This window comes from Streptomyces sp. NPDC043854 (genome assembly GCF_056436005.1).
This window is the reverse complement of record NZ_JBWKDK010000007.1, coordinates 123,037-178,196: the sequence shown is the minus strand read 5'-3', so window position 1 is coordinate 178,196 and position 55,160 is coordinate 123,037. Positions and strand designations below refer to the sequence as shown.

Genomic DNA, 55,160 nt, shown 5'->3' with positions numbered 1-55,160 from the left:
TCGTGCCCGAGTCAGAGGACACACCCTGTCCTGAAATCTCCCTACAGTGGATCCGGTCCGCGAGAGCAAATCGGAAGGTTTCCCATGAAAATTGCAGTTCTCGGTACCGGTGGGGGTGCTCGGGCACACATCGCGCGGCTCGCCGGGCTCGGGCACGAGGTCTTCGTCGGCACCCGGGACCCGCAGGCCACCCTGGCCCGGACCGAGCCCGACATGATGGGCAACCCGCCGTTCGGCACCTGGCTCGCCGAGCACCCCGGCGTCACGCTGCTGCCGTTCGGGGAGGCCGCGGCCGCCGCGGACGAGGTGGTCATCAACGGCATCGACGGGCGCAGCGCCGTCGCCGCGCTGTCGGCGATCTCCGGCCCCCTCGCCGGCAAGACGCTCATCGACTACGCCGTCCCGTACGTGTACAACCCGGACGTCGAACACCCGTGGCCCACGCCGTGGGGCGTGATGCCGAAGATGGAGCCCTGCGACACCGACAGCCTCGGCGAGCAGATCCAGCGGGCCCTGCCGCGGACCAAGGTCGTGAAGTCCTTCGTCACGCAGGAGCAGGCGACCGTGGTCGACCCGAAGGCGGTCGGCGGCGGGGCGCACACCATGTTCGTCGCCGGCGATCACGCCGCCGCCAAGCGGCAGGCCGTCGAGCTGCTGACGGCGTACGGCTGGGAGGACGTCCTCGACCTGGGGCCGCTGGTGTCCGCCCGCGGCATGGAGATGTACGCCACGCTGCACAGCGCCATCGGCTTCGCCCTGGGCTTCGGCACCCACTTCGGCATCAAGGTCGTCCGTTGAGCACCGCCCTGGCCGACCTGCCCCGTATCACCGCCGCCGAGCGGCGCGCCCGCCTGGTGCTCCGCCACCGCCTCGCCCCCTCCGTCCGGGAGGAGACCGCCGAGGCGGTGGCCGAGGCCCTGGTCGGCCTGCACGCCACCGACCCGGCCACCGTGTTCCTCGCCGCGGCCGCCCGGATGCGCGCCCCCACCGCCGCCGCCATCGACCGGTCCCTGTACGAGGCCGGGTCCGCGTGCGGGAGCCCGGCGCTGGAGCGCATACGCTGCATGCGCCGCACCATGTTCGTCGTACCGGCCGCGCTGGCCCCGGCCGTGCAGTCCGCGACCGCGGGGGCCGCCGCGGGCCGCCACCGCGCCGAGGCCGCCGCCCGGCTCCGCACGGAGCTCGGCTGGGACGAGCGGCGCTATGCGGCGGTGGAGCAGGAGGTCCTGGCGGCCTTCGCGGCGCGCGGCCGGGCGACCGCCGCCCAACTGGCCGCCGACGTGCCCGCGCTGCGCGAGCAGATCGTGGTCTCCCCCGGCAAGCCGTACGAGTCCCGGCAGCGGGCGGGCACGCCCGTCCTCGGGGTGCTCGCCGCCGAGGGCCGCATCCGGCGGACCCGGCCCGCCGGATCGTGGACCTCCGCGCAGTTCCACTGGGCGCCGGCCCGGCCGCTGCCGCAGCTGCCTGCGGCCGAGGCGAAGGCCGTGCTGGCCCGCCGCTACCTGAAGGCGTTCGGGCCGGTCATGCCGGAGGACCTGAAGTGGTGGACCGGCTGGACCGTCACCGACACCCGCAAGGCCCTCGCCGCCACCGGCGCCCAGGCCGTCGCCCTCGACGAGGGCACCGGATACCTCCTGCCCGAGGACCTGGAGCCGGACCCGGGCCCGGAGCCGACTGCCGCCGAGCCGGCGGCCGCCCTGCTGCCCGGCCTCGACCCGACGGCCATGGGCTGGCGGCGCCGCGACTGGTACCTCGACCCGGCGCACACCGCCGAGCTCTTCGACCGCAACGGCAACGTCGGCCCCACCGTGTGGTGGGCGGGCCGGATCATCGGCGCCTGGGCCCAGCGCGCTGACGGCCGGATCGTCCACCACCTGCTCACCGACCCCGGCCCCGCCGCACGCGCCGCCGTCCGGGCGGAGACCGAGCGACTGGCCGCGTTCCTCGACGGCACCCGGGTCACCCCCTGCTACCGCACCCCCCTCGAACGCCGCCTCGCCACGGGGCGGTGAGGGTGGATCCCCGAACACCGGCCGGCCGACCGGTCCACGAGCCGGCCGGCTTAGTCCAGGAGGCGGCGCCGGGCCAGCCGCATGACCTCCGCGCGGCTGCGGCCGCCGTGGTCGGCCGCGATGAAGTGGCTGCCGATGCGCAGCGAGAAGACGATCATGCAGCGCAGCTCCACCTCGTCCTCGTCGGGGCAGAAGGAGCGGAACAGGGAACGCAGGTACTCCATGCGCCGGTTGTCCGCGCGCTTCAACCGCCGGGCGACCTCCTCGTCACGCCGCGCCCAGTCGCGGATGGCCAGGTCGGCGGCGACGCTCGTCGCGGGGGCGTCGGCCGCCACGGCGATGGTGAACAGCTGGTCCAGCTTGGCCCTGGCGTCCCCGCCGGCGCTCTCGACGCGTTCGATCACCTTCTCGGTGACCTCCTCCTCCCACGCGTCGAGCATCTCGGCCAACAGCGCTTCCCGGTTGCGGAAGTAGCCGTAGAAGCCGCCCTTGGTGACCCCGAGGGCCTGGGCGAGCACCTCGATCCGGACGGCCTCCGGCCCGCCGGCGGCGAGGGCGCGCAGGCCCTCCTCGATCCACCTGCCGCGCGGCGTCCGCGTCGCGCCCATCCGTGTCTCCTCACCCTCGTCCGTGATGCGTACGCCATCGTATAGAGGACCGGCGGGACGGCCCCGGCCCACCGGCCGGGGCTCCGGGACGGTCATGCCCGGTCCGTCGGGCGGGATGTCTGCTACGACGGGTTGCGCAGGCACCGGGGCGGGCCGGTGCGGGGCGGTGCCTCACCGCGCGGCGGGGGCTGGCGGGGTGAGGCCGGCGGCCAGCTCTTCCACGAAGGCGGACAGGCGGGGCGGCTGCGGACCGGGGCGGGTGGCGACGTACCAGGTGCGGGTCAGGGGCTCGGGGCCCAGGGGGACGAGGGCGAGGCCGCGGGCAGCGGCGTGGGGGGCCGCCGCCCAGTTGGGGAGCACGGTGACGCCCTGTCCGCCGGCCACCAGCTCGACCAGCAGGTCGGTCATCACCGGCACGGTGCTGAGGCGCGCCGGGCGGGCGCCGTGCGGGAGGGGCAGCGGGATCGACGGGATGCGGTTCTGGTCGTACACGTCGTAGAGGAGGAGGTGGGCGTCCGCGAAGTCCTCCGCCGCGACATGGGGCTGTGCGGCCCACGGGTGCCCGGCGGGGACGACGGCCACCATCTCGTCGTCGAAGAGGCGGGTCAGGCTGACCCGGTCCATCTCCGGATCCGGCTTGGTGACCAGGGCGACGTCCACCCGGTCGGCCAGCAGCGCCGGGACGGGGGCGTCGCCGGGGACCTGCTCGATGCGGACCTCGGCGTCCGGGTGCCGCTCCCGGAGGGCCCGGAGCACCGGCGGCAGCCACTGGTAGGTGGTGCTGCACTGGGCGGTGAACCGGACGTACCGGTCCCGGCCGTCCCGCATCTCGCGCAGGTCGCGGCCGGCCGACTCCAGCTCCCCCAGCACGTGGCGGGCCGCCACCAGCAGCCGGCGGCCGGCCGCGTTCGGCACGAGGCGGCGGCCCCGGCGGTCGAAGAGCTGCATGCCCAGCCTGTCCTCGAGGCGGGTGAGCCGCTGGCTCAGGGCGGGCTGGCTCACGAACAGGCGCTCGGCGGCGGCCGTGAGGGTGCCCTCGGCGGCAGTGGCGGACAGCAGTTCCAGGTCGCGCAGGTCCATGTCCATCTTCATAACCGTGGATTATGGCAGGCTTCGATCTTCGTCGTGGTGTTATGGGCGGCGTACTCGTAGCTTCGTATCCCGGGAGGCCGTCAGCCGCCTCTCCTCAACCACCCGCGAAGCAAGGAGAGTTATCCATGTCACGTCTCACCGCCGTGGTCACCGGCTCGTCCAGCGGCATCGGCCTGGACATCGCCCGGGCCTTCCTCGCACAGGGCTCCCACGTGGTCCTGGGCGGCCGGGACCCCGAGCGGCTGGCGAAGGCGGCCGCCGGGCTCGGCCACGCCGACCGGGTCGCCCAGGTCGCCGGGGACATCGGCAGCGCCGCCACCGGCGAGGCGCTGGTCCGGGCCGCGGTCGAGCGGTTCGGCGGGGTCGACGTCCTCGTCAACAACGCCGGCACCTTCGCGCCGAAGCCCTTCACCGAGGTCACGGAGGAGGAGCTGGACGGCTACCTGGCCGGCAACCTCAAGGGGACCTACCTCACCACCCAGGCGGTGGTGCGCCGGATGCGGGAGCAGGGCCGCGGCGGCTCGGTCGTCAACATCGGCACCGTCCTCGTCGACCATGCCGTCGCGGGCTTCCCGGCGTCCGCGCCGGTGGTGAGCAAGGGCGGCGTGCACGCGCTGACCACCAGCCTCGCCGCCGAGCTCGCCGCGGACGGGATCCGGGTCAACCTGGTCTCGCCCGGCGTGGTCCGCAGCCCGCTGCACGCGGCGGTGGACGTCGACGCCTTCGGCGGGCTCGCCCTGCTCAACCGGGTCGGCGAGGTGTCGGAGATCGCCGATGCCGTGCTGTACCTGGCGGGTGCGGAGTTCGTGACGGGCCACGCGCTGCGCGTGGACGGCGGACACGTCACGGGCCGCGCCCTGTAGCACGCGGCCCGCAACCCGCAGCCCACAACCCCGCACACCACCACCATTCGAGTCGGAGGACCGAGGAATGCCGTACGTGAACGTGAAGATCACCCGCGAGGGCGCCACCCCCGAGCAGAAGGCCGAGCTCATCGCCGGGATCACCGACCTGCTGGTCAGGGTGCTCGACAAGAACCCGGCGACCACGTTCGTGCTCATCGACGAAGTGGCCCTGGAGGACTGGGGCGTCGGCGGCGTCCCCACCCTGGAATACCGCCGCCGCACCGACGGCGTCGGGACGGGGGCGTGAGGCGGCGGGTGTAGGTGAGGGCGGGGCGGGCGTCGGCCGTGCTCCGGCCCCGCCCAAGCAGACCGGCGTACGAACGGCCGCCACCCGGGGAGTTGTCGTCGCTCCCGTCTACGATCGTGCCGAGCCGGACACGACACCGTCGCCACGGACAGCGAGGACACCATGACGATTCACCGGCCGGGACGGCCCGGGGACCTGCCCCCTGCGGAAGTGCTGTGGGCGCGGTGGGCCCTGGCCGCCGTACTGGCGGCGAGGACCGAGGACGAGGGCCGCGAGATCCACCGCGTCGGCACCTGGGTCGACGGGTCCGGGCTGCACCTCGACGACAGCGGCTGCACCTGGTGGGCCATGCGGGCGCTGGGCAGCGGCCGCTACGTGCTCTACGGCGAGGACGAGTCCAGCGGCGTCAAGTGGCACAAGCCGGCGGTCGACGTGCTGGCCGGGGGCCCGGACTGGCTCCCCCACGAGACGCTGCGCGACCTGCTCGACGGCTGGCAGCTGGGCTGCGTCTACTGGTACGAGAACGGGGCCTGGGCCCGAGCCCCGTACCCCGAGACCCTGGGCGACGACGGACTCGACTGCGGGATCAGCCGCTTCGCGGTGCGCGAGGAGCTCTTCGGCGAGCTCGAGCCGGCCGCCGCCGACGCGGCGGAGCTGATCGCGGCCGCCGAGGGGTACCGCCTCGAACCCCGGGCCTTGGAGGAGCTGGCGGGGCGGGCTCCGGCCGGCGCCCTGGACCTGCCCGCCATGCAGCGCGCACTGGACCTCGCCGGTCTCGCCGCCGAGGCCGGTGCCGCCACACGGTAGCGCCCCCGCCCGGGGCCGCTCCCCCGGTGTGTCAGGGGCGCTGCCCGGCCGCCGCCCGCCGCTCGGGGACCAGCACCGACCAGACCTCCTCGTCGTGCCGCTTCCCGCGGTACAGGTGGCTTTCGCGCAGTACCCCGTCCCGGGTCATCCCGAGCCGCCGGGCCACGGCGATGCCGGGCTCGTTGCCCACCGACACCACCCACTCCACCCGGTGGATGCCGCGCGTCTCCACGGCGGGCGCCCGCGGCGCCGTCACGCTGGTGGCGGCGTCGGCAGAGGACGGGCGTGCCGCCGCCCCGGCCGGGGCCGGCGGGCCGATAGTGGGGTGCTGTGAACAACGAAGCGGAATCAGAAGGACAGAGCCGGCCCGCGCCGGAATCCGGGAGCGGCACGTGGTCCGGGGCCGCCGGGGCCGAGGCCTTCGCGGCGGTGGAGGCGGCCACGGACTGGCTGCTCGGCTACCCCTTCGTGTTCCGGGCACTGTCCCGCCGGATCGGGGCGGGCTCGGTGCTCGTGGACTACGGCTGCGGACCGGGCAGGGTGGCCGACCGGGCGGCGCGGCTGCTGGGGGCGCGGGTGGTGGGCGTGGACAGCTCCCCCGAGATGCTGGCGCTGGCGCGGAGCGGGGCGGCGGCGGTGGCGGAGTTCCACCTGGTCGAGGACGGCCGGGTGACCGGCCTCCCGGACGAGTGCGCGGACGCGGTGATGTGCAATCACGTCGTCGCCTCGCTGCCCACCGAGGACGCGGTGCTGGCGGTGTTCACCGAGATCCGCCGGCTGCTGCGGCCGGGGGCCCCGCTGGTGCTGCTGAGCACCGACCCCGACTGCACCGGCCTGGACTACGCGTCGCTGCGGATCGGCGGCGGGAGGGCGACGGCGGCTCCGTACCGTCCGGGTGAGGAGCTGGCGGTACGGCTGCGGCGCACCGACGGGTCCTGGCAGGAGGTACGCAACCACGCCTGGCCCGTGGCCCTGCTGCCGGCCCTGCTGGAGCGCTGCGACTTCGGGGACCTGGTCCAGGAGCGGCCGACGGTGGACGATGCGCTCGGCCTCGCCGACCCTGCCCTGGTGCGGGCGCACGACTGGGCGGCCGAGCGGGCCCGGCCGCCGCTGGTGGTGACCCGGGCCGACGCAAAAAGCTGAGGATTGTTCACTTTCCATTGACACGGCGGCCTCCGGGGCCCAACAGTGCGGTAGGCACAGCACGCACGGCACGCACTGCACAGCACGCACGGCACGCACTGCACCCTGCACCCTGCACCCCGGCGACCGAAGTGAGCCCGCATGACCGCGCCCGTTCCCGCTCCCCTTCCCGGCTTCCCCGCGGACTTCCTGTGGGGGGTCTCCGCCTCCGCCTTCCAGATCGAGGGATCCCTCTCGGCCGACGGCCGGGGGCCTTCCTCCTGGGACGCCTTCACCAGGGAACCGGGAAGGATCAAGGACGGCTCGGACGCCGACACGGCCACCGACCACTACCGCCGCTACCGCGAGGACGTGGCGCTGATGGCCGGACTCGGCGTCGGTGCCTACCGGTTCTCGGTCTCCTGGTCGCGGGTCCTCCCCGACGGCCGCGGCCCGGTCAACCCGCGCGGGCTGGACTTCTACGACCGGCTCGTCGACGAGCTCTGCGCCCACGGCATCGCCCCCGCGCCCACCCTCTTCCACTGGGACACCCCGCTCGCCCTGGAGGAACGCGGCGGCTGGCTCGAACGGGACACCGCCGAGCGGTTCGCCTCGTACGCCTCGGTGGTCGCGGAGCGCCTCGCGGACCGCGTCCCCATGTGGATCACCATCAACGAGCCCGCCGAGGTCACCCTCCTCGGCTACGGCCTCGGGGAGCACGCCCCGGGCCGGCAGCTCGCCTTCGACGCCCTGCCCGCCGCCCACCACCAGCTGCTGGCGCACGGCCTGGGCGTACAGGCCCTGCGCGCCGCCGGGGCCCGCCGGATCGGGGTGGCCGCCTCCCACAGCCCCGTGTGGACCGCCGGCGACAGCGACGCCGACCGCGCGGCCGCCGGGCTGTACGACCTGCTCACGAACCGCCTCTTCGCCGACCCGATCCTGACCGGCGCGTATCCGGACGAGGGGCTGGCCGCCCTACTGCCGGGGCCGGTGGCGGAGGACCTCCGGACGATCTCCACCCCGCTGGACTGGTACGGCGTCAACTACTACCACCCGATGCTCGTCGGCGCGCCGGAGCCGGGCGGCGCCACCACCGCCTTCGGCGGCATCGACATCCCCGCGGACCTCCCCTTCGGGATCCGGCGGATCGAGGGGTACGAGCAGACCGACTTCGGCTGGCCGGTGGTCCCGGACGGGCTGCGCGCACTCCTCGTGGGCCTGCACGAGCGCTACGGGAACCGGCTGCCTCCGCTCTACATCACCGAGAACGGCTGCTCGTACGGCGACGGGCCCGACCCCGCCACGGGACGTGTCGCGGACGCGCGGCGGATCGCGTACCACGAGGGGCACCTGCGGGCCCTGCACCGGGCGATGGAGCAGGGTGTCGACGTCCGCGGCTACTTCATCTGGTCGATCCTCGACAACTTCGAGTGGGCGGAGGGCCGCCGGCAGCGCTTCGGCCTCGTCCACGTGGACTACGAGACGCTGGAGCGGACGCCCAAGGACTCGTACGCCTGGTACCGCGGCGTGATCAAGAGCGGCAGTTGACCGCCGGTCCGACGGCCGCCACGGCCGACGGCCCGGAGCGAGCGCGCCTCGCACGTGAGCGGTGCCGCCGGAGGGGTCCGGCGGCACCGCTCACGGCATGCGTGGCTGCTGCGCAGCGTCAGCCGTTGATGCAGACGTTGCCGACGGTCGGGCTCAGCAGGCCCATGATGCCGAAGCTGTTGCCGCAGCTGCTGACCGGAACGTGGATCGGTACCTGGATCATGTTGCCCGACAGGACGCCCGGCGAACCGATGGCGAGGCCGCTGGCGGTGCCATCGGCAACGGCGGATCCGGCCACGCCGAGCGCCGCACAGACGGCCAGGGACGCTGCGGCGACCATGGTACGGATCTTCATGAGGATCTCCCAACGACGGAGGGGTATGCGGGGCCCATCCCATACCAGTCCGTGGCAAAGGGGGGCGATTCACTCTTCCGTGGGCCGTGTCCGCATCGGGCCGAAGGGTGACTGTTGGGGGCTGTGGGGGCTTTGTAATGTCACATCGCATGATGTCCTTACGGCGCGCCGCCTCCGCCGCGGCCCTCCTCGCCACCGTCCTGTCCACCGCCGTCACCGCCCCCGCCCACGCCGTCACCGCCCCCGCGGAGTCCGGCTCCGCCGCCTGCCGCCCCCCGTCCGCCGCGGCGCCCGACCCGGAGCAGGCCCGCCTCGCGGACCCCCGCACCACCGCGCTCGTCGAACGCGGCGGATTCGGCGGCTTCGTGCGCCGCTTCCCCGCCGCCCTGTGCAGCACCCGCAACCCCGGCGAGGCCGCCCGGCTGCTCGACGTCTGGGGCACCGCACTCTGGCAGTCCGCCGTCGAGCGCGCCCAGGGCCGACGCCCCGGCGGCGACCTCCCCACGGGCGACGACCGGCCGCTGTACTGGGCGCGCCTCGCCATGACCGCCGAACTCGCGCGCTGGCAGCCGTCGTTCACCGTCGACCGCGCCGCCCTGCGGACCCGCTTCGAGGACGCCTCGCGCGGCCTGAAGGACAACGCCTTCCGCCCCGCCCCCGGCGTACGCCGCGTCTTCGTCAGCGGCTTCGACCCCTTCGGCCTCGACACGGAGATCCGCCGCGCCAACCCCTCCGGTTCCGCCGTGCTGCGGCTCAACGGGCGCCGCATCACGCTCGCCGACGGCAGCACCGCCGAGGTCCGCGCCGTCGTCCTCCCCGTGCGGTACGCGGACTTCGACGCCGGCATCGTCGAGCGGGCCTTCGCCCCGCGGCTGGCCGGCGGCCCCGCCGCGGCGGACATCATCACCACGGTCAGCCAGGGCTATCCAGGGATCTTCACCCTGGAGGCATGGGCCGGCCGCTCCCGCTCCGCGGACCCGTACCCCGACAACACGCGCACCCTCTCCGGCGGGACCCGCGAGCATCCGGTGACCGCCACCGGCCTCGGCCCGGGCCCGGAGTTCATCCGCACCACACTGCCCGCCGACGCCGTCACCGCCGCCGTGCAGACGCCGTTCCCGGTGCGCCTGAACACCGCGGTCACCGAGATACCGGCGGGCGGCACCGCCCCCGTCGACCGGGCCGACGGCCCGACGGCGGGCTCACGGGCCGTCGCGGGCGGCGGGGGCGGCTACCTCTCCAACGAGGTCGCCTACCGCTCCAACCGACTACGCGGCGAGCTCGCCCCGCGCCTGCCCGGCGGCCACCTGCACACTCCGGTGCTCACCGGCCTCCCGGCCGACCCGCAGGCGCTGACCGGGCCCGAGTTCGAGCACAACGAGGACGCGATCGCCGCGGAGGTCCGGGCCGTCCTCGAACACGCCGCCGCCGTACGGCCGTAGCCCCGCCGCCGGAGGGTATCGAGCGCGTCGGCCGGCCGCCGGACTGAACTCCGGCGCCGGGACCGGCCGGCGGGCCGGGTTCACCAGGCCAGGGGCAGTTCCTCCGGGCCGCGGTTGATGGAGCCCCGGCGCCAGCGCACGTCCTGCGGTGCGACGGCCAGCCGCATGCCCGGCAGCTCCCGCAGCAGGGTCGCGAGGATCACCTCGCACTCCATCCGGGCGACCGCGGCGCCGAGGCAGTAGTGCGCCCCGTGCCCGAACGCGAGGTGCGGCGCCCCGCCGCGGGCCAGGTCCAGCCGGTCTGGGTCGGGGAACACGCGGGGGTCCCGGTTGGCGGCCAGGTAGGAGACGTACACCGCCTCCCCGGCCCGGATCCGTACGCCGCCGATGTCCAGGTCCTCGGTGGCGATCCGCGGCATGCCGACACCGTTGCGCTGCGGAACGAACCGCAGCAGCTCCTCCACGGCCCGGGGCAGCAGGGCGGGCTCGGCGCGCAGCCGCTCCAGCTCCGCCGGGTGGGTGAGCAGGGTGTACACCATGGTCGCGGCCTGGTTGAGGACCTGGTCGAGGGTGTTGAGCACCACCATCACCGACAGCGAGACCAGTTCGGGCATGCTCAGCGCGCCCGCGGCCTGCGCGGCCGCCAGGTCGCCGAACAGGTCCTCGCCCGGGCAGCGGGCCCGGTGCGCGGCGAGTTCCCGGAAGTAGGCGGCGATCTCCGCCTTGACGCCGTCGCCCTCCTGCCGGGAGCGGTCGCTGGAGAGGATGACGGACCGCCACTGCTGGATCCGCCCGAAGTCGGCGGCGGGCACACCCAGCAGGGTGCCGAGGAGGCGTTCCGGCATCGGCCCGGTCAGCGCGCGGGTCAGGTCCGCGGGCGGCCCCTGGGCGATCATCCGGGCGACCAGGCCGGCGGCGGTCTCCTCGGCCTCCGCGCGCAGGGCGGCGACCCGCTTGCGGCCGAAGGCCTCGGACGCCAGCCGCCGCAGCCGGGTGTGGTCGGGCGGGTCGGTGCGTCCGATGCCGCCGGCGGGGGCGACCGTGTGCGGGGTCATGGAGGTCACCGGCCGGCCGACGGTCAGCGCCCGGCTGAACCGCGGGTCCGCGGCCACCTCCTTGACGTGCTCGTACGCGGTGACGAGCCAGGCCTCGCCCTCGCCGTGGCGCATGCGGATCCGGGCGACCGGCTCCTCGCGCAGCAGCCGGTGCAGCAGCGGGTCGAAGTCGAGCGCGGGAAGGTGGTCCACCGGCCAGTGGTGCACCCCGGGCCGGCCGGCGCCCGCCGGGTCCGCGCCGGGCGGGTCGGCCGCGCCCGCCGGACCCCGCTGGGAGGGGAGGGAGCCGTCCGTGCGGACACCGGTCATCGGGCGCTCCCCTGGGCGGGCAGCGGCGCGTGCCGCAGCGGGGTCAGCTGCTGGATGTCGTACCGGGCGCGCAGTGCCTCGACCGCCGCCGGGTCGGGGCCGGCCGGGGAGTCCATCAGCTCCAGCAGTTCCTCGAAGTACCGCTCGTGGTCCGGCGGCGGGGCCGACTGGAAGAGCATCCGGGCCGGTTTCCCGGTGGGGTTGGCGAAGGCGTGCGGGCAGCCCGGCGGTACGAGGATCAGTGTGCCGGGAGCGGCCCGTACCGGCCGTGCGCCGGAGGCGGACTCCCAGCCGCGCCAGTCGTCGCGCGTGCGCACCTTCGGCTCGAAGGCGAGCACCTCCAGTTCGCCCTCGATCACGTAGAAGAGCTCCTCGCCCCGGGTGTGGGTGTGCGCCCCGACGTCGAAGCCGGGCGGGACGACCACCTCGAAGGTGGACGCGATCCGCGAATGGGCGCCGGTGACCTTGAACGTCACCTCCTGGGCGGGGGTCTTCACCGTGCGCCCGGCCCCGGGCGGGACCACCAGGCCGTCCCCTGGGTACAGCAAGGTCATGGTCGTCTGCTCCTGCCTGCTCGGCTCTTCCTCTGCCTGTGTCCGGACCTGCACCTGCGCCTGCGCCTGCGCCTGCGTCGTGGGCCGGGTCGTCACCACCGGACCGGGAGCTCCTCGGGCCCGCGGATCAGCGCCCCGCGCTGCCAGCGCAGCTCGTCCTCGGGTACGGCGAGCCGCAGGCCGGGGAAGCGGTCCCACAGGGTGGCGAGCAGGACCTCGGACTCCATGCGGGCGAGGGTGGCGCCGGGGCAGTAGTGCGGCCCGTGGGCGAACGCGAGGTGGGACGTGGCGTTCTCGCGGTCGAGGTCGAGGCGCTCCGGGTCGGCGAACACCTCCGGATCGCGGTTGGCCGACAGGTAGGAGACGTACACGGCGTCGCCCGCCGGAATGGTCACGCCGCCGAGCTCCACGTCCTCCAGGGCGATGCGGGCGAGGCCGACCGCGTTGCGGTGCGGGATGTAGCGCAGCAGTTCGTCGACGGCCCGGGGGACGAGTGCGGGCTCGGCGCGCAGCCGGGCCAGGTGGTGGGGGTGGGTGAGGAGGGCGTAGACCATGTTGGCGCTGTTGTTGCGTACGGCGTGCGTCCCGCCGATCTGGACCAGCACGGCGAGGCCGACGGCCTCGTCGAAGCCCATGGCGCCCGCGTCGACCCCGTCGGCGAGGACGTCCACCAGCTGCTCCCTGCGGGGCCCGCCGCCGACCGGGGCCTGCCGTGGCAGCCGGGCGGCGGAAGGCCGGGCTGCGGGCGGACGGGCTGCGGGCGGTCGGCGCGCGGCGCCGATCAGCGCGGCGAAGCGGGCGGCGATGGCGGCCTTGGCCTGCTCGCTCGCGGTGCGGCCGGCCGCGGCGGTGAGGATGGCGTCGGTCCACTGCACCATCGGCTCCCGGTCCTCGGCGGGGACGCCCATGAGCTCGCCGACCATCGCCAGCGGGAACGGCCGGGTGACCTGGGCCACGAGGTCGGCCGGGGGGCCGTGCTGCTCCATCGCGTCGAGCAGTCCGTCCAGGAGCTGCTGGGCGCGGTCGCGCAGGCGGCGCATGCTGCGGGCGGTGAACGCGCCCGCAACCACCCTCCGCATGCGGGTGTGGTCGGGCGGGTCGGCGACACCGATCGCGCCGTCCATCGGGATGAAGTGCGGGGTGACCCGGGTGACGTCCCGGCCGAGGACGGCCCGCCGGCTGAACCGGGGGTCGGCGGAGACGAGCCGGACGTCGGCGTGGCGGGTCACGAGCCAGGCGTGCCCCGCGCCGTTGGGCAGCCGGATCCGGCTCACGGGCTCCTCGTGCAGCATCCGGGAGAGGAAGGGGTCGAACTCGAGGCCGGGAAGGTCGGGCGGGCTCCAGAAGTGGATCGGCGATTCGGTCGTCGGCGCGGTGCGCATGGCGGAACCTCGGCTGTGTCGGGCGGGTGCGGCGGGCAGGCGGACGGTCGGCGGCGGTCCGGGCAGCGCAGGGCGGGGCGGGGCGTCAGCGGGCCGGGCCTGCGAGGGCGGTGGCGGCCTGGGCCGCGCGCTGCCGTCCGATGCCGCAGGCCCGGCCGGTACGGGCGCCCGCGCCGGCGCGGGGGGAGCTGCCGGCGGGGGCGGTCCAGCGGCCGAGGGACATCTCGGCGGTGATGCCCGGACCGAATCCGGCGATGATCCCCTTGGCCTGCTCGGCGGCCCCGCCTTCGTCGAAGAAGCGGGCGAGGGCGTCGAGTACGACGACGCTGGCGATGTTCCCGTACTCGGTGAGCGTGGCCCGACTGAAGCGGAAGGCGTCCGGCGGCACGCCGAGGTAGCTGCCCAGGTCGTCCAGGATGCGCGGGCCGCCCGCATGAACCAGGTAGAAGTCCAGGTCGGAGGCGTCCCAGCCGTGGCGGTCGGCGAGTTCGGCGAGGACGGGGGCGAGGGGTTCCATGGTGCCGGGCACCCGCTTGTCCAGCAGGAAGTGGAATCCGGTGGCGCGGACGCTGTACGCGATCCAGCCCTCGGTGCCGGGCACGAGGTGCGAGGCGTTGGCCTCCAGCCGGATGCCGGTGCCGCCGGTGCCGCGGACCACGGCCGCGGCCACCGCGTCGCCGAACAGGCCGTTGGACAGCAGGGTTCCGACGCCGAGGTCGGCGGGCTGGTAGCAGAGCGAGCAGAACTCGCAGGCGACGATGAGGGCGTTGGCGCCGGGGTAGGCCGTGCAGAAGTCGTGCGCGCGGTTGATGGCGCTGCCCCCGCCCGCGCAGCCGAGCTGGGCGATGGGCAGCTGCCGGGTGTCGGGCCGGAAGCCGAGCCGGTTGATCAGCCAGGCGGTGAGGGACGGCATCATGAAGCCGGTGCACGAGACGTAGACGATGAGGTCGATGTCCCGTGCCGTCAGTTCGGCTTCGGCCAGTGCCCGGTGGACCACGTGCGGGACGTGCCGCTTGGCCTCGGCCTCGTACACCCGGTTGCGGTCCTCGAACCCCGGGTGGCGCAGGACCTCCTCGATCGGCTGGACCAGGTGCCGGGTGCGTACGCCGGTGTTCTCGATGAGGCGTAAGGCGAGGGGTAACCGGGGGTGGTCCGCGTGCAGGCTGCGTGCCAGGGCGAGGGTCTGGCCGAGGGTGATGACGTGCTCGGGGACGGCGACGGCGGGTCGGCACAAGGTGGCCATGGGCAGGGCATCCCGGGGAGAGGGGGCGACGCCCGGCCGGTCGGCCGGGCGGGGCCGCGATCAGCCCGGAAGGGATACTTCCCGATCACCACCAAGGGAGCAAACCAGTACGATGAGCCCACTATCGGCCATGCTAGGGCACGTTGACCGTGGTCTCGCAGGCGAGCGAGATGTCGTGGCCGCCCTTGCCGTCGCAGGAGTCGGCGGCGTCCCCGCCGTCCATGACGTCGTTGCCGCCCGTGGCCGCGTCCGCCGCGCTGTCGCCGGGCGCCGCCGAGGGGGCGGGCACGGGGGTGGCCGCGGGCTTCGGGCGCAGGACGGAGGGGGTGCCGGGCTCCCCGCGGCCGCGGGATGCGTCCCCCGAGTTGCTGTCCCCGATGATCGCGTCCGTGCCCGCGCCGCCCGCGATGATGTCGTTGCCCTCGCCGGTCGCCGTGTCCTCGGCGGAGGAGTCGCCGGTGATGTTGTCGTCGCCGGCGCCGCCGTCGATGATGTCGTTGCCGCCGCCGGAGGCGTCGACGCCGCCCCGGCTGTCGCCGGCCAGGTGGTCGTTGCCGTCCCCGCCTTCGACGACGTCGTTGCCGCCGCCCGTGGCACTGCCGCCGAAGGAGATGCTGTCGCCTCCGACGCGGTCGTCGCCCGCGCCGCCGAGGACGACGTCGTTGCCGCCGCCGTCCACGTTCACCCTGGTGCCGATCAGGTCGCCGCGTACGAAGTCGTTGCCGTCGCCGCCGTCCACCTGGTCGTTGCCGAGGCCGCCGGCGATCGAGTCGTTGCCGGCGAGGCCGCAGATCACGTCGTCGCCGCCCTTGCCGTCGATGGTGTCGACCTCCGCCGACCCGACGATGACGTCGTCGCCTTCCGTTCCGTTGATCGTCCCGGAGCCGGTGATCGTCGCGGCCCGCCCGAAGCAGGTCGCCTCGTCGGCCGCTTCGGCGGCCACCGCCGGGAATCCGAGGGAGAGCAGCGCTGCCGCCGCCAGGATCAGGTGGAACTTGCGGCTGGACATACGGACCTCCGGTGGTCGCGCGGGGCAGGGGACGGTCAACATCGAACGCCTGAGGACGATATGGACCGAATCCGGCAGAAGCAACCAATGGGTGGGATGTTGGGGCGTTTTACCTTCGATCAGCCCCCACGGCGGGTGCCTGCCGGTCCGGCGGCGGGCCCGCTGCACGCCCGAGGGGCACCGGCCGGCTCTGTCGGTGCCGTCCGCTCCGGCGGATCCCGGCCGCCTGCCGCAGGCGCCGCAGGTCGGGGGCCGGCATCGACAGGGCCGGGCACTCCGCGTTCGGCGGGTCAGGACGCGGTGCTGCCGCCGAGGTGCTGCCAGAGGAAGGTGTAGGCGAGGGCCTGGTTGTGGGAGGCCTGCTCGTTGTCGGAAGCGCCGCCGTGGCCGCCGCCGGTGTTCTCGTGGAACAGGACGCGGTGGCCGAGCTCCCGCAGCCGGGCGGCGGTCTTCCGGGCGTGCCCGGGGTGGACCCGGTCGTCGCGGGTGGAGGTCATCAGCAGCACCGGCGGGTACGGCCGCCCCGCGGCGAGGTTGTGGTACGGGGACATGTCCTCGAGGTGGGGCCGGTCGGCCTCGGTGTCGGGGTCGCCGTACTCGGCGACCCAGGACGCGCCGGCGAGCAGCCGGTGGTAGCGCAGCATGTCGAGGAGGGGGACCTTGGCGACGACCGCGCCGAACAGCTCGGGGTACCGGACGAGCATGGCGCCCATGAGCAGTCCGCCGTTGCTGGCGCCGGTGATGCCGAGCCGGTCGGGGGTGGTGATGCCGCGGGCGGTGAGGTCGGCGGCGACAGCGGCGAAGTCCTCGAAGGCGCGGACCCGGTTGGCGCCCAGGGCGGCCTGGTGCCAGGCGGGGCCGTATTCGGCGCCGCCGCGGATGTTCGCGACGACGAAGGTGCCGCCGCGGGCGAGCCAGGCGCGGCCGGTGACGGCGTTGTAGCCGGGGGTCTGCTGGTCGCGGAAACCGCCGTAGCCGTAGAGCAGTGCAGGGCCCGGCCCGTCGCGGTCGGCGGGGCCGACGACGAAGTAGGGCACGGCGGTGCCGTCCCGGGAGGTGGCGAAGTGCTGCCGTACGGCCAGGCCGGCGGTGTCGAAGCGGGCAGGGGCCTGCTTGAGCACCTCGGTGTCGCCGCCGATGTGGCCGCGGGTGAGGGTGGAGGGCTGGAGGAAGCCGTCCACGTCGAGGAAGAACTCGTCGGAGGTGTCCGGGTCGGTGTCGGTGATGCACGCGGAGGACAGCGGCGGCACGTCGGCGAGCGGACGCCGGCTCCAGCCGTCGGGGCCGGGGGTGAGGACCTCCAGCCGGGTGGCGACGTCGGCCAGCGTGTCCAGGATCAGGTGGTGGCGGGTCCAGCAGTGGCCGGACAGGGCGGTGCGCTCGTCGGGGGTGAACAGGGCGTGCGCGGTGCGGTCGCCGGCGAGGAAGGCGTCGAAGTCGAACACGAGCAGCGAGCCGGCCGGGTGGCCGAGCCAGGGGCTCTTCGGGGTGACGACCAGCCACTGCCGGTACGCGTACGCGCCGGCGTCGGCCGGTACGTCGATGCGGACCAGCCGGTCGCCGTCGGCGAGCAGGTGGAGCTCGTGGTGGAAGAAGTCGGTGGAGCGGGAGACGAAGGCCCGCTCGAAGCCGGGCGTGGCGTCGTACCAGCCGGAGGCGGAGACGTCCGCGTGCTCGGCCTCGAAGACGATTTCGGCGTCCTCGAGGGCGGTGCCGCGGCGCCAGCGGCGGACGGTGCGGGGGTAGCCGGAGGCCGTCAGGGAGCCGGGGCCGAGGTCGGGGCCGATGAAGACGGTGTCCTCGTCGATCCAGGCGACCCGGGTCTTCGCCTCGTCGACCCGGAAGCCGCCCTCGACGAACGTGCGGTCGTCCAGGTCGAATTCGCGGACCACGACGGCGTCGGAGCCGTCCCTCGAGAGCATGACCAGCGCGCGCCGGTAGTCCGGGTAGCGGACGGCGGCCCCGGCCCACACCCACTCCTCGCCGTCCGCCGCCGCGAGGGCGTCGACGTCGAGGAGGACCTCCCAGGCGGGCTCGTCCTTGCGGTACTGCTCCAGCGTGGTGCGCCGCCACACGCCCTTCGGCCGATCGGCGTCCCGCCAGAAGTCGTACAGGTACGCCCCGCGGCGGACGGTGTAGGGGATGCGCTCGGCGTCGTCGAGGACCTCGCGCAGTTCGCCGCGCAGAGCCTCGAAGCGGGGGTCCGAGGTGAGCGCGGCGGCGGTCTCCGCGTTCCGCTCGGCGACCCAGCCCAGCGCGGCCTCGCCCTCGACGTCTTCCAACCACAGGAACGGATCTTCACCAGTCACCCCACGATTGTGCCGTCCGCGCCGGCCGTCCGGTGACGCCTCCCCCCTTGGGGGCGGGGCCCGCGCTTCCGGTCAGGCTGTCGCCGCCGGTCAGACCGCCGGGGGGCGGTCAGGCCGTCAGGGGGCGGTCGTGCGCGCGTATGGGGGCGGGGAGGGAGGTCGAGCCGGTGAGGTAGCGGTCGACGGCGGCGGCCGCCGCCCGGCCCTCCGCGACGGCCCACACCACCAGGGACTGCCCGCGCCCGGCGTCCCCGGCGACGAACACCCCGTCCGCGGTGCCGGGGCTGCCGCCGCCGGCGGGGGCCGGCGGGGGGAGGGCCGCGAAGCCGGGTGTGCGGGCGTAGCCGCCGTGGGCGTCCCGGGTGAGGCCGAGCTGCTCCTCCAGGGCGGCGGACCGTTCGGGCCCGGAGAAGCCGAGCGCCAGCAGGACCAGTCCGGCCTCGATGACCCGCTCGGTCCCGGGGACGGGCCGCCGGGTGACCGGTTCCACCGCGGTGAGGTGCAGGGCCCGTACCCGACCCGCTGCGTCCCCGACGAAGTGCAGCGTGGCGTGGGCGAAGACCCTGGGGTCGGTCCCGTCGCGGTCGCGCGCCTCCTCGTGCGCGTGGGAGATCCGGTAGGCCTTCGGGTACACGGGCCAGGGCTCGGTGTCGGACCGGCCGGGGCCGGGCTCCGGGTTGATGTCGAGCTGCACCACCGAGCGGGCGCCCTGCCGCAGGGCGGTGCCCAGGCAGTCCGAGCCCGTGTCCCCGCCGCCGACGATCACCACGTGCCGGCCCTCGGCACTGATCGGGGCCGCCGCGAGGTCGCCCTCCTGGACCCGGTTCGCGCCGGTGAGGTACTCCATGGCCTGGTGGATGCCGTACAGGCCGCGGCCCGGTACCGGGAGCTCGCGGCGCTCGCCGGCGCCGACCGCGACGACGACCGCGTCGTGCCGTCTGCGCAGCTCGGCCGGGTCGACACGGCCTCCGACGTCCGCCTCGGTACGGAAGACGGTGCCCTCGTCGCACATCTGCGCTATGCGGCGGTCCAGGTGCGCCTTCGCCATCTTGAAGGCGGGGATGCCGTAGCGGAGCAGGCCGCCGATGCGGTCCTCGCGCTCGTGGACGACGACGGTGTGCCCGGCCCGGGTCAGCTGCTGGGCCGCGGCGAGCCCGGCCGGGCCCGAGCCGATGACGGCGACGGTCCGCCCGGTCGGCCGGGCGGGCGGGACGGGGGCGGTGTACCCGTGCTCCCAGGCCTGATCGGCGATGGTCTGCTCGACGTTCTTGATGGTGACCGGGTCGGAGTTGATCGACAGGACGCAGGCGTCCTCGCAGGGGGCGGGGCAGAGCCGACCGGTGAACTCGGGGAAGTTGTTGGTCGCGTGGAGCCGGTCGGAGGCCGCCCGCCAGTCGCCGTGCGCGGCGTACGCGTTCCACTCGGGTATGAGGTTGCCGAGCGGGCAGCCGCCGTGGCAGAAGGGGACACCGCAGTCCATGCACCGGTTGGCCTGCGCGGACACCAGGGGCAGCAGCGCCTGCCCGGCGTGGACCTCCAGCCAGTCGCCGAGCCGCCGGCCGGCGGGCCGGGCCGGGACGGGGCTTCGGGGGGTGCGGAGGAACCCGTGCGGATCGGTCATGCGCCGCCTCCCTGGCTCACGGGGCGGTTTCCGGCGTTCAGACCAGGCTACGCCGGGTCCGCCGCACCGTCCCGGCGACGGCCGGGGGCCGGTCCCCGTACCCGCCCCGCGCCCGCCCCGTCCGCCCCGAGCGGGGGCGGGCCGGCGGCCGGTCAGTCCAGGTCGAGGTGGTAGACGCCGGCCGTGGCGTCGGCGAAGAGCGTGAACTGCACCCGGCGCTCGCCCGCGCCGCCCGCGCCGCCCGTGCCGTCCTCGTCGCCCTCGATGTCGAGCTCCACCGGTTCGGCGTCCACGAGCACGTACTCGCCGTAGCTCTCGAAGTCGCCGGGGCCGTCCGCGACGCCGACGTGGATCGGGGTTTCGTCGGGCAGTGCGGCCAGCACCTCGCGCAGCCGGCCGGCGGTCCATACCTGCGGGTTGTGATCGAACGTCTCAGCCATGCGGAGACAGTAGAGCCATCCGGGGTCGCCGGTGGCCGCGCCGCGCCGAACGGTTTTTTCCGGACACAGGTCGGCTTTTCAGGGCGTGTTGACGCCCTCCCACAGGGCGGCCAGACGGGTGTGCAGGACGTCCTGCGCCTGGTCTTCGGTGAGGTGGCCGATGAGGACGTGCGCGGTGAGTCCGTCGGCGAGGGCGAGGAGGGTACGGGCCTCCCGGGCCGGGTCCAAGCGGTCGTCGGCGCCCCCGGCGGCATCGCCGGCGGCTTCCGCGACGAGGCGGGTGAACACGTCCTGGAGGGCCGCGTAGTTGGCCCTCACCGCCCGGGCCAGCGGCTCGCTCACGGCGGCCTGGGCGAGGAAGGCGAGCCAGACCCGGGCCTCGGCGCGGTGTTCCCCGCGCAGCAGGGCGAGTTCGGTGGCCGCGTGGCCCAGGGCGGTGCCGGCGGACTGGGCCGGGCTGCGGACCAGGCGGGCCCGTACGCGCTCGCCGATGCGGTCGCCGATGTGGCCGAGGGCGAAGAGGAGCATCTCCTCCTTGGTGCGGAAGCACCGCTGGACGGCGCCCATCGACACCTGGGCGCGGTCGGCGACGTCGCGGAGGGTGACGCCCTCGAGGCCGCTTTCGTCGGCGAGCGCGCAGACGGCCTCGGCGATGAGGCGGCGCCGGCCTTCGTGGTCCACCTGCCGGGGCATGTCGCGTCTCCTGTCCGTCGTGGGCCCTGTGGGCCGAGTGGGCCGAGTGGGCCGAGTGGGCCGACCGGAGCGAACTTTATGCGATGCACCCACATCGGTTCCTGGGCTATCGTTTCGATGCAAGCGCATCACAACGAGGACGGGGAGGTGGGGGCGCCGTGCGCGAACCCCTGTGGCAGCTGTCGGCGGCGGACCAGGCGGAGGCGGTGCGCCGGGCGGAGGTCTCGGCCGTGGAGCTGGTCGACAGCCACCTGGAGCGCATCGCCGAGGTCAACCCGAGGGTGAACGCGGTCACCCAGCTCATGGCGGAACGGGCCCGCGCCGACGCGGCCGGCCTCGACCGGCGCCGCGCGGCAGGCGAGGAGCCGGGGCCGCTCGCGGGGGTGCCCTTCACGGTGAAGGAGACCACCCCGGTCGCGGGGGTGCCGACCACCTTCGGGCTCAAACGGTTCCGGGACCTGGTGGCGCCCGCGGACGCGCCTCCGGTGGCACGGCTGCGCGCGGCCGGGGCGGTCCCGATCGGGCACTCCAACATGCCGACGCTGGTCCTGGCCGGGATGCACACGCGCAGCGAGCTGTTCGGGAACACGTCCAACCCGTGGGACCCCGCCCGGACCCCCGGCGGTACCAGCGGGGGCGACGCGGTGGCCGTCGCCACCGGCATGGCGGCGCTCGGGCTCGGCAACGACTCCGGCGGCTCGCTGCGCGTCCCGGCCCAGTTCTGCGGGGTCGCGGCGCTCAAGCCGACGGCCGGCCGGTTCCCCGCGGACCACCGCGTCCTCGGCCCCGAGGACCCCGGACCGGCCTCGCAGATGCTGGTCACCGACGGCCCGCTGGCCCGCCGGGTCCGCGATCTGCGGCTGGCGTACGAGGTCTTGGCCGGGGTCGATCCCCGCGACCCGCGGGCGGTGCCGGTACCCGTACGCGGCGAGCCGCTGCCGGGGCCGGTGAAGGTCGCGGTGGTGGCGGACCCCGGCGGGCACGGCGTCCACCCGGCGGTGCGCGCGGCCGTGGAGGCGGCGGCGGGCGCGCTGCGCGACGCCGGGTACGACGTGCGCGAGGTCGCGGACGTCCCGCGGCTGGACGAGTCACTGGAGGCGTACGACCGGCTCACCCTGACGGAGTTCGCGCAGTCCTGGCCCGCGGTGCGGGCGCTGCTCGGCCCGGAGGGGAGCCGCTACATCGAGATGGCGATGGAACGGACGGCTCCCGTGGACGCGGCCGGGCTGGTGCGGCTGATGGGCACCTGGATGGGCATCCGCCGCTCGTGGGCGGAGTTCCTCGACGAGTGGCCGCTGCTGCTCGGCCCGTCGTTCACCGAGCCGCCGGTCGAACCGGGGCTGGAGTCGCGGGACCGGGCCGGCCGGGAGCGGGTCGCGTCGGGCCTGCGGCTGTGCACGGCGACGAGCTTCGCGGGCGTGCCCGCGGTGGCCGTGCCGACCGGGACGGACGCCGACGGGCTGCCGTGCGGGGTGCAGATCGTCGGGCGGGCGTTCCGCGAGGACCTGTGCCTGGACGCGGCCCAGGCGGTGGAGGACCGGCTCGGCGTGCTGTCCCCGGTCGACCCGCGCGGGTAGCCGGGCGGGCCGCGCAAGGAGCAAAGCGGGCGGGGCAGGCAGCAGAGGGGCGGGCGGGCAGGCAGTAGGGCGCCGGGCGGGCCGGAAGCGGGGGGCCGGCCCGCCCGGCCGCTACCGGCCGCCCGCGTTGAGCAGCCGGTTGGGGGTCTGGGGCGGGACTCCCGTCAGGACGTCCCGTGCGGCCCGTTCCGTGATCCAGGCGCGGACCTGCGCCGGGGTGGCGCCCGGGTGCGCCGAGAGGTGGAGGGCGACCGCGCCGGTCACGTGCGGGGCGGCCCACGAGGTGGCGATGGCGTCGCTGGTGACGGTGCCCGCGCCCGCCAGCGCGGAGGTGATCTTCTCGCCGGGGGCGTACAGGTCGACGCAGGAACCGTGCCCGGAGCCGAACGCATCGGTGTCCCGCCAGTGGCGGTCGCCGGCGGTGGACGCGGCGACCACGAGCGCGCCGCGCGCGCCGGCCGGGGAGTGCCGGCAGGCGTCGTCGGCGAAGTTGCCCGCCGAGACGACCACGGGGATCCCCGAGGCGATCAGGCGCTCCACGGCGGCGTCGAGGGCGGCGGAACGGCCCTCGAGGTTGAGGGACATGTTGACCACGGCCGGGCGGCGGGCGTGCTCGGCCACCCAGTCCACCGCCTTGATCGCGGAGGCCTCGGCGTCCGGGCCGGCGTCCTTCGCCTGCGCCGAACCGCCCTCCTCGCACGCAATGGCCTGGACGCGGACGAGTTCGGCGCGCGGGGCGACGCCGTAGGTGCGGCCGCCGATGATGCCCGCCACGAACGTGCCGTGCCCCAGGCCCTCGCCGTCGAGGCAGTCGCCTGCGTCGGGGTCCCCGACGAAGTCGGCGCCGAGGGAGGCGCGGCCGCCGAACTCCGCGTGCTTGACCTCCATGCCGGTGTCGAGCACGTAGACGCGTACGCCGCTGCCGTCGGCGCCCGCGGCGAAGGTGCCGTCGAGCGGCGGGGTGCGCTGGTCGATCCGGTCCAGGTTCCAGGGGACCCCCGTGCGGGGGGCGGGTGCGGCGCCGGGGTTCCCGGACGGCGGCCGGCTGCCCGAGGGGGCGCCGGAGGGGCGGGGCGCGCCGGAGGGCCCGGTGCCGCCCGGCGAGCCGATCGGTGCGGGCCCCGGGGCGCCGGAGGAGGCCGTGGACGGCCCGGGGATGCCGGGGGCGGCCGGATCCTCGGTCGGGGAGCAGGCCGAGAGCCCGAGTGCCACCGCCACCGCGGTGGCCGCCATCGCATGGGTGCGCGCGCGTGCCATGTCCGTCCCCCTGTCGCCGCTGCGGCCGTCTGCCGTCGGGGGCGGAGACGTCCCCGGGCGGCGCGCCGGTTGCACGACGGAACCGGACGGCGGCGGTTGTCCCGCTTCGGCTTGAACCGGGGTGCGCCGACGCGCGGTCGCCGGCCCTTGAGGCCGTCGAATGAGGCCGTCGAAGAAGTCCCGGTACGCGGTGCCTTCGCCGCCGGGCCCGGCACCGGCCCCGGTGTCAGACGGCCGTGGTGCGGGCCCGGGCGAGCACGGCCTCGGTGTCCACCCCCGTCGGGAGGGTGCCGTACGCCCCGCCGTGCTCGCCGCCCAGCCGGGACGCGCAGAACGCGTCGGCGACCGCGGCCGGGGCGTGCCGCTGGAGCAGCGCCGCCTGGAACACCAGGGCCATCGTCTCGGTCAGCCGCCGGGCCCGGTACTCGGCCTCGGCGGGGTCGGCGAGCTGCTTGTGCAGCCCGGCCACCGCCGCGTCCAGGTGCCGGTCGGCACCCGCGGCCAGTCCCACCTCGGCGAAGAACGCCTCCACGGTCTCCGGCTGCCGGGCCATGGCCCGCAGCCCGTCCAGCGCGGCCACATTCCCCGAGCCCTCCCAGATGGACGACAGGGGGGCCTCCCGGTAGAGCCGGGGCATGCCCGAGTCCTCGATGTAGCCGTTGCCGCCCAGGCATTCCAGGGCCTCGGCCGCGTGCCCGGGGGCCCGCTTGCACACCCAGTACTTGGTCACGGCCAGCCCCAGCCGGCGCAGCAGCGCCTCGTCCCCGTCGCCGCGGGCGACCCGGTCCGTGGCCCCGGCCAGCCGCAGGGCTACGGCGGTGGCGGCCTCGGACTCGAGGGCCAGGTCGGCGAGGACGTTGCGCATCAGCGGCTGGTCGATCAGGGCCTTTCCGAACGCCCGCCGGTGGGTGGCGTGGTGGACCGCCCGGATCACCCCGAGGCGCATGCCCGACGCCCCGCCGAGGACGCAGTCGAGGCGGGTCGTGTTGACCATCTCGATGATGGTGGCGACCCCGCGGCCCTCCTCCCCCACCAGCCAGCCGAAGGCCTCGTCGTACTCGATCTCGGCGGAGGCGTTGGAGCGGTTGCCCAGCTTGTCCTTGAGCCGCTGGAGCAGGAGGCGGTTGCGGCTGCCGTCGGGCAGCACCCGCGGGAGCAGGAAGCAGGACAGTCCGCCCGGGGCCTGCGCCAGCGTGAGGAAGACGTCCGACATGGGCGCCGAGGTGAACCACTTGTGCCCGGTCAGCCGGTACGTGCCGTCCCCGGCCGGTACGGCGGTCGTGGTGTTGGCGCGGACGTCCGATCCGCCCTGCTTCTCGGTCATCGACATGCCGGCGATCAGCCCGGCCTTGGTGTCGGGTCGGCGCAGGCCGAAGTCGTAGGTGCGGGAGGCGAGCAGGGGCTCCAGCCACTCGGCCAGTGCGGGCGCCGCGCGCAGGGCGGGGACGGCCGCGTACGTCATGGAGACCGGGCAGGTGTGGCCCGCCTCGACCTGGCCCCAGACGAGGAACTTCGCCGCGCGGGCGACGTGGGCGCCCGGCCGGTCGTCGGCCCAGGGGGCGGCGTGCAGGCCGTGGGTGACGGCGGTGCGCATCAGCTCGTGCCAGTACGGGTGGAACTCGACCTCGTCGATGCGGTGGCCGTAGCGGTCGTGGGTGTGCAGCACGGGCGGGTTCTCGTTGGCCAGGCGCCCCCAGTCCGCGGCCTGTTCGGAGCCGGCGAGGACGCCGAGCGCGTGCAGCTCGGGTGCGGCCCAGCCGGCTCCCTCGCGGTCGAGGGCCGCCAGCAGGGCCGGGTCGGCGGCCGCGTCGTAGCCGTGGTGCGGCGGTACCTGGTTGGTGACCTCATGCGTCTGCGGCATCGTGTCCTCCAAGGGCGCGCAGGGTGAAGGTGATCAGGCCGGGGATGACGTCGCCGGGGGCCGCGTCGCCGTCGGCGAGGGGTCCGACGAGCGCCTCGGCGATGGCGCCGACCAGCGCGGCGGCGGTCAGCTCGGGGTTCTGCGGGGGCAGTTCGCCGGCGGCGGTGCCCGCGGCGATCCGTTCGGCGTACACGTCGCGGAACGCGCGCCGGAAGACGAGGCGTTCGGTGTCGACGGCCGGGTCGGCGGGCTCCGCGAGGAGGGCGAAGGCCCGCCGGGGCGCCTGGAGCGCCCGGGAGGCGAAGGTCTCCACCGCGGCGGCCACCCGTTGGGCGGCGGTCCCGGGGCGGTCCGCGGCGGCGGCGACCGCCTCCAGCTCCCGCGCGACCAGGGTGCGGAAGAGGGCGGCGGCGAGCTCGGACTTGCCGGAGAAGGACTGGTAGACGCTGCCCGTGGAGATGCCGGCCTCGGCTGCGATCGCGGCGACGGAGCAGCCGCCGTACCCCTCCCGGGAGAGCAGGCGGACGGCGGCTTCCAGGACCCGGTCGCGGCGGGCGTCGAGGCGGGCCTGCACGGCAGGGGGGCGGCGGTAGGGCATGGGAAGAATTGAAGCACTGATTCAGTGCTTCACGGAAGACCCGCCCCGCCGCGACTCCGCAATGCAGCGGGGCGGTTGCGGGGTGCGGGCGCGCAGCGGGTGCGGCGCGCGGCCGGCTCAGGACGCCGGCGCGGGGTCGCGCGGGCCGACGGCGGTCACGGTCGCCGGGGTGGGGCCGTCCGGGCGGACGGTGATCCCGTACGCGGCCCGGGTGGAGGTGGAGCGGAAGGCGACGGTGTACGCGGGCAGCAGCCGTTCCAGCAGGACCGTCGACTCGCGCAGGGCGAACTGCAGGCCGAGGCAGGCGCGCGGGCCCATCCCGAAGGGCAGGTAGGCGCCCAGGTCGGCCGGGCGGCCCCCGGGCTCGGTGAAGCGCCGGGGGGCGAAGCGCTCCGGGTCCGGCCACAGCTCCGGGTCGCGGTGCGTCAGGTACGGGCACACCAGGAGGTCGGTGCCGGCGGCGACGGCATGCCCGGCCAGGACGTCGTCCTCGGCTGCGTGGCGGGGCAGCATCCACGCGGACGGGTAGAGCCGCAGCGTCTCGTGGACCAGTGCCTGGACGGCCTGCCGACGCTCCGGGGAGCCCGCGCCGCCGGCCGCGAGGGCCTGCCCGCGAGCCTCGGGATTCCGGTCGATCAGCAGGTACAGCCAGGTCAGGGTGGTCGCGGTGGTCTCGTGCCCGGCGAAGAGCAGGGTGACCAGCTCGTCGCGGATCAGGCGGTCGGTGTACTCGGGCCGCTCGGCGGCGGCGTCGAGCAGGACGTGCAGCAGGCCGGGGCCGTCGGGTCCGCCGGGCCCGGTGCGGGCGGCGTCGATGGCGTACCGGGCGAGCGCGTCGATGCGGGCGACGTCCGCGGCGACGGCGTCCCGGGCGTCGGCCCCGTCGGCGGGCAGGGTGGGCAGGGCTGCCGACAGGGCCTCGACGACGTTCAGTTCGCGCTCGGTCCGGGCGTCGAGGGGGTGCCCGGTCAGGGCGCGCCAGATGGTGTCCAGGGCGAAGCGGCGCATCTCCTGTCCGACGTCGAGGGTCTGCCCGGTGGCGGCGTACCGCGCCCAGCGCTCGGCGGCGCGGTCGGCGGCCCGCTCGATCCGCTGCTCGTAGCGGCGCATCCCGGTGCCGGTGAACTGCGACTGGAGCAGCCGGCGTTGGCGCTTCCAGGCCTCGCCGGTGGCGGCGAGGACCCCGTCGCCGATCAGCAGGCGGGCCCGGTGGGAGCGTTTGACGTACCGGTCGGGGTGCAGGGCGAGCACGTGCCGGACGGCCGCGGGGTCGGTGACCAGCACGGTGGGCGGGGTCCCCCCGGCCGGCCCGAGGCGCACCGCGGCGATACCGCCGAGCCGTTCCCGCGCCAGGGCGAGCAGGTCGACGAGTTCACCGCCCTCCGCGTGCCACTGCCGCACGTGGGTGGCATCCAGTTCGGGGACCGGACGGCCCTGGCGGGAGTCCCGCGGGAGCGGGCCCTGGTCGAGGCCGGCTTCGGTGGCCACGGTTCTCCTCCTGTTCGCCTGCCGGCCGCGGCCCCTGACGGAGCGTCGGCGCGGCATCACGGACTGTACGGGAGGAGGGGTGCGGGGTGACAGTCCACCGCAGCGGGCGGTGGCGCGTTCGCTGCGGTCGGCCGCCGTCGCGCCGATGGCATTCCGTGATCACCGGCGCGACGGCAGGGACACGAGCCGGTCTCCGTGCCCGGCGGACGGGTGGCCCTGCGACCGGCGGACGCAGCGCAGTCGGCCGCGTCGACGTGGCGCCGACCGGCTCGGGGCGGCGCCGGTCGCGGCCTGACCGGGTACGTATCCCGTTCGCCCGCTACACCGCCGCCGCTTCCTCCAGCCCGTCGGGCAGGCGGCCGGTGTGCACCACGCCGAGGCTCTGGGTGGCCCGGGTCAGGGCCACGTACAGGTCGCTCGGGGCGAAGTCCGCGGGCTCGACGACGATCACCGAGTCGAATTCCAGGCCCTTGGCCTGCCGCGGCTCCAACAGGACCACGGTCTGGGTGAGATCGGGCTCCGCGCCCGCGCGCACGCCCGGCAGCACCGCGCCCAGCGGCTCGTGCAGCACCCGCGGCGCGATCACCGCGAGCCGGCCCTCCGCGGGAATGCCGCGGCGCACGGCGTCGGCCACCGCGGCGGACAGGTCGTCCGCGGCCCGCACCCAGGGATGCCGGCCGGTGGACCGCACCGACCGCGGCGGTTCGAACCCGGGGTGGCGGGCCCGCAGCACGGCGGCGGCGACGTCCATGATCTCGGCGGGCGTACGGTAGTTGACGCCGAGCCGGACGAGCTCCCACCGGTCGCCGACGTACGGGTCCAGGACCTGGCCCCAGGAGCCGCAGCCGGCCTCGTCGGCCGTCTGGGCCGGGTCGCCGACCAGCGTCATGGAACGGGTCGGGCAGCGCCGCATCAGCAGGCGCCAGGCCATGGCCGACAGCTCCTGCGCCTCGTCGACGATCACGTGCCCGAAGGCCCAGGTGCGGTCGGCGGCGGCCCGCTCGGCCGTGCTGCGGTGGTCGGCCTCCTCGTGGCGCTCGGCCATCCGCTCGGCGTCGATGATGTCGTGCGCGGCGAGGAACTCGTTCTCCATGTCCTCGAATTCGTACGACTCCGATCCGGCGGACAGGTCGAGCACGCCCTGCGCGTACGCGATGCGCTCCTGCCGCGCACGCTCCTCGGCGGCGCGCTGCGCGCTGTCGTCGATGCCGAGGAGTTCGGCGGCCTCGTCGAGCAGCGGGATGTCGGCGGGCGTCCAGTCGCCGGCCGCGGACGCCGTACGGCGGATCAGCTCGGCTTCGTCATCCGGCAGATGGGTGGGGTCCTCGAGGAACTCCGCGACCAGCCGGCGCGGGGTCAGCGGCGGCCACAGGGTGTCGATCGCGGCGTGCACCTCGCTGCTCGTCGCGATCTCCTTGCCGAGCTGCGCGATGTCGTCCGGGCCCAGCAGGTTGGGGCCGCCGAACGGGTCCGCGCCGAGCCGGTCGGCGAGCTGCCCGGTGAGCGCGTCGATGACGGAGAACGCGAAGTAGGGGCGGGCCAGGTTGTGCGGCAGCCCGGTGGCGCGCGCCCGGTCCCGGGCCTCGTACGCCATGGTCCGGTCCAGCAGCAGCGTCCCGTACTCGTCGTGGTCGATCTCCAGGGCCGGCTCGGGCACCACGGCGCTGTCCTCGCCGGCGCCGGCGGGCACGGTCTCCGGCAGGGTCTGCCGGTCCTGTACGACCCGGGCCAGGACCCCGGCCATCTTCGCGTGGCCCTTGACCGCCGCCGCGCCGGGCCGGTCGGTGCCCGTCGCGCGGATGCCGGGGAACAGCTCGCCCATCGTGGCGAGCAGGACGCCGGTCTCGCCGAGGGCCGGGAGGACCTCGCCGATGTAGCCGAGGAACGCCGGGTTCGGGCCGACGATCAGCACGCCGCGCTTGGCGAGCAGTTCGCGGTACGCGTAGAGCAGGTAGGCGGCCCGGTGCAGGGCGACCGCCGTCTTGCCGGTGCCCGGGCCGCCCTCGACCACGAGCACGCCGCGGTGCGGGGAGCGGATGATCCGGTCCTGCTCGGCCTGGATGGTCTCGACGATGTCGTGCATGCGGCCGGTGCGGGCGGCGTCGAGCGCGGCGAGCAGCACGGCGTCCGCGTCGGCGCCCTCGTGTCCGGTGCGCTCGGTGTCGGTGAGGTCGAGGATCTCGTCGTGCAGGGCGGTGACGCGGCGGCCCTGGGTGGTGATGTGCCGACGCCGGCGCAGGCCCATGGGGTGGTGGCCGGTGGCGAGGTAGAACGGGCGCGCCACGTCGGCCCGCCAGTCGAGCACGAGGGGGGTGCGCTCGGCGTCGTCGCGGCGGATTCCGATGCGGCCGATGTGGTGGTCCTGCCCGTCGGAGAACTCCAGCCGGCCGAAGCAGAGGCCGCTCTCGCCCGAGTTCAGCGCGGAAAGCAGCCCGGATTGCTCGGCGACCAGGATGTCGCGTTCCAGGCGTGCCTGCGCGCCGTTTCCCGCGCCGGCCGCCAGTGCGCCGTGCACGGCGCGTTCGGCCTGATCGCGCAGGTCATCGAGGCGCGCGTAGAGCGCGTCGATGAATTGCTGCTCTTTACGGAATTCCTCGGTTGACAATTCCACTCCCGACCCGATACAGTGTCATCGTAAAGCTTCTTCACGCCTGCCCTCATCGGGAGGCGTGAAATCTTCAATATACGCGAATGAAAACCCCGGACGCCAATTCGGCCCGGGGTGTTTTCGTATGCCCCGGCGTGGCGTGCGGTGCCCCGGCGTCACCCGGACGGCCCACTCGTCGGGCCGTCCGGGCCGGGCCCTGGTGTGGTGGATGCACGAGCTGTCGAGCACACGGGGAAGTCTCATGTACGAAATGCACCTCGGCGAGGCGGCCACCGGGCAGGACCCGGTCTGGCACGTCGTCGCCCGCGACCGCTCCGCCACCCTGTGCGGCCGCCCCCTCCTTCCTGCCGGATACACCGAGACCGATGCGCACTGCGTGCCCTGCATGACCGCCTTCCGCGACGTCATGGGCGGGGAGACCGCGAAGCCCTGACGGGCCCGGCCCGGAAATTCCGCCCGGAGCGTTTGCGGCCCGCACCGCGGGTCAGACGCATGCATGTCCACCGTTTCCCGTCGAAGGGGAGTGACCATGTCCCGCAAGGAGAAGTCCAAGGCCAAGGCCGAGCAGCTCAAGGGCAAGGCCAAGGAGGCCGCCGGCCGCGTCATGGACGACAAGCGCCTGACCACCGAGGGCCGCGAGGAACGGATCAAGGGCGACGTCCGCGAGGCCAAGGAGAAGATGAAGGACACCCTTGAAGGCTGACACCGACCGCGCCGAACGCGGCCGGGACGAAACCCCGGAGGAGCGGGCCGACCGGCGCTGGCAGGAGCTCGTACAGGAGATCCGGGTCGTCCAGACGGGCGTCCAGATCCTGTTCGGCTTCCTGCTGACGGTGGCGTTCACCCCACACTTCCAGCAGCTGTCCCGAACGGACCGGACGATCTACACCATCACGGTCGTCCTCGGTTCGCTGTCCACCGGCGCGCTGGTCGGGCCCGTTTCCCTGCACCGCATCGTCTCGGGGCGGCGGATCAAACCGCAGGCGGTGGAGTGGGCCTCCCGGCTCACGATGGTCGGCATCGTGCTGCTGCTGGCCACGCTCGTCGCCTCCCTGTTCCTGATCCTGCGCGTGTCCACGGACGACACCGCGGTGCCCTGGATCGTCGCCGGGGTCCTGTTCTGGTACCTCCTGTGCTGGTTCGCCCTCCCCCTGTGGGTGCGCACCCGGCACACCGGCGGTTCCTCCACCGAAGGGTCCTCGACCGAAGGGTCCTCGCCCCCGCCGTCCCCGTAGCGGGCCGCTTCCCCGGCCCCCGGCGCATCCCGCGCCGGGGGCCGCTGTCGTACTGGCCGGCCTCGGGCGTGCCGGGGGCCGTCTCCGCCGCGGTCCCGCGCGCCCTCCTGCGCCGCCGCACCGCTCACGCAACGGGCGGCGCCGGCTGAGCGGAAAGCCCGTCGCGCGGCCCGCCCGAGGCCGCTCAGCCTGATGCGGCCGCGCCGGGGGCGCAACGCGGCGCGCAGCCTGGGACGACGAGGAGTTCGACTGGTCGGGGGGTGACACCGTGGTGATCAGGTCCACCTGGGACCACCCCCTGCGGCAGCCGGAGTTCCTGGCGTGGGCCGATGCCGTCCAGGCCGTGGCGCGGCCGGACAATCCGGCCGGGGTCGTGCGGTGGAACACCGCCAAGGTCTACCTGCGGGACCTCGCCGAACGCGGTGTCCCCGTCGTCCCGACCCGGTTCGTCGCGCCGGGCGAGGAGGCGGTCCTGCCGGACGGCGGCGAGTTCGTCGTGAAGCCCTCCGTGTCGGCGGGCGCATACGGCACCGCCCGGTACACGGAGGCGCAGCGCGACCTGGCGGCGGGGCACGTGGCCGCGCTGCACGGCGCCGGGGCCACGGTGATGGTGCAGCCGTACCTGTCCCGGATCGACGAGGGCGAGCGGGCGCTGGTGTTCCTGGGCGGCGCGTTCAGCCATGCGATACGCAAGGACCCGGTGCTGACCGAGACCGGGGTCGTCGACAACGAGCGGGTCCCCCACCCGAACCTGCGGCCGCACCGGCCGTCGGCCGCCGAACTCGCGCTGGCGCAGGCGGCGCTGGCCGCCGTACCGGAGCGGGAGGAACTGCTGTACGCGCGGGTCGACATCGCGTACGCCGACGACGGGGCGCCCGTGGTGGTGGAGCTCGAGCCGGTGGAGCCGAACCTGTTCATGGACCACGAGGCGGAGGGGCCGGGCCGCTTCGCGGACCTCGTGCTCGCGCGCGCCGCCGCGGCGCGGGTCGGCGTCAGAACCTGATGTCGGCCGCGACCGGCAGGTGGTCGCTTCCGGTCGCGGGCAGGGTCCGGACCCGTACGACGGCTGCGGAGCGGGTCAGGACCTGGTCGATCCGGGCCACGGGCAGCGCGGCAGGCCAGCTGAAGGCGAAGTCCCGGGCGGGCCGGGTCACGCGTGCGGTGACCGGGGCCAGCCCGCGGTCGTCGACCGAGCTGTTGAGGTCGCCGAGCAGGACCACCCGGTCCAGCGGCTCGGCGGCCAGCGCCCGGCCGAGCAGCACCGCGCTCTCGTCGCGGCGGGCGGAGCCGAAGCCGCGCACGCCGAGGCGGAGCGAGGGCAGGTGCACCACGTACACCGCCGCCTCCCCGCGCGGTGTCCGGGCGGTCGCGCGCAGCCCGCGGTTCCAGTCCTCCCCCAGGCCCGTCGGCCGGATGTCCACCGGCCGTGCGTCGGCGAGCGGATGCCGCGACCAGAGCCCGACGGTGCCGACGGCCGCGTGGTACGGGTACTGCGGGGCCAGGGCGGCCGCGTAGGCCGGCAGCGCGGCAGGGGTCAGCTCCTCGAGGGCGATCAGGTCGGCCCCGGTCGCGGCCAACGCCCGCGCGGTGCCGGCCGGGTCGGGGTTCTCGTCGCTGACGTTGTGCTGGACGGCGACCAGGTCGGGGGCGCCGTCCGGGTCCGGGCCGGGGAGCAGGAAGCCGCCGAAGAGCCAGAGCCAGGCCGCCGCGGGCAGCAGGGCGGCGTACGCGGCCGGGGCCGGCCGGCGCAGCAGGGCCCAGCCGAGGAGGGCGGGGACGGCCAGGCCGAGCCAGGGCAGGAAGGTCTCCAGCAGCCCTGCGGGCCGGCCGGGCAGATCCGGCAGGGCGCGGTGGAACACCAGCAGACCGCCGGCCACGGCCCCCAGCCCGCAGGCCACGGCCCCCCGCGGCCGCCCGTACTTCCACTGCGCCATGGTTCCGGCCCGGCTCCTCTCCCGTCCCGGACGAAGACGCGGGAGGCAGGAATCCGGTTCCGCCCGGTCGCCGTCCCGGCGTTAGCCTGGGCGGCATGGACGAGTTGGACGGTGTGGAAGTCGTCGCCTTCACCGACGGCGAGGCGTTCGAGGACTGGCTGGCCGGGCATTACGGGCGGCAGGAGGGGGTGTGGGTCAAGGTCGCCAAGAAGAAGTCCGGCATCCCCTCGGTCACCGACGGCGAACTGGTCGACGTCGGACTGTGCTACGGCTGGATCTCCGGCCAACGCCGTTCCCTCGACGGGCAGTACTACCTGCAGAAGTACGTACCGCGCAGGCCGCGGAGCCTGTGGTCGCAGGTGAACGTGGAGAAGGTCGCGGAGCTGACGGCCCTCGGCCGGATGCGCGAACCCGGCCTGGCGGAGGTGCGGAAGGCGCAGGAGGACGGGCGGTGGGCGGGTGCCTACGCCTCGCAGAAGTCCGCGACGGTGCCGCCGGACGTCACCGCGGCCCTGGCCGAACACCCCGATGCCCGGGCGGCGTTCGAGGCGCTGGACCGGACCGGCCGCTACCTGGCGATCCTCCCGGTCCTCCAGGCCCTCACCCCGGAGGCCCGCCGGATCCGCCTCGACCGCGCGGTGGCCCTCCTCGCCGCGGGGCACCAGCAGCGCGACGACAACTGACCGGGGGAATCAGTCCGGATCCCCGTCGAGGAGCAGGTCGACCGGAAGCTCCAGGGACACGCCGACGTACTCCGGGACGGGGACGGACTCACCCCGCTTGAAGGTCCGGCGGAGGCGGTACGTGCCATTGCGGGGAAAGACGATCGGCTGCTTCCGCGATCGTGGTCTCGTGCTGCATCACGGCCATGGCTTCCTCCCTCTGGGGCCCACTCTGTCCCGAGGGTAGACGGCGGCTCCGACAATCCACCCGCATTCACCTGAACGGGGCGGAGGCGCCAAACCCCATTCGCCTGCCAGGGGTTGGCGGCGGCACCTGTAGGCGGCAGGTCCCCGACATTGTCCGGCCGGTGGCCGCCCGGGACCGAAGACTCGTGGCGGGTGAAAGGGTGTGGGCGGCCGTGCACGTGCTGATCGCGGGGGCGGCAGCCGTCTGACGCCTGCGGCGGCGGCCCGGGCCGGGCCGTCGCGGCTACTGCGGCGTGTTGTGGCCCGGTGGGGGCTCCCGCCGGACGCGGGCCAGGATGAGGACCGTGTCGTCCGTGGCGGCGGCGTCGGGGAGGAGTTCGGCGAGGATGCGGTCCGCGGACTCCTCCAGGGAGTCGACGGGGGCGGCGAGCCGGCTGCGGAGGGTGTCGACGCCGGTGTCGATGTCCTGGCCGCGGGCTTCGACGAGGCCGTCGGTGTAGAGGGCGAGGACGGCGCCCTCGGGGAGGTCGACCGTGATCGAGCGGTAGGCCACGCCGCCCACCCCCAGCGGGATGCCGAGGTCCTCGCCGAGGGTGCGGACGGTGCCGTCCGGTGTGCGGAGCAGGGGCGGCAGGTGGCCGGCGTTGGCGATGCGTGCGCTGCCGGTGTGCGGGTCGTAGTCGAGGTACAGGCAGGTCGCCCATTCGATGCCCGCCTCCTGGGCGCAGTCGTCGAGTTCGGCGAGGAGGGCCGCCGGGTCGTCGGAGGTGTGCCGGGCCAGGGTCTTGGCGGTGATCCGCAGCCGGCCCATGGACGCGGCGGCGAGGACCCCGTGCCCCATGACGTCGCCGACGACGAGGGCGACCCGGCCGCCGGGCAGGGCGATGGCGTCGTACCAGTCGCCGCCCACCTCGGTGACGCGGCTGCCCGGCAGGTAGCGGTGGGCGATGTCGACGTACGGGCCGGCGGCCGCGGCGCTGGGCAGCAGGGCGCGCTGGAGGGTGAGCGCGATGTCCTGGATCCGGCCGTACAGGCGGGCGTTGTCCAGGCAGAGGGCGGCGCGGGAGGCGAGTTCGCCGGCGAGGCGGAGGTCTTCCGTGGCGAAGGCCGGGCGGCGGGCGGACCGGCCGAAGATGGCGAGGCCCTGCACGGTGCCGCGGGCGATGAGCGGTGCGATGAGGATGTCGGCGAAGCCGCTGTCCAGCAGCAGCCGGGCGCGCTGCGCGTCGGTGACGGTCCGGGCCAAGAACTCGGCGTCGACCGGGACGGACAGGGGGCGGCCGGTGCTCAGCATCTCGTGGATGCTGGAGCCGGGCGGGTAGACGATCCGCTCCAAGCCGCCGAGGAGTTCGTCGGCGGCGGGGGCGTCGAGGACGGTGCCCGAGGCGATCCGCCGGGTGATGAGCGGCAGCAGCGGGTCAAAGTCCTCGGTCTCGTCCATCCATTCCACGAGTTCCACGACGCAGCCGTCCCCGAAGTCCGGCACGGCCGCCTGCACCAGTTCGTGCGCGGTGACGTCGAGGTCGAGGGTGGTGCCGATGCGGGCCGCGGCCCGGTCGAGGAGGGCGAGGCGCTGCCGGGCGGCACTGGCCTCGAGGATGGCCCGTTCCCGGTCCGTGACGTCGACCATGAGGCCGCCGAGGCCGCGCCGGGTGTCGCCGGCGCCGCTCAGCGGGAAGAAGCTGACCGAGCGGACCTGGTCGAGGTCCGGGCGGCCCGGTGTGCGCAGTCCGACGAGGGCACCGACGACGGTGAGGCCGCCGCGGGCGACGGACCGCAGCATCCGCTGGTACTCGCCGCCGTCCGACGTGATCATGATGTCGTCGACGGGGCGCCCGAGGTGGTCGGCGAGGGAAATGCCGTCCATGTCGGCCAGGGCCTGGTTGAGGTGGACGTAGCGGAGGTCCTCGTCGAGCATGACCAGGCCGATCGGGCAGGTCTTGAAGAGGGTGTCGAGGAAGACGAGGTTGGTCTTCACCCGGTCGAGGTCCTCGCCACGGGCCGCCAGCCCGAGGACGACGGTGGATCCCGTCGGGCCTGTCAGCGGGAAGACCCGGAACCCGCAGTCGAAGACGGTGCCGTCCCCGTGCAGCGCCGACATCCGTACCCGCCAGTACCCGAGGGCGTGGGCACGCTCGGCGAGCCGGGCCGCGCTGCCCGGCTCCCCCGGGGCGGGCGGCGGGAAGAGGTCCGCGGCGGGCCGGGACAGCACGGCTTCGGCCGGGCGTCCGAAGAGGACCTGCGCTCCGGGGCCCCAGTAGCAGACCCGCTCCTCGGCATCGATGGCGAAGACGGCCACGGGCACGTCCTCCAGGAGCGCCCCCGGTTCCGAGCGGAGCGGGCTGGTCCCCGGCTCGCCCCCCGGCCCGGCCGCTGGCATCGCCTGGCCCCCTTCCGCGCACGGCCCGCCCGGTGCACGCACGGCCCGCGCGGGTGGCTGTCCGGGCCCGCACGGCAGGTCGCGGGCCGCCTCCTCAATTCTGCGCGCCCTGCAGGCCGAGGACACCACCGGGCGGCGGACCGTGGCCGCCGTACGACGGACGGTGACCGCGCGGGCCGGGTTGCCCACGGCGGTACGGGCTCGCAGGCCGGGAACGGTTTCCCGGGCGGGGCCGGCGACGGGCGACGGGAAACCCGTCGACCGCTCCCGGCAGCGCGGACAGGCTGATCCCGTCAGCAGTCGGCAATCAGTACGAATGCAATCCCATGGGGGAACACGATGCGCACCATGCTCCGCAGTGCCGCCGCCTTCGCCACCGCCGCCGCGGCCGTCCTGGCCCTGGGCGGCGCGGCCGACGCCAAGCCCGCCGACGAGTGGGCGGGCTGCCCGTACGGGTCGGTCTGCATATACCCGGAGAACCAGAACCCGGCCGTCAAGCCGACCCACGTCTTCACCCGCTACGGGGCCCACAACCTGAGCAACCAGTACGGCAACCACTGGGTCCTCAACAACCAGTACGGCGGCGCCACCGCGAGCCTGTGCACGGGTGCCAACGGGGTGGGCTGCGGCGACCCGATCGGTGCGGGCCGGGGCGTCTACGCCAACCTCACGCCGATCAACTCCATCACCCTCAACCGGCCGTAGCCACGCGCCTGTTCGGGCAGCCTTGCGGATCCGCCGCCCGCCGGCTCCGCAAGGCCGCCCTGCTGTGCTGTTTTCCGCCACACCGGACGCGGTGCACGCCGGACCGCCCGGCCCCCGCTGTAGCCTGGGTCTGCCATCTCACGACCTGGGCGCACACTGCCGTGGGGGATGCCGTGGGGGACCCGGACCCGGAGCGCGGACGGAACACCACTGACCAGCCCGACCCGTCCGCAGCAGCGCAGACACCCGTACCGGCGGCGGCCGACGGCGGCGGTGCGGCGGCGGCGTTCCCGGCGCAGTTGCGCCGGCTGCGGGTGGAGCGGGGCCTGTCGCTGGCGGGCCTGGCCCGCCAGACGCACTACAGCAAGGGCTACCTGAGCAAGATCGAGACCGGTGCCAAGCGGGTCACCGTGGACGTGGCGCTGCGCTGCGACCGGGTGCTGGAGGCCGACGGCACGCTGCTGCGACTGGCCCGGGAGGCGGAGGCGGAGGCGTCCGCGGCCCGGGCCGCCACCCCCGCCCGTGCCCCCGGCGCGGGCCCCGGCGCGGGCACGAGGTCCGCGGCCGGTTCGGGGTCCGTCCCGCAGTCGGACGGCGAGTGCCCCTACCGGGGCCTGGCGGCGTTCACCGACCGGGACGCGGACCGGTTCTTCGGCCGGGAGCGTGCGACGGCCGCGCTCGTCGAGCGGGTCTTCGAACGGATCGGCTGCGGCCCGCTGCTGCTCGTGGCCCGGTCGGGCGCGGGCAAGTCCTCGCTGCTGAGCGCCGGTCTGCTGCCGGCGCTGCGGCGCCGCGGGGGTTTCCCGGCGGCCGGCGCCGCATCGTGGCCGGTCGTACGGTTCACCCCGACTGCGCATCCCCTCCAGGAGGTGCTGGACTGCACCGCGAAGGTGCTGGGCGGCGATCCCGGCATCACCCCGCAGGAGCTGGCGGACCGGCCCGAGCGGCTCCTGGAGGCGGTCGGGCGGCAGCGGGGGCGTACGGTCCGGCTGGTACTGCTCGTCGACCAGTTCGAGGAGGTTTTCACCCTCTGCGGTGACGAGGAGGAGCGGCACGCCTTCATCCGCGTGCTGTGCGTCCTGGCCACGGCCCGCCCGGAACCCGCACCGGAATCGGAACAGGAGGCGGAGGCGGAGGCGGAGCGGCAGGATGCCGCCGTCGTGGTCCTCGGCCTGCGGGCCGACTTCTCCGGCAGCTGCCTGGACCTCCCCGAGCTCGCCGCGGTCTTCACCGACGGCCTGTTCGTCCTGCCGCCCATGTCCGTGGCCGAGCTCAAGGAGGCCGTCGTCCGCCCGGCGGAGCGTGCCGGGCTCGCCCTCGAACCCGGCCTGGTGCCCGTTCTGCTGCGGGACGCCGGCGTACGCGACGGCCTCGCCGACGCGGCCGGGGCCGGGCGGGCGGCGGCCCCTGCCGGCGCGCTTCCGCTGGTGTCGCACGCGCTGCTGGCCACGTGGCAGCGGCGCGAGGGGGCGGTGCTGACCGTCGCGGGGTACGAGCGCACCGGCGGCATCCAGGGTGCCGTCGCGCAGACCGCCGAGAGCGTGTTCGCCCGGCTGTACCCGGCGGAGCAGCGGATGGTGCGCCGGATCCTGGTGGCCCTGGTCCACGTCGCCGACGGCACGGCGGCGACCCGGCGCCGGATGGGCCGGGCCGCGCTGCTGGAGCAGTTCGCGGACGCGGCGGCGCCGGCCGCGCGGGCGCTGGACGCCTTCGTGGGGGCCCGGCTCGTCACCGCGGACCGCGACACCGTGGAGATCGCCCACGAGGCCCTGCTGCACGCCTGGCCCCGGCTGCACGGCTGGATCCACGCGGACGGGGACGGCCTGCTGATCCACCGCCAGCTCGCCGAGGCCGCCGCCGCGTGGGTGCGCGAGGGCCGCGACCCGTCCGTCCTGCACCGCGGGACCCGGCTGGAGACCGCCCGGTCCTGGGCCGAGGAGCTCGACGGCCGGAGTCGGCTCACCCCGCTGGAGGCGGAGTTCCTGGGCGCGAGCGCGGCCGCCGAGGAGGCCAGGCGCACGCAGGCCCGGCGCCAGGTCCGGCGCCGGCAGCGGATGCTGGCGCTGCTGCTGGTGCTGCTGGTCCTGGCCGTGGCCGCGGGCGGTGTCGCGTACCGGCAGCGGGCGCAGGCCCTCGGCCAGGAGCGCGTCGCCCGGTCGCACGCGCTGGCCGCGGAGTCGGCCGCGCTGGCGGCCGGCCGGCCCGAGGCGTCGATGCGGCTCGCCGAGGAGGCGTACCGCACGGAGGCGACCCCGCAGGCGCGCGGGGCGCTGCTGAGCACCCAGGCCCAGCCCTTCCTGGCCCGGCTGGCCGGGCACAGCGGCCCGGTCAACGCGGTGGCCTTCGCCCCGGGCAGCCGGCTGCTGGCGACGGCCGGTTCCGACGGGAAGGTGCTGCTGCGCCGGGTCTCCGACCGGCGGACGGCCGCGACCCTGACCATGCCCGGGCGGGTCCGCTCGGTCGCCTTCAGCCCCGACGGCCGCACCCTCGCGGCGACCTCCACCGAAGGCCCCGTACGGCTGTGGGACACCACGGGGCGCCTCACGGCCGAGCTCCCGGCGCAGACGGCGGGCGCCCGGGCCCTGGCGTTCTCCCCCGACGGGCGCACCCTGGCCGTGGCGGCCGCCGACGGCACGGTGCAGCTGCGGGATCCGGCGGGCGGCGCGGGCATGCCGCGCATCCTGACCGGGCACACGGGGAGGGTCGAGGCGCTGGCGTACGCGCCGGACGGCCGGACCCTGGCCTCGGCCGGCGCCGACCAGACGGTGAGGCTGTGGGACGTGGCCGGGGACCGTCCGGCCGCCGTCCTGCGCGGGCACACCAGCGGGTTGCTGGGCGTGGCCTTCGCCCCGGACGGGCGGAGCGTGGCCAGCGGCGGCAGCGACCGTACGGTGCGGCTGTGGGACGTTGCCGAGCGGCGGGCGACCGCGACGCTGACCGGGCACAGCGACGATGTCAACGCCGTCGCCTACACCCCGGACGGCACGACGGTCATCAGTGCCGGCGGCGACGGCGCCACCCGGCTGTGGGACGTGCGCAGCGGCCGGCCGACGGCCACGCTGTCGGGCCACACCGACTACGTGCTCGCCCTCGCCGTGGACCCGGCGGGGGCGGTACTGGCCACGGCCTCCTTCGACCAGTCCGTGGTGCTGTGGGACCTGCGCGGTCCGGTGCTGGCCTCCCGGCCGTTCGCCGAGGTCTGGCACGCCGCGTACAGCCCGGACGGGAAGCTGCTGGCCACCGCCGACGGGGACCGCACGGTGCGGCTGTGGGACGTGCCCGGGCGGCGGCCGGCCGCGGTGTTCGAGGGGCACACGGAGGCCGTGTACGGGGTGGCGTTCTCCCCGGACGGGCGGACCCTGGCCTCGGCCGGCTCGGACGGCACGGTCCGGCTGTGGGACGTCGCCGCGCGTACGCCGCCGGCCACGCTCACCGGCCACGGCGGCATCGTGTACGCGGTGGCCTTCGCCCCGGACGGGCGGACGCTCGCCTCGGCGTCGTCCGACCGCACGGTCCGGCTGTGGGACGTGCCCGGGCGGGCGCCCCTGGCCACCCTCACCGGCCACACCGACTACGCCAACGACGTGGTGTTCAGCCCCGACGGGCGCACCCTGGCGAGCGCCGGGGACGATCTGACGGTCCGGCTGTGGGACGTGGCGGGCCGGGCGCCGCTGGCCACCCTCACCGGGCACGCGGGCGCGGTGCGGGCCGTGGCCTTCGCCCCGGACGGGCGGAGCCTGGCGAGCAGCGGCAACGAGGGCACCGTACGCCTGTGGGACGTGCGGCGGCACGCGGTCACGGCGGTGCTGGCCGGACACGTCGGCGCCGCCCGGGGCATCGCCTTCTCCCCCGACGGCCGCATCCTGGCCAGCAGCGGCAACGACCGCACGGTGCGGCTGTGGGACGTGCCCGGGCGGCGGCTGTGGGCCGCCCTGACGGGTCATGTGAACGCGGTGTGGGGCGTGGTCTTCTCGCCCGACGGACGGACGGTGGCCAGCAGCAGCACCGACGGCACGGTCCGGCTGTGGGACCCGGACCCCGCGGCCCGGCTGGCGGCCGCCTGCCGGCTCGTCGCAGCGCACGGGCCGTCCGGCAACCCGCCCGGCAACCCGCCCGACGGATCGTCCGACCATCCGTCAGGCGGATTGTCCGACGGCCCGGCGGACACGCGGGAGTCCGCGGCGCGCTGCGCCGAAAGGCCCTGACCGGCAGGGGTTTCCCGCGGGTTTCCCGTTGCCCGTACGGGTGGGGTGACGCCCGGATCTCGACGCCGCGGGCGCGCTGCCAGCAGGCTCGTGCCGTACGCGTCGCGGCAACAGAAACGGGGTCCCGCATGCTTCGCCGGTTCGCTTCCATCGGCACGCTCATCGCACTCCTGGCCGTCCTCCTGTGGGCGCCCGGCGCGGCCCCGGCCGCCGCCGACACCGCGTGCCGGGTCCTGGCCCCGGGCGCCTCCCCGGCGGCCGAACGGGCGGTCGCCGCCGCCTGCGAACAGGTCGCGGCCGGCGTCTGGTACACCTGGGGCGGTGGTCACGGCCCGGAGCCGGGTGCCACGTACGGCCAGGTGGACCCCACCGACCCGGCCAGCGAGCACGATCCGGAACGGCTCGGCTTCGACTGCTCCGGCCTGGTCCGGTACGCCTATGCGCGGGCCACCGGCTCGGACATCCTGAACGGCACCGCGTCCTCCCAGTACTACACGCACCGCGCGGCCGAGCGCTTCACGGCCGGCCAGGGCCTCGCGCCGCTCCTCCCCGGCGACCTGCTCGTGTGGGGGACCTCCCCGCACCTGCACCACATCGCCGTCTACCTGGGGGCGGGCCGGATGGCGGAGGCCAGGCAGTCCGGCACCAAGCTGATGGTCAGTGACGTCCGGCTGTCCGGCGACTACTACGGGGCGGTGCGCGTCAACACCGGGCCCGTAACGGGATCCCTCTTCCGGACGTGGGGCACCGGTGTCTGGACCAAGGCCCTCCCGTCCACCTCGGCCGGCCGCGTCTACGCCTTCCCGGGGCCGACGACGATCCGCGTCCAGTGCCAGAAGCACGCCGAGAAGGTGACCTCGGACGGCTACACCAACGACGCCTGGTCCTATCTGCCCGACTACAAGGCGTGGATGACGAACATCTACATCCAGGGGCCTGCATGGCTGGAAGGCGTGCCCACCTGCTCCTTCTGACGCGTTGCGGTGCACGGCACGCCCCCGGGCGAGCCGTACGATCCCCCCTCCTCCCCCTCCCCTCATCCTCCGTCCTCCCCCCTCCCCCTCATCCTCCGTCCCCCTCCCCCTCCCTCCCGTCTCCGCATCAGCCGAGGAGCACCGTGCGCCTGCCCGCCCACCGCCGCCTGACCGTCGGCGCCGCCCTGCTGGCCGCAGTGGCCGCCGTGGCGCCGGCCGCCACCGCCCACGCCGCCGTGAACCAGCCGGCCGCGACGCCCGCCGGGATCTCCACCGCGCCGGCGCCGAGGCCCGACCTCGACGCGCTCGTACGGGCGTTGCGCAGCACGACGGCGGCCGGCGCGCCCGGGGCCATGGCCCGCTTCACCGGACCGGGCCGGCCCGTGGCCAAGGCGGTGGGGGTGCGGGACCGGGCCGACGGCGCGGCGATGGATCCCCAGGCCCGCTTCCGGATCGGCAGTGTCACCAAGACGTTCTCCGCGGTCGTCCTGCTGCAACTGGTGGCCGAGGGGCGGCTGGGCCTGGACGACCCGGTCGGGCGGCACCTGCCCGGGCTGCTGCCCGACGGCGACCGGATCACGGTGCGCCACCTGCTGTCCCACCGCAGCGGGCTGGCCGACTACACGCACGCGATGTTCGAGCGCACCGTGCCCGGCTTCGAGGCCGTCCGGAACAGGGTGTTCACCCCGCGGGACCTCGTCCGCCTCTCGCTGCGCGAGCCGCGCACCACGCAGCCGGGGGCGGCGTACGCGTACTCGAACACCAACTTCGCGGTCGTCGGCATGCTCATCGAGAAGACCACCGGGCACGGGTTGGCGCAGGAGTACGAGCGCCGCGTCATCAAGCCGCTGGGGCTGAACCACACCGCGTACGTGCACCCGGCCACGGCGGTCCCCGGGCGGCACGTGCGCGGCTACCTCCACCCCGACGAGGCGGGGGCGCCGCTGGTGGACTCCACCGAGCAGACGGCGTCCTGGGCGCAGGCCGCCGGGGCGATGATCTCCAGCCCGGCCGACCTGAACACCTTCATGTCCGCGCTGCTCGGGGGCCGGCTGCTGCCGCCGCGGATGCTGGACGCGATGCTCGTGATGAGCCCGACCGACGCCGCGCGCACCCGGTTCTACGGGCTCGGGCTGCGGCGCTACGACCTGACCTGCGGAGTGCAGGTGTACGGCCACACGGGAACGGTACAGGGCTACTACACCTACGCCTTCGCCACCCGCGACGGGCGGCGCGCGCTGGCCGCCATGGCCAACACCTCGAACCGGGGCGAGGCCAACACCGCGCTGGGCGGCACGCTCGAAGCCGTCTTCTGCGGCGGGAAGTCCGCCGCGGGGAGGCCCGGCCGCGGCTTCGCGGCGACGGCGAGGCCCGCTCCGGCGGAGGCGGACCTGCCGGAGCGCGGCTGACGCGGCCGGGCCCCGGCGGGGCTCACCGGCGTGCAGCGGTGAGTCGGCCGCCGCTTCCGGGCGTGGCGGCGAGCGGGTGACGGACCTGCCTCAGGCCGACGGGCCGCCGGCGGCCGTGATGGCCCGGATCCGCTCACTGAAGTCCGGTGCGGGCAGGGGGAGTTCGAGATCGTCGTCGACATAGCGGACCGCGGCGGAGACGTACTCCATGACGGCGTCGACCGTCGCCCGGCCGGGCCCGGGCCCCTGCCCCGGCGCCTCCCCCTGCCCCTGCCCCTGTACCGGCCCGTCCGTCCGGTCGGCCCGCGGTGTCCGCGGGACGGCGGGCAGGCCGCAGTCGCCGGCCGGGGCGGTCTGGCGGCGCCACCACACCGCCTGCCGGTTCTCGCCGAGGGCCAGGTGGTGGAGGTACAGGCAGTGCGTGGCGATCGAGTCCCCGGCGCCGGCCGCGTACTGCCACCAGAAGCGGGCGGAGTCCTCGGCGTCGGTGAGCAGCAGGATGCAGCCCAGGACGCGCGCACCGGAGGGCTGGGGCAGCGTCTGGGTGAGGAAGCCGCCGCCCAGCGCGCTGACGGCTGCGCTGGTGACGGCCGTCTCGCAGAGGGCCTGGAGGTCGTCCGCGGCGCCCCGCATGGCCCGCTGCCGGTCGGCGGCGGGGGCCGGGGGCCCGGCCGGGTGGCCCGGGGCGCCGGAGTACGCGTCCGCGGGAACGGATTCGGCCGCGGTCGCGGGGCCGGCGGTGCGGGCGAGGTCGGTGATGTCGGCGGGCGGGTACGCGGCGTCGTGGAGGCGGGCGCGGGCGAGCAGTTCGTCAATGGTCGAGGCCACGGGGGTGTCCCTCCTCGGCGGTGCCCATCGGGTGCAGGATCGTGTCCAGGTTGCGCCTGGCGTGCCGCGCGGTGGAGCGCACGGAGGCGAGGGAGACCCCCAGCTCGTCCGCCACCTGGGTGTCCTCCAGGCCGCACAGGTGCAGCAGGACGACGACGTCCCGCTGGACGGGCGCCAGTTCGGCCACGGCCCGGAACAGGGCCATGGTCTCCTCGACCTGGCCGACCGGGTCGGGGGCGGTGTCCAGTGCGACGGTGTCGAAGGCGGCCAGCGCGAGCGAGGGGCGGCCGTTCTCCTTCGGGGCGTGTTCGAGCACGGTCTGGCGCAGCATCGGCCAGGCGAACCGTTCGGGGTTCTCGCTGGCCAGCGCGTCGTGCCAGAGCAGCAGCAGGAGGGTGAAGACGTCGCCGACGGCCTTCTCGACGAGGGCGGGCCGGCGCAGGAACGCGGCCGCGTAGCGGGTGTAGTGCGGGCGGTGCATCTCCTGGAAGGCCAGGTAGTCCAGGGGGACCGGGCCCGCGGGGGCGGCGCGGCCGCCGGCTCCGGCGCCACCGGCTCCTGCGCCGCCGGCCTCGTGGAGGCAGTCCCTGATCCACGAGGTCCGCTTGCCCGCGTCGCGCGCCGCCAGCACCCATCGCAGCCGCATCGCCTCGTACGACACCCGGGGCTTCAGCACCGTGAGGACGGTGCGGACGAAGGCCCAGCGCGGGTAGCGCTCGACCGCGCGCAGCAGTTCGGAGATGTGCGACTTGGGCCAGCCGGTGCGGGCCTGGAGCTCGTCGAGGGTGAGGCCGCTGCCGTGGAAGGCGTGGCGCAGCGGCTCCAGCCAGGCCCGGTGCGCCGCGCCGGTGCCGTCGGCGATGGGCCCGAGCCGCCGCCCGCGCTTGCCCCGCCTGTCCTGGGGCACGTCCCGGGGTGCCGAGGGGACGGTCATCCCTGCGCCTCCTCTTCCCGCTCGGGCTGCGGGGTGGGCCGCCGCTCACGCCGGCCCTCGGCCGCTCCCGTGCCGGCCTGCACGATCTGCTGCACGGCGAGGGCGGCCGACGGGATCAGCGCGGTGATCGCCGCGACGGGCTGGCCCGCCACCACCATCACCACGCTGAAGGCGAAGATCGCTAAGAGCGCCACCACCGTGACGATCATCCGGTTGTTCTTCATCGCGCCGTCCTCCGGCTGCTTGCGCCATGGGCGAATTCCGTTCGGGACTCGGCCCTTGGCGGTGTCTCACGCCCCCCTTCAAGAGCCGAGGCAAGCATGGAGTGAACAGAGATGGACAGGCGCGGAAAAAGCAGAACGGGGAACAATCAGATTCGCCGGGGAAGGCGGCCCGGCCGGACCCGCCGTGCAGTGGCCGCAGGTCAGCCGCGGTCCGGCGGCCGGGTCCCCGGGGGCGGCGTGTCCAGGCCCACAACGCCCCGGCGCGCGGTGTCCCGGGCCGCCGTGTCCAGGGCCGCCGTGTCCAGGGCCGCCGTGTCCAGGGCCGCCGTGTCCAGGGCCGCCGTGTCCAGGGCCGCCGTGTCCAGGGGGAGAGCCGCCACCAGGCGGGCGCCGGCCGGGGAGTCCAGGGCGGCGAGGGTGCCGCCGAGACGGGTGGCGATGTCCCGCGCTATCGCCAGGCCCAGGCCGGTGCCGCCCTCGTCGCGGCTGCGGGCGTCGTCGAGGCGGGTGAACCGCTCGAAGACCCGCTCGCGGTCGGCGGCCGGGATGCCCGGACCGTCGTCCCGTACCTCCACGACGGCCGTGCCGCGGCCCCGGTCGACGCGCAGCGACAGCAGGACCTGCTGCTCGGCGTGGCGCTGCGCGTTGTCCAGCAGGTTGGTGACGAGCCGGGAGAGCCAGAGCGTACTGCCGCGCACGGTGGCCTCGTCGGCGATCTCCAGGTCGACGGGGATGCGGTCGCGGCGGCGGGCCCGGACCGCCTCCCGGGCCACCTCGGCAAGGTCGACCGCGGAGTCCGGCGCCGGCTCCGAGGTGTCGAGCCGGGCCAGCAGGAGCAGGTCGGAGGCGAGGTCCTGGAGCCGTACGGTGTCCTCCAGCGCGCCGCCGACCAGTTCCCCCCACAGCGCCGGGTCGGGGTGGGCCTGGGCGACCTCCAGCTGGGTGCGCAGCACCGTGATGGGGCTGCGCAGTTCGTGCGAGGCGTCGGCGATGAACCGGCGCTGGCGGATCCCTGCGGCCTCCAGCCGGTCCAGGGTGGCGTTCATCGTGACGGCGAGCCGGGCCACCTCGTCCTGGCTGCGCGGTACGGGCACCCTGCGGTGCAGGTCCCGTTCGCTGATCTCGGCGACCTCTGCGCGGATCGCCTCGACGGGGCGCAGCGCCCAGCCCGTCACCCGCCAGGTGACCAGGGCCACGGTGAGGACGAGCAGCGGCACGGCCACGGCCAGGACGGCGGTGATCGTCTCGTCCGCGGCATCGGCCTGCCGCAGGGAGGTCCCCGCGTAGACGGTGACGAGCCCCTCCTCCGTGACGGTGGTGACCTGGACGACGCGGAGGCGGTGTTCGCCGCGTGCCGGGGCGGGCTTCCAGGTGTTGCGGACGGTGCCCGGCTTGCCGGGGCGGGTCGGGGTCAGCGGGGGGCGGCCGGCCAGGCCCGGGCTGGCGGCGAGGACGCGGCCCTTGGCGTCGACGACCTGGAGGAAGTCGGTGCCGAGGCCCGGGGTCAGCACCCTGTCGAGCCGGCCGCGCGCCGCGAGGGCGGCGGTGGCGAGGGCCTGCCGTTCGGCATCGGCCTGGGCGCCGCGTACGAGCCTGCCGTCCAGGATGCCCAGCAGGGCGAAGGAGGCGGCGCCGAGGGCCAGGGCCACCACGGCGGTGGCGCCGAGCGTGGCCCGGGCGCGGACCGAGCGGGGGCGCAGCCGGCGTACCGCCGCACGGAGCCGGGCGGCGGTGCCGCGGGGTGCGGGGCCGGGGTCGGGGCCGGTGCCCCGGTGTGCGGCGGGGCCGCTCGCGGGTGCGGGTTCAGCCACCGTCGGCCGCCAGCCGGTAGCCCGCTCCGCGGACGGTCTCCACCGCGGCCCGGCCGAACGGGGCGTCGATCTTCCGGCGCAGGGCGCTGACGTGGACCTCGACGACGTTCAGGTCGCCCTCGTAGGCGGCGTCCCAGACGTTCTCCAGTATGTCCCGTTTGGGGACCACCTCCCCGGCCCGCCGGGCCAGGTACTCCAGGACCGCGAACTCCCGCGAGGTCAGGCGGGCCTCGCTGCCGCCGCGGGTGCAGCGCTGCCGGGCCGGGTCGATGACCAGGTCGCCGAACTCCAGGACCTGCGGGCTGCGGCGGCCGGTGCGCCGGACGAGGGCGCGCAACCGGGCGACGAGGACGACGTAGGAGAACGGCTTGGAGAGGAAGTCGTCCGCACCGGTGTCGAGGGCCTCGGCCTCGTCGTACTCGCCGTCCTTGGCGGTGAGCATGAGGATCCCGGACTCGCAGCCGCTCGCCCGCAGCCGGGCGCAGACCCGGTAGCCGTTGAGGCCGGGCAGCATGATGTCGAGCACGATGGCGTCGTAGTCGTGCTCGCACGCCAGCCAGAGGCCCTCGAGGCCGTCGTGGGCGACGTCCACCGAGAAGCCCTCGGCCTGCAGGCCCCGCTGAAGGGCAGCGGCGAGCCGCCGTTCGTCCTCGACCACCAGTACGCGCATGGGGTCAAGGTTCTCAGGTCGTCCCGGCGGTTTGCTGAAGAGGCCTTCAGCCTGCTTCAGCGGGGCTTCAGCATGGCCTGTGCAGGATCCGGCGAGCCGGGCAGGGTGCCCGGAGAACGCGAGGAGCAGTCTCATGACTCAGTCCAGCCCCCAGCCTGCCGAGCCCCCGACGGAAGCGGGCGAGACGAAGGCCGGTCCGGCGGCGGGGAGCCGCGGCCGGATGGCCCGGCTGGTCCGCGAGGGGCGTACGCGGTGGGTGGCGCTCGGGGTGGTCGCGGCGGTCGGCGGCGGTGCGGCGGCGGCCGTGGCCGTCGCGGCCGGGCACCACCACCGGGAGCATGCGCCGGGGATGTTCGCCGCGGAGATGCGGGCGCACCACCGGCACGGGGAGGGGCCGGTGGACGGCCCGTTCGGGCAGAAGCGGTTCAAGGGCGGCGAGCCGCCCGCGGTCGACGGGGAGCGCGGCTGGCCGATACCGGGCGTGAAGCCGGGCCGGGGCGAGGGCGGCATCGCCAAGGCCCCGGTGCCGCTGCCGGCGCTGCCGGCCGCGCAGGCCGTGGAGAAGGCGGCTGCCGCCGTGGAGGGCGGCAAGGTCGAGGCGCTGCGCGCAGTGCCGCAGGAGGGCGGCAAGAGCGCCTGGCTGGCGGTGGTCCTCGGCCCCGACGGCGTCCGCCACGCCGTGACCCTGAACGGCGAGGACGGCACGATCACCGGCAACACGGTCCGCGGCAAGTCCCCCCGCCCCTGACCCGGATCCGAACCGCCCGCCCGGCGGCCCGGCCCGCACCCGGACCGCCAACACGGGGGCCGGACTGCACACGCCCGCCCGGCGCAACGCCACCCCGCAGACCCGAGCACCCCGGCGACGCACCAGCCACCTTCCCCGGCCACCGAAACGGGGCGTCGTACCTGCGGACCTGGGGCGGCGGCGGGCGGGGCTGCCGTCAGCCCGCGAAGACGGCCTCCGCCTCGTCGGCGTATGCGCGCAGCAGCGGCCGTACGGCGGCGGGGTCCGCGGTGCCGCGGGGCAGCAGGCGGTCCAGCTCGCCGGGGGTGGCGTGGCTGAGCATCCAGCCGCGGGCCCAGGCCGGGTCCGCCGAGCGGTCCGCGGAGCGGATGCCGGCCTCGGCGGCGGCGTACGCGGTGCCGGGCACCCGGCGGGTGATCAGCGGGAGCAGGTGCTCCTCCTCGGCGGCGACGTGCCGGGCGAGGAGGTCCCGCTGCCGGGCGAGGAGGCGGGCCAGATCCCGTACGTGGCGGTCCGGATCGTCGGCGAAGCGGTCCGCGGCCGTGTCGCAGGCGGCCTGGAGGGCGTCGAGCGCCTCGTGGTCGTCGGCGAAGCGGACCAGGCCGGCGACGGTGTCGGCCGCATCGGGTGCGGCGTCGAGGATCACCGGCCACAGGATCCGGTCCTCGCCGCGGTGGTGGCCCCGTACGGCGGCGTGGTAGCGGTGCACGTACGCGGCGATGGCGGCGGCCCGCCCTGCGGGCACCGGACGCCCGGCCGAGGCGAGGCCGGCGAGCAGCCCGGCGAGGCGGTCGATGTCGGCGAGCATCGCCCGGTGGGCGAGCCGGATGCCGGTGAGGTCGGGTGCCGTGCCGGTGCCGTGCGGTGCTGCCGTGGTGGCGCGGGTGCGTTCGCTGTCCATGCCACGACTCTGCCCGGCACTCCTTTGCATCCGGTCAACGTTCGATGAACGCCGCCGGGCGCCGTAGGCTCGTACGCCTGTCCTGCCGTCCGCCCTGGGGAACCGCCATGCCGCCGTCCACCGGTCCCGGTACCGGTCCGCAGTCCGTCGACCGCGCACTGGCGATCCTCGACGCCGTCGCCGACACGGGCGGCGGGCCGGTCAGTGCGAAGACCCTGGCACGCAGGCTGGAGTGCTCGCTGTCCACGGCCTACCACCTGCTGGCCCCGCTCACCGAGCGCGGCTACCTGGTGCGCACCGCGCAGGGGTACGTGCTGGGGCCCCGGATCCCCGGGCTGCACCGGAGCCTGCTGCGGCAGTTGGAGCCGGCCCCGCGCATGGCGGACGTGCTGGCCCGGCTGCGCCGCGCGACCGGAGCCGAGGCGTACTACACCGCGTACCGGGGCGGCTTGATCACGGTGGTCGACACGACGGCGCCGGTCACGGACACCGGCAACCCGTTCACTCCGGGGCGGGAGACCCGGGCCCATGCCACCGCGCACGGCAAGGTGCTGCTGGCCGAGCTGCCGCGGCCGGCGCTGCGGCGGTATCTGGCCGAGCACGGGATGGCCCGGCTGACCGGGGCCACCATCACCCGTGCCGACGTGCTGGAGGCCGAGCTGTCCCGGGTGCGGGGGCAGGGCTTCGCCGTGTCGGTCGGGGAGGCCGATCCCGCGTACACCTGCGTGGCCGTCGCCCTGCCGCGCGGGTCGGGCGGGCCCGGCGGCCGCGGCGGTGGCGGTGGCGGTGCCGGTGGCGGCGACGCGGTGCACGCCCTGTCGGTGTCGCTGCCGACCGCGGAGTTCCGGCGGCGGACCCGGGAGGTCCGCACCGCCCTCGTCCGGACCGCCGAAGAGGTGCAGGCCGCGGACCGCCGCTGACCTCGGACCGCGGAGTTTCCGACGATGCCGGAAAACGGGCCCGCCCGGCTGCGCCGCCCGGGCGCCGTCTGCCAGGCTGGCCGCATGATCTTCATCGCCGTCAGGTTCGACGTCCGTCCCGAGTTCAGCGACGACTGGCTCACGATCGTCGACGACTTCACCCGGGCCACCCGCAGCGAGCCGGGCAACCTCTTCTACGACTGGTCGCGCAGCGTCGACGACCCCACCAAGTACACGCTCCTCGAGGGCTTCGCCGACGCCGAGGCGGGCGCCGCGCACGTCGCGTCGGACCACTTCAAGGCCGGCATGGAGACGATGGCCGGCGCCATCGCCACCCGGCCGGAGATCATCCACGTCGAGGTGCCCGGCCAGGGCTGGAACACCATGGCCGAGCTGTCGCCGCGCGACTGAACCGCCGTCACCTCTCCCGCGCCGCGGTGCACGTCACACGGGGAGGTCCAGCAGGCGGGCGGCCATCTCGCGCATCTCGACCTTGCGGACCTTCCCGGTGACGGTCATCGGGAACTCCTGCACCACGTGGACGTAGCGCGGGATCTTGAAGTGGGCCAGCCGTCCGCGGCAGTACGCGCGGACGGCCTCCGCGGTCAGCGGCGCGGCGCCGTCGCGCATCCGCACCCACGCCATCAGCTCCTCCCCGTACTTGGCGTCGGGCACGCCGATGACCTGGACGTCCAGGACGTCCGGGTGGGCGTGGAGGAACTCCTCGACCTCCCGGGGATACACGTTCTCCCCGCCGCGGATCACCATGTCCTTGATCCGGCCGGTGATGCTCAGGTAGCCGTCGTCGTCCATGACCGCGAGGTCCCCGGTGTGCATCCAGCGCGCCGCGTCGACCGCCTCGGCGGTGCGCTCCGGTTCGCCCCAGTAGCCGAGCATCACCGAGTAGCCGCGGGTGCACAGCTCCCCCGGCTCGCCGCGCGGGACGGTCCGGCCGGTCTGCGGGTCGACGACCTTGACCTCCAGGTGCGGCCCGACCCGGCCGACGGTGGAGACCCGGCGTTCGAGGGAGTCGGCGGCGCGGGTCTGCGTCGACACCGGGGAGGTCTCCGTCATCCCGTAGCAGATGGACACCTCGGTCATGCCCATGCGGTCGATGACCTCCTTCATCACCTCCACCGGGCACGGCGAGCCGGCCATGATGCCGGTCCGCAGACTGGACAGGTCGTACCCGGAGAAGCCCGGATCGGCCAGTTCGGCGATGAACATGGTGGGGACGCCGTACAGCGAGGTGCACCGCTCGGCCTCGACCGCGGCGAGGGTGGCCGCCGGGTCGAAGGAGGGGGCGGGAATCACCATCGTCGCACCGTGACTCGTGCAGGCCAGGTTTCCCATGACCATGCCAAAACAGTGGTAGAACGGAACCGGGATGCACACCCGGTCCCGCTCGGTGTAGTGGCACAACTCGCCTACGAAGAAACCGTTGTTGAGGATGTTGTGGTGCGACAGGGTCGCACCCTTGGGGAAGCCGGTGGTCCCCGACGTGTACTGGATGTTGACCGGGTCGTCCGGGCCCAGCCCGGCCCCCGCGCGCGCCAGTTCGGCCGGATCGCCGCCGCGGCCCCGCTCCAGCAAGGCCGTCCAGTCGGGCCCGTCCAGCAGGACGGTGAACTCCAACTCCGGGCAGCGCGGCCGCACTTCCTCGATCATGGCGGCGTAGTCGGAGGTCTTGAAGCGGTCCGCGGCGACCAGCATCCGCATCCCCGACTGCCGCAGCACGTACTCCAACTCGTGGGCCCGGTAGGCAGGGTTGACGGTGACGAGGATCGCGCCGAGCTTGGCGGTGGCGTACTGCACCAGCGTCCACTCGGCGCGGTTGGGAGCCCAGATGCCGACCCGGTCGCCCTTGACGACGCCGAGGCCGAGCAGGCCGAGGGCGACTGCGTCGACATCGGCGGCCAACTCCGCGTACGTCCAGCGGCGCCCGGTGGCGGCCTCGACGAGCGCGTCACGGCCGGGGAAGCGGCGTACGGTGCGGTCCAGATTCTCCCCGATCGTGTCGCCCAGCAGCGGCACTTCACAGACCCCGGACGCATAGCTCGACGCAGCGGACACACGTTCCTCCTCGATCGGTGGCGGTGCATCGTAGCCGGTCCGGTGCCCCGGGCACGCCGCTCTTCACGCCACTCCCCCGATCCACTCCCCGATCTATTCCTCGATGGCGCCGCCGATCCGCCGCAGGTGCCGGCGGAAGGTGTACGAGGGGTCGGCCTCCCGCAGGACGAGGTAGTCGGCGAAGGCCGTCTGCCGGCGGAGGGTGTCGCCCGAGCGGATCCTGCGGGCCTGTTCGCGCTCGGTGTCCCGGATCCGCCGGGCGGCGTCCAGTACCTCCTCCACCCGGTCGGCGGCGACGAACAGCACCCCGTCCGCGTCACCGAGGACGACGTCCCCGCCGGTCACCAGGTGCGCCCCGAACCGGGCACTGACCAGCGCCTCCGGCTCCCGCTCGTCCAGCCGTACGGGACCGGCCGGGACGGATCCGTAGCTGAAGACGGGGAGGCCGATCTCCGCCAGCTCCGGCGTGTCGCGGTGCAGCCCCCACACCGCCAGGCCCGCGAGGCCCGCCCGGTCGGCCTCCAGTGCGGCCAGGTCGCCGACGCAGGCCTCGTCGGTGCGGCCGCCGTTGTCGATCACCAGGACGTCGCCGGGCCGGGCGCCGTCGAACGCCTCCAGGAAGACGTCGACGCTGCCGTAGTGGCGTACCGGCAGCGCGGGCCCGGCGATCCGGTGCCCGGTGACGACCGCGCCGATGCCGGGTGGCGCGACGCGCAGCGGCAGCCCGGTGCGCACGCACGCGTCGGCGACGAGCGGGGTGGACAGGTCGGCGAAGTCCTTCAGCATCGGCTCCCCTTCTCCTCCGGGTCCTCCGGTCGGGGGCGGCCGAACGGGTCGCCCGCCCCCATGGTGCCGCCCGGTGCGCCGCGGCGCGGGCCGCCACCCCAGAGGCTGCCGCCTCCAGGGGATGTCACTTCAGGGGATGTCACTTCAGGGGATGCCGCTTCAGGGAATGTCGGTGTCCGAAGGCTCCGCCTCGTAGGCGTGCGGGTCGTCGGTCACCCATTCGATCAGCGGGGAGTCGCCGAGGACGATGTCGTCGGGATCGGGCACGCCGGCCCGGCGCAGGAACTCGATGACGTCGGCGTCGCTGCGGGCCAGGCCCAGGATCGACTCCTGCCCCTCGGCCCGCAGGGAGACCCGGCGGCCGCCCGCGGGCGCGATCCGGTGGACGACGATCGGCGCATGGTGCATGCGCCCAGCCTCCGCCGGGGCGGGCGGGCCCGCATCCGGACGCGAGCCGGCCGGTCTACGGGCGGAGGTCTACGGGCGGAGGTCTACGGGCGGAAGGTGACCGGCAGGGCCCGCAGGGCGTGGAAGCGGAAGGTGGCGGCCCACGGGAGCCCTTCGAGCGGGCTCCTCCGGGCGACGGGGCGGATCCGGCCAAAATTTTGGCATGCTCCTGACATTTCAAGCGGGTCGTGGGACCTTCCGTGGCGTACGCTTCACCAGCTCTCTCCCCCGGCCGGTACGCGGACCACCACCGCCCGCCGGGTGCACGCCGGCGTGGCCCACCCAGGCCCCGCTTCACACCCCACAGGACGTGGCGAAGAGGAGCGACAGCATGAAGACCTCGACATGGCCGGGCGTGACCGCCCTGGCGGCCGCGCTGCTCGTCGGCGGCGCCGTACCGGCGAGCGCCCTCGGCCCCGCCGCCGAGCAGCGGCTCGACGGCACCATCGTGGTCGCGGGCAACACCTGCACCTGGACCGACGCGCACACCAGCGCCGACCCCCCGAGCACGCTGACCGTCGACCGCACGACCATCAACACCCCCGGCGGCAACCTGAGCTGCGGCGGCGGCATCACCGCCGCCCTCAACAACAACCCCGTCTTCACCTTCGACGACGCCGCCGGCACCGCCAGGACGGACGCCATCGACATCACCGGCAGGCAGAGCTTCATCTCCTGCCGCTACAAGGCCTCGAACATCACCTGGAACCGGGACGGGTCCACCCGCAAGTACGTCAACCAGGCCTTCACCGCCACCAAGGTCTCGGGCAGCTTCCTGTGCCCCGGCTCGGTCACCACCGCGGCCGGCGACGCCTCCATGCTCTTCCGCTGACGCCGGCCCCGGCCCCGCCCCCGGCCCGCGCGCCCGGCACGACACGGCCCGGCCCCGGCCCGGACACGGCCGGGGGGGGGGCCGTTCCGGCGCGGGTCCGGCCGGGGAGATACCGCGCCTGTGGTTGCACGTG

General features: G+C 75.1%; 50 protein-coding genes and 1 pseudogene. 22 read left to right on the top strand and 29 right to left on the bottom strand.

What is annotated here, in order from left to right; genetic code table 11:
• Positions 1-84 precede the first annotated feature (84 nt).
• Both AC068A_RS09775 and AC068A_RS09770 read left to right on the top strand, forming a co-directional pair.
• Positions 85-798, top strand: coding sequence for an NADPH-dependent F420 reductase (locus AC068A_RS09775; protein WP_478583155.1), 714 nt, complete (start codon positions 85-87; stop codon positions 796-798).
• Entirely contained in the window at positions 795-2,012 is a 1,218-nt protein-coding gene (locus AC068A_RS09770) for a winged helix DNA-binding domain-containing protein (protein ID WP_478583152.1), read from the top strand. Before AC068A_RS09775 ends, AC068A_RS09770 begins: the two co-directional genes overlap by 4 nt.
• Before the next feature lie 50 nt (positions 2,013-2,062).
• Here AC068A_RS09770 and AC068A_RS09765 read toward each other — a convergent pair whose 3' ends face one another.
• Together AC068A_RS09765 and AC068A_RS09760 are read right to left on the bottom strand one after the other, a co-directional pair.
• Positions 2,063-2,620, bottom strand: coding sequence for a TetR/AcrR family transcriptional regulator (locus tag AC068A_RS09765; protein ID WP_478583151.1), 558 nt, complete (start codon positions 2,618-2,620; stop codon positions 2,063-2,065).
• Positions 2,621-2,791: 171 nt separating this feature from the next.
• Positions 2,792-3,712 (bottom strand): LysR family transcriptional regulator, encoded by a 921-nt coding sequence (locus tag AC068A_RS09760; protein ID WP_478583149.1) that lies wholly within the window; start codon positions 3,710-3,712, stop codon positions 2,792-2,794.
• 125 nt (positions 3,713-3,837) lie between these two features.
• On the opposite strand from AC068A_RS09760, the gene AC068A_RS09755 reads away from it, so the two are divergent.
• The 3 genes from AC068A_RS09755 (at position 3,838) to AC068A_RS09745 (ending at position 5,671) form a co-directional block, all read left to right on the top strand.
• The gene (locus AC068A_RS09755) at positions 3,838-4,575 is read left to right on the top strand and encodes an SDR family NAD(P)-dependent oxidoreductase (RefSeq protein ID WP_478583148.1); all 738 of its coding nucleotides are present in this window, start codon (positions 3,838-3,840) and stop codon (positions 4,573-4,575) included.
• Positions 4,576-4,642: 67 nt separating this feature from the next.
• A complete protein-coding gene (locus tag AC068A_RS09750; RefSeq protein WP_478583146.1) occupies positions 4,643-4,864 on the top strand; it encodes a tautomerase family protein in 222 nt (73 codons plus the stop codon).
• A gap of 162 nt (positions 4,865-5,026) precedes the next feature.
• On the top strand, positions 5,027-5,671 hold the full coding sequence (locus AC068A_RS09745; RefSeq protein WP_478583144.1) for a hypothetical protein: 645 nt from the start codon (positions 5,027-5,029) through the stop codon (positions 5,669-5,671).
• Positions 5,672-5,702: 31 nt separating this feature from the next.
• Here the strand turns inward: AC068A_RS09745 and AC068A_RS09740 are convergent.
• Positions 5,703-5,906 (bottom strand): annotated as a pseudogene (locus AC068A_RS09740) (GNAT family N-acetyltransferase); the annotation flags it as partial.
• Between the two features lie 95 nt (positions 5,907-6,001).
• Here AC068A_RS09740 and AC068A_RS09735 point away from each other — a divergent pair.
• Both AC068A_RS09735 and AC068A_RS09730 read left to right on the top strand, forming a co-directional pair.
• Positions 6,002-6,814 carry a class I SAM-dependent methyltransferase gene (locus AC068A_RS09735; protein WP_478583142.1) on the top strand — a complete coding sequence of 271 codons (813 nt, stop codon included), beginning with the start codon at positions 6,002-6,004 and terminating at the stop codon, positions 6,812-6,814.
• Positions 6,815-6,955: 141 nt separating this feature from the next.
• Complete coding sequence (locus AC068A_RS09730) at positions 6,956-8,341, top strand: GH1 family beta-glucosidase (RefSeq protein ID WP_478583141.1); 1,386 nt, start codon at positions 6,956-6,958, stop codon at positions 8,339-8,341.
• Between the two features lie 118 nt (positions 8,342-8,459).
• On the opposite strand, the gene AC068A_RS09725 is transcribed toward AC068A_RS09730, so the two are convergent.
• Positions 8,460-8,696 carry a chaplin gene (locus tag AC068A_RS09725; protein WP_478583139.1) on the bottom strand — a complete coding sequence of 79 codons (237 nt, stop codon included), beginning with the start codon at positions 8,694-8,696 and terminating at the stop codon, positions 8,460-8,462.
• Positions 8,697-8,845: 149 nt separating this feature from the next.
• On the opposite strand from AC068A_RS09725, the gene AC068A_RS09720 reads away from it, so the two are divergent.
• Positions 8,846-10,138: a pyroglutamyl peptidase gene (locus AC068A_RS09720; protein WP_478583137.1), complete on the top strand. Its 1,293-nt coding sequence runs from the start codon at positions 8,846-8,848 to the stop codon at positions 10,136-10,138.
• An 80-nt stretch (positions 10,139-10,218) separates the two neighbouring features.
• On the opposite strand, the gene AC068A_RS09715 is transcribed toward AC068A_RS09720, so the two are convergent.
• The 9 genes from AC068A_RS09715 to AC068A_RS09675 form a co-directional block, all read right to left on the bottom strand.
• Positions 10,219-11,502 carry a cytochrome P450 gene (locus tag AC068A_RS09715; protein WP_478583135.1) on the bottom strand — a complete coding sequence of 428 codons (1,284 nt, stop codon included), beginning with the start codon at positions 11,500-11,502 and terminating at the stop codon, positions 10,219-10,221.
• Positions 11,499-12,056, bottom strand: coding sequence for a cupin domain-containing protein (locus AC068A_RS09710; RefSeq protein ID WP_478583133.1), 558 nt, complete (start codon positions 12,054-12,056; stop codon positions 11,499-11,501). Before AC068A_RS09710 ends, AC068A_RS09715 begins: the two co-directional genes overlap by 4 nt.
• 92 nt (positions 12,057-12,148) lie before the next feature.
• Positions 12,149-13,438, bottom strand: coding sequence for a cytochrome P450 (locus AC068A_RS09705; RefSeq protein WP_478583131.1), 1,290 nt, complete (start codon positions 13,436-13,438; stop codon positions 12,149-12,151).
• Between the two features lie 85 nt (positions 13,439-13,523).
• On the bottom strand, positions 13,524-14,681 hold the full coding sequence (locus tag AC068A_RS09700; RefSeq protein WP_478583129.1) for a type III polyketide synthase: 1,158 nt from the start codon (positions 14,679-14,681) through the stop codon (positions 13,524-13,526).
• A 133-nt stretch (positions 14,682-14,814) separates the two neighbouring features.
• Entirely contained in the window at positions 14,815-15,690 is an 876-nt protein-coding gene (locus tag AC068A_RS09695) for a calcium-binding protein (RefSeq protein WP_478583127.1), read from the bottom strand.
• Positions 15,691-15,980: 290 nt separating this feature from the next.
• Positions 15,981-17,999 (bottom strand): prolyl oligopeptidase family serine peptidase, encoded by a 2,019-nt coding sequence (locus AC068A_RS09690; protein ID WP_478583125.1) that lies wholly within the window; start codon positions 17,997-17,999, stop codon positions 15,981-15,983.
• 109 nt (positions 18,000-18,108) lie between these two features.
• Positions 18,109-19,620, bottom strand: a complete 1,512-nt coding sequence (locus AC068A_RS09685; protein WP_478583123.1) for a glutamate synthase subunit beta — start codon at positions 19,618-19,620, stop codon at positions 18,109-18,111.
• Positions 19,621-19,772: 152 nt separating this feature from the next.
• Complete coding sequence (locus AC068A_RS09680) at positions 19,773-20,060, bottom strand: DUF6225 family protein (protein ID WP_478583121.1); 288 nt, start codon at positions 20,058-20,060, stop codon at positions 19,773-19,775.
• A gap of 78 nt (positions 20,061-20,138) precedes the next feature.
• Positions 20,139-20,753 carry a TetR/AcrR family transcriptional regulator gene (locus tag AC068A_RS09675; protein WP_478583119.1) on the bottom strand — a complete coding sequence of 205 codons (615 nt, stop codon included), beginning with the start codon at positions 20,751-20,753 and terminating at the stop codon, positions 20,139-20,141.
• Between the two features lie 158 nt (positions 20,754-20,911).
• Between AC068A_RS09675 and AC068A_RS09670 the strand changes: the two genes are divergently transcribed.
• Positions 20,912-22,330: an amidase gene (locus tag AC068A_RS09670; protein ID WP_478583116.1), complete on the top strand. Its 1,419-nt coding sequence runs from the start codon at positions 20,912-20,914 to the stop codon at positions 22,328-22,330.
• 111 nt (positions 22,331-22,441) lie between these two features.
• Here the strand turns inward: AC068A_RS09670 and AC068A_RS09665 are convergent, their stop codons facing one another.
• From AC068A_RS09665 to AC068A_RS09645, 5 genes are all read right to left on the bottom strand, one after another.
• Positions 22,442-23,587: a S8 family peptidase gene (locus tag AC068A_RS09665; protein WP_478583113.1), complete on the bottom strand. Its 1,146-nt coding sequence runs from the start codon at positions 23,585-23,587 to the stop codon at positions 22,442-22,444.
• Positions 23,588-23,813: 226 nt separating this feature from the next.
• Complete coding sequence (locus tag AC068A_RS09660) at positions 23,814-25,448, bottom strand: isovaleryl-CoA dehydrogenase (RefSeq protein ID WP_478583111.1); 1,635 nt, start codon at positions 25,446-25,448, stop codon at positions 23,814-23,816.
• The gene (locus tag AC068A_RS09655; RefSeq protein WP_478583109.1) at positions 25,432-26,046 is read right to left on the bottom strand and encodes a TetR/AcrR family transcriptional regulator; all 615 of its coding nucleotides are present in this window, start codon (positions 26,044-26,046) and stop codon (positions 25,432-25,434) included. The genes AC068A_RS09660 and AC068A_RS09655 overlap by 17 nt, the downstream gene beginning before the upstream one ends.
• 117 nt (positions 26,047-26,163) lie before the next feature.
• Entirely contained in the window at positions 26,164-27,534 is a 1,371-nt protein-coding gene (locus AC068A_RS09650; protein ID WP_478583106.1) for a cytochrome P450, read from the bottom strand.
• 319 nt (positions 27,535-27,853) lie between these two features.
• Complete coding sequence (locus AC068A_RS09645; RefSeq protein ID WP_478583105.1) at positions 27,854-30,139, bottom strand: HelD family protein; 2,286 nt, start codon at positions 30,137-30,139, stop codon at positions 27,854-27,856.
• 244 nt (positions 30,140-30,383) lie between these two features.
• On the opposite strand from AC068A_RS09645, the gene AC068A_RS09640 reads away from it, so the two are divergent.
• The 4 genes from AC068A_RS09640 (at position 30,384) to AC068A_RS09625 (ending at position 32,380) form a co-directional block, all read left to right on the top strand.
• Complete coding sequence (locus AC068A_RS09640; protein WP_385672318.1) at positions 30,384-30,575, top strand: hypothetical protein; 192 nt, start codon at positions 30,384-30,386, stop codon at positions 30,573-30,575.
• A 96-nt stretch (positions 30,576-30,671) separates the two neighbouring features.
• Positions 30,672-30,845, top strand: a complete 174-nt coding sequence (locus AC068A_RS09635; protein ID WP_478583102.1) for a CsbD family protein — start codon at positions 30,672-30,674, stop codon at positions 30,843-30,845.
• Complete coding sequence (locus AC068A_RS09630; protein WP_478583100.1) at positions 30,835-31,377, top strand: DUF6328 family protein; 543 nt, start codon at positions 30,835-30,837, stop codon at positions 31,375-31,377. The genes AC068A_RS09635 and AC068A_RS09630 overlap by 11 nt, the downstream gene beginning before the upstream one ends.
• A gap of 268 nt (positions 31,378-31,645) precedes the next feature.
• Complete coding sequence (locus AC068A_RS09625) at positions 31,646-32,380, top strand: ATP-grasp domain-containing protein (protein WP_478583099.1); 735 nt, start codon at positions 31,646-31,648, stop codon at positions 32,378-32,380.
• On the opposite strand, the gene AC068A_RS09620 is transcribed toward AC068A_RS09625, so the two are convergent.
• Positions 32,370-33,311 carry an endonuclease/exonuclease/phosphatase family protein gene (locus tag AC068A_RS09620; RefSeq protein WP_478583096.1) on the bottom strand — a complete coding sequence of 314 codons (942 nt, stop codon included), beginning with the start codon at positions 33,309-33,311 and terminating at the stop codon, positions 32,370-32,372. The two genes, AC068A_RS09625 and AC068A_RS09620, sit on opposite strands and share 11 nt — an antisense overlap.
• A 95-nt stretch (positions 33,312-33,406) precedes the next feature.
• Between AC068A_RS09620 and AC068A_RS09615 the strand changes: the two genes are divergently transcribed.
• On the top strand, positions 33,407-33,994 hold the full coding sequence (locus AC068A_RS09615; RefSeq protein ID WP_478583094.1) for a YdeI/OmpD-associated family protein: 588 nt from the start codon (positions 33,407-33,409) through the stop codon (positions 33,992-33,994).
• Between the two features lie 469 nt (positions 33,995-34,463).
• Here AC068A_RS09615 and AC068A_RS09610 read toward each other — a convergent pair whose 3' ends face one another.
• The gene (locus AC068A_RS09610; RefSeq protein WP_478583092.1) at positions 34,464-36,560 is read right to left on the bottom strand and encodes a SpoIIE family protein phosphatase; all 2,097 of its coding nucleotides are present in this window, start codon (positions 36,558-36,560) and stop codon (positions 34,464-34,466) included.
• A 348-nt stretch (positions 36,561-36,908) separates the two neighbouring features.
• Here AC068A_RS09610 and AC068A_RS09605 point away from each other — a divergent pair, with 348 nt between their 5' ends.
• The 4 genes from AC068A_RS09605 to AC068A_RS09590 all read left to right on the top strand — a co-directional run bounded on the left by AC068A_RS09605 (position 36,909) and on the right by AC068A_RS09590 (position 43,853).
• Entirely contained in the window at positions 36,909-37,265 is a 357-nt protein-coding gene (locus AC068A_RS09605; protein WP_478583090.1) for a hypothetical protein, read from the top strand.
• 161 nt (positions 37,266-37,426) lie between these two features.
• The gene (locus tag AC068A_RS09600) at positions 37,427-41,470 is read left to right on the top strand and encodes an nSTAND1 domain-containing NTPase (protein WP_478583088.1); all 4,044 of its coding nucleotides are present in this window, start codon (positions 37,427-37,429) and stop codon (positions 41,468-41,470) included.
• A gap of 128 nt (positions 41,471-41,598) precedes the next feature.
• Positions 41,599-42,444 (top strand): NlpC/P60 family protein, encoded by an 846-nt coding sequence (locus tag AC068A_RS09595; RefSeq protein ID WP_478583086.1) that lies wholly within the window; start codon positions 41,599-41,601, stop codon positions 42,442-42,444.
• A gap of 143 nt (positions 42,445-42,587) precedes the next feature.
• On the top strand, positions 42,588-43,853 hold the full coding sequence (locus tag AC068A_RS09590; RefSeq protein WP_478583083.1) for a serine hydrolase domain-containing protein: 1,266 nt from the start codon (positions 42,588-42,590) through the stop codon (positions 43,851-43,853).
• A gap of 90 nt (positions 43,854-43,943) precedes the next feature.
• Here the strand turns inward: AC068A_RS09590 and AC068A_RS09585 are convergent, their stop codons facing one another.
• From AC068A_RS09585 to AC068A_RS09565, 5 genes are all read right to left on the bottom strand, one after another.
• Entirely contained in the window at positions 43,944-44,681 is a 738-nt protein-coding gene (locus AC068A_RS09585) for a hypothetical protein (RefSeq protein ID WP_478583081.1), read from the bottom strand.
• Positions 44,665-45,615 (bottom strand): sigma factor-like helix-turn-helix DNA-binding protein, encoded by a 951-nt coding sequence (locus tag AC068A_RS09580; RefSeq protein ID WP_478583080.1) that lies wholly within the window; start codon positions 45,613-45,615, stop codon positions 44,665-44,667. The genes AC068A_RS09585 and AC068A_RS09580 overlap by 17 nt, the downstream gene beginning before the upstream one ends.
• Entirely contained in the window at positions 45,612-45,839 is a 228-nt protein-coding gene (locus tag AC068A_RS09575) for a hypothetical protein (RefSeq protein WP_478583077.1), read from the bottom strand. The genes AC068A_RS09580 and AC068A_RS09575 overlap by 4 nt, the downstream gene beginning before the upstream one ends.
• A gap of 200 nt (positions 45,840-46,039) precedes the next feature.
• The gene (locus AC068A_RS09570; protein ID WP_478583075.1) at positions 46,040-47,650 is read right to left on the bottom strand and encodes a sensor histidine kinase; all 1,611 of its coding nucleotides are present in this window, start codon (positions 47,648-47,650) and stop codon (positions 46,040-46,042) included.
• Positions 47,643-48,320 (bottom strand): response regulator transcription factor, encoded by a 678-nt coding sequence (locus AC068A_RS09565; protein ID WP_478583073.1) that lies wholly within the window; start codon positions 48,318-48,320, stop codon positions 47,643-47,645. Before AC068A_RS09565 ends, AC068A_RS09570 begins: the two co-directional genes overlap by 8 nt.
• Before the next feature lie 133 nt (positions 48,321-48,453).
• Here AC068A_RS09565 and AC068A_RS09560 point away from each other — a divergent pair, with 133 nt between their 5' ends.
• Positions 48,454-49,068: a hypothetical protein gene (locus AC068A_RS09560; protein WP_478583072.1), complete on the top strand. Its 615-nt coding sequence runs from the start codon at positions 48,454-48,456 to the stop codon at positions 49,066-49,068.
• Positions 49,069-49,264: 196 nt separating this feature from the next.
• On the opposite strand, the gene AC068A_RS09555 is transcribed toward AC068A_RS09560, so the two are convergent.
• Positions 49,265-49,969, bottom strand: a complete 705-nt coding sequence (locus AC068A_RS09555; RefSeq protein WP_478583069.1) for a hemerythrin domain-containing protein — start codon at positions 49,967-49,969, stop codon at positions 49,265-49,267.
• A gap of 107 nt (positions 49,970-50,076) precedes the next feature.
• Between AC068A_RS09555 and AC068A_RS09550 the strand changes: the two genes are divergently transcribed.
• Positions 50,077-50,889: an IclR family transcriptional regulator gene (locus tag AC068A_RS09550; protein WP_478583068.1), complete on the top strand. Its 813-nt coding sequence runs from the start codon at positions 50,077-50,079 to the stop codon at positions 50,887-50,889.
• Between the two features lie 84 nt (positions 50,890-50,973).
• Positions 50,974-51,300: a putative quinol monooxygenase gene (locus AC068A_RS09545; protein ID WP_478583066.1), complete on the top strand. Its 327-nt coding sequence runs from the start codon at positions 50,974-50,976 to the stop codon at positions 51,298-51,300.
• Between the two features lie 33 nt (positions 51,301-51,333).
• Here AC068A_RS09545 and AC068A_RS09540 read toward each other — a convergent pair whose 3' ends face one another.
• The 3 genes from AC068A_RS09540 to AC068A_RS09530 all read right to left on the bottom strand — a co-directional run bounded on the left by AC068A_RS09540 (position 51,334) and on the right by AC068A_RS09530 (position 54,156).
• Positions 51,334-52,962: an AMP-binding protein gene (locus AC068A_RS09540; RefSeq protein ID WP_478583064.1), complete on the bottom strand. Its 1,629-nt coding sequence runs from the start codon at positions 52,960-52,962 to the stop codon at positions 51,334-51,336.
• Between the two features lie 93 nt (positions 52,963-53,055).
• Positions 53,056-53,748, bottom strand: coding sequence for an RraA family protein (locus tag AC068A_RS09535; RefSeq protein ID WP_478583062.1), 693 nt, complete (start codon positions 53,746-53,748; stop codon positions 53,056-53,058).
• Positions 53,749-53,907: 159 nt separating this feature from the next.
• Positions 53,908-54,156 carry a hypothetical protein gene (locus AC068A_RS09530; RefSeq protein ID WP_478583060.1) on the bottom strand — a complete coding sequence of 83 codons (249 nt, stop codon included), beginning with the start codon at positions 54,154-54,156 and terminating at the stop codon, positions 53,908-53,910.
• A gap of 370 nt (positions 54,157-54,526) precedes the next feature.
• Here AC068A_RS09530 and AC068A_RS09525 point away from each other — a divergent pair, with 370 nt between their 5' ends.
• Positions 54,527-55,027 (top strand): hypothetical protein, encoded by a 501-nt coding sequence (locus AC068A_RS09525; protein WP_478583058.1) that lies wholly within the window; start codon positions 54,527-54,529, stop codon positions 55,025-55,027.
• Positions 55,028-55,160 lie beyond the last annotated feature (133 nt).

What these genes read in the sequence shown, in the direction of transcription:
- AC068A_RS09775 (WP_478583155.1), top strand. Translation starts at nt 85, where the DNA reads ATGAAAATTGCAGTTCTCGGTACCGGTGGGGGTGCTCGGGCACACATC.
- AC068A_RS09765 (WP_478583151.1), bottom strand. Translation starts at nt 2,620, where the DNA reads ATGGGCGCGACGCGGACGCCGCGCGGCAGGTGGATCGAGGAGGGCCTG.
- AC068A_RS09760 (WP_478583149.1), bottom strand. Translation starts at nt 3,712, where the DNA reads ATGAAGATGGACATGGACCTGCGCGACCTGGAACTGCTGTCCGCCACT.
- AC068A_RS09755 (WP_478583148.1), top strand. Translation starts at nt 3,838, where the DNA reads ATGTCACGTCTCACCGCCGTGGTCACCGGCTCGTCCAGCGGCATCGGC.
- AC068A_RS09750 (WP_478583146.1), top strand. Translation starts at nt 4,643, where the DNA reads ATGCCGTACGTGAACGTGAAGATCACCCGCGAGGGCGCCACCCCCGAG.
- AC068A_RS09745 (WP_478583144.1), top strand. Translation starts at nt 5,027, where the DNA reads ATGACGATTCACCGGCCGGGACGGCCCGGGGACCTGCCCCCTGCGGAA.
- AC068A_RS09730 (WP_478583141.1), top strand. Translation starts at nt 6,956, where the DNA reads ATGACCGCGCCCGTTCCCGCTCCCCTTCCCGGCTTCCCCGCGGACTTC.
- AC068A_RS09725 (WP_478583139.1), bottom strand. Translation starts at nt 8,696, where the DNA reads ATGAAGATCCGTACCATGGTCGCCGCAGCGTCCCTGGCCGTCTGTGCG.
- AC068A_RS09720 (WP_478583137.1), top strand. Translation starts at nt 8,846, where the DNA reads ATGATGTCCTTACGGCGCGCCGCCTCCGCCGCGGCCCTCCTCGCCACC.
- AC068A_RS09715 (WP_478583135.1), bottom strand. Translation starts at nt 11,502, where the DNA reads ATGACCGGTGTCCGCACGGACGGCTCCCTCCCCTCCCAGCGGGGTCCG.
- AC068A_RS09710 (WP_478583133.1), bottom strand. Translation starts at nt 12,056, where the DNA reads ATGACCTTGCTGTACCCAGGGGACGGCCTGGTGGTCCCGCCCGGGGCC.
- AC068A_RS09705 (WP_478583131.1), bottom strand. Translation starts at nt 13,438, where the DNA reads ATGCGCACCGCGCCGACGACCGAATCGCCGATCCACTTCTGGAGCCCG.
- AC068A_RS09700 (WP_478583129.1), bottom strand. Translation starts at nt 14,681, where the DNA reads ATGGCCACCTTGTGCCGACCCGCCGTCGCCGTCCCCGAGCACGTCATC.
- AC068A_RS09695 (WP_478583127.1), bottom strand. Translation starts at nt 15,690, where the DNA reads ATGTCCAGCCGCAAGTTCCACCTGATCCTGGCGGCGGCAGCGCTGCTC.
- AC068A_RS09685 (WP_478583123.1), bottom strand. Translation starts at nt 19,620, where the DNA reads ATGACCGATCCGCACGGGTTCCTCCGCACCCCCCGAAGCCCCGTCCCG.
- AC068A_RS09680 (WP_478583121.1), bottom strand. Translation starts at nt 20,060, where the DNA reads ATGGCTGAGACGTTCGATCACAACCCGCAGGTATGGACCGCCGGCCGG.
- AC068A_RS09675 (WP_478583119.1), bottom strand. Translation starts at nt 20,753, where the DNA reads ATGCCCCGGCAGGTGGACCACGAAGGCCGGCGCCGCCTCATCGCCGAG.
- AC068A_RS09665 (WP_478583113.1), bottom strand. Translation starts at nt 23,587, where the DNA reads ATGGCACGCGCGCGCACCCATGCGATGGCGGCCACCGCGGTGGCGGTG.
- AC068A_RS09660 (WP_478583111.1), bottom strand. Translation starts at nt 25,448, where the DNA reads ATGCCGCAGACGCATGAGGTCACCAACCAGGTACCGCCGCACCACGGC.
- AC068A_RS09655 (WP_478583109.1), bottom strand. Translation starts at nt 26,046, where the DNA reads ATGCCCTACCGCCGCCCCCCTGCCGTGCAGGCCCGCCTCGACGCCCGC.
- AC068A_RS09640 (WP_385672318.1), top strand. Translation starts at nt 30,384, where the DNA reads ATGTACGAAATGCACCTCGGCGAGGCGGCCACCGGGCAGGACCCGGTC.
- AC068A_RS09635 (WP_478583102.1), top strand. Translation starts at nt 30,672, where the DNA reads ATGTCCCGCAAGGAGAAGTCCAAGGCCAAGGCCGAGCAGCTCAAGGGC.
- AC068A_RS09620 (WP_478583096.1), bottom strand. Translation starts at nt 33,311, where the DNA reads ATGGCGCAGTGGAAGTACGGGCGGCCGCGGGGGGCCGTGGCCTGCGGG.
- AC068A_RS09615 (WP_478583094.1), top strand. Translation starts at nt 33,407, where the DNA reads ATGGACGAGTTGGACGGTGTGGAAGTCGTCGCCTTCACCGACGGCGAG.
- AC068A_RS09610 (WP_478583092.1), bottom strand. Translation starts at nt 36,560, where the DNA reads ATGCCAGCGGCCGGGCCGGGGGGCGAGCCGGGGACCAGCCCGCTCCGC.
- AC068A_RS09605 (WP_478583090.1), top strand. Translation starts at nt 36,909, where the DNA reads ATGCTCCGCAGTGCCGCCGCCTTCGCCACCGCCGCCGCGGCCGTCCTG.
- AC068A_RS09595 (WP_478583086.1), top strand. Translation starts at nt 41,599, where the DNA reads ATGCTTCGCCGGTTCGCTTCCATCGGCACGCTCATCGCACTCCTGGCC.
- AC068A_RS09580 (WP_478583080.1), bottom strand. Translation starts at nt 45,615, where the DNA reads ATGACCGTCCCCTCGGCACCCCGGGACGTGCCCCAGGACAGGCGGGGC.
- AC068A_RS09575 (WP_478583077.1), bottom strand. Translation starts at nt 45,839, where the DNA reads ATGAAGAACAACCGGATGATCGTCACGGTGGTGGCGCTCTTAGCGATC.
- AC068A_RS09565 (WP_478583073.1), bottom strand. Translation starts at nt 48,320, where the DNA reads ATGCGCGTACTGGTGGTCGAGGACGAACGGCGGCTCGCCGCTGCCCTT.
- AC068A_RS09560 (WP_478583072.1), top strand. Translation starts at nt 48,454, where the DNA reads ATGACTCAGTCCAGCCCCCAGCCTGCCGAGCCCCCGACGGAAGCGGGC.
- AC068A_RS09555 (WP_478583069.1), bottom strand. Translation starts at nt 49,969, where the DNA reads ATGGACAGCGAACGCACCCGCGCCACCACGGCAGCACCGCACGGCACC.
- AC068A_RS09550 (WP_478583068.1), top strand. Translation starts at nt 50,077, where the DNA reads ATGCCGCCGTCCACCGGTCCCGGTACCGGTCCGCAGTCCGTCGACCGC.
- AC068A_RS09545 (WP_478583066.1), top strand. Translation starts at nt 50,974, where the DNA reads ATGATCTTCATCGCCGTCAGGTTCGACGTCCGTCCCGAGTTCAGCGAC.
- AC068A_RS09535 (WP_478583062.1), bottom strand. Translation starts at nt 53,748, where the DNA reads ATGCTGAAGGACTTCGCCGACCTGTCCACCCCGCTCGTCGCCGACGCG.
- AC068A_RS09530 (WP_478583060.1), bottom strand. Translation starts at nt 54,156, where the DNA reads ATGCACCATGCGCCGATCGTCGTCCACCGGATCGCGCCCGCGGGCGGC.
- AC068A_RS09525 (WP_478583058.1), top strand. Translation starts at nt 54,527, where the DNA reads ATGAAGACCTCGACATGGCCGGGCGTGACCGCCCTGGCGGCCGCGCTG.